The organism is Dechloromonas sp. ZS-1, assembly GCF_039649255.1.
Taxonomy (GTDB): Bacteria; Pseudomonadota; Gammaproteobacteria; order Burkholderiales; family Rhodocyclaceae; genus Azonexus.
The window spans coordinates 1-57,671 of record NZ_JBDIYD010000012.1 but is presented as its reverse complement, the minus strand read 5'-3'; the positions used below and the strand labels follow the sequence as shown (position 1 = coordinate 57,671).

At 61.3% G+C, this 57,671-nt stretch carries 42 protein-coding genes and 1 pseudogene (1 of these 43 running past the window's edge); 20 read left to right on the top strand and 23 right to left on the bottom strand.

Going from position 1 to position 57,671, the window contains the following annotated elements:
• The 5 genes from panC to panD all read left to right on the top strand — a co-directional run.
• Positions 1 to 731: the 3' portion of a pantoate--beta-alanine ligase gene (gene panC / locus AACO21_RS13560; RefSeq protein WP_346193062.1), read on the top strand. The gene continues 94 nt to the left of window position 1, outside the view; the window shows 731 of its 825 coding nt (coding positions 95-825); the start codon falls outside the window, past its left edge; the stop codon is at positions 729 to 731.
• A gap of 127 nt (positions 732 to 858) precedes the next feature.
• Positions 859 to 2,169 (top strand): hypothetical protein, encoded by a 1,311-nt coding sequence (locus AACO21_RS13555; protein ID WP_346193061.1) that lies wholly within the window; start codon positions 859 to 861, stop codon positions 2,167 to 2,169.
• Positions 2,170 to 2,241: 72 nt separating this feature from the next.
• Positions 2,242 to 3,975: a type I secretion system permease/ATPase gene (locus AACO21_RS13550; RefSeq protein ID WP_346193060.1), complete on the top strand. Its 1,734-nt coding sequence runs from the start codon at positions 2,242 to 2,244 to the stop codon at positions 3,973 to 3,975.
• Positions 3,972 to 5,315 carry an HlyD family type I secretion periplasmic adaptor subunit gene (locus AACO21_RS13545; protein WP_346193059.1) on the top strand — a complete coding sequence of 448 codons (1,344 nt, stop codon included), beginning with the start codon at positions 3,972 to 3,974 and terminating at the stop codon, positions 5,313 to 5,315. The genes AACO21_RS13550 and AACO21_RS13545 overlap by 4 nt, the downstream gene beginning before the upstream one ends.
• A 91-nt stretch (positions 5,316 to 5,406) precedes the next feature.
• Positions 5,407 to 5,793, top strand: coding sequence for an aspartate 1-decarboxylase (panD, locus tag AACO21_RS13540; protein ID WP_346193058.1), 387 nt, complete (start codon positions 5,407 to 5,409; stop codon positions 5,791 to 5,793).
• A gap of 138 nt (positions 5,794 to 5,931) precedes the next feature.
• On the opposite strand, the gene AACO21_RS13535 is transcribed toward panD, so the two are convergent.
• Positions 5,932 to 7,332, bottom strand: coding sequence for an NYN domain-containing protein (locus AACO21_RS13535; protein WP_346193057.1), 1,401 nt, complete (start codon positions 7,330 to 7,332; stop codon positions 5,932 to 5,934).
• 198 nt (positions 7,333 to 7,530) lie between these two features.
• Between AACO21_RS13535 and AACO21_RS13530 the strand changes: the two genes are divergently transcribed.
• The 9 genes from AACO21_RS13530 to AACO21_RS13490 all read left to right on the top strand — a co-directional run bounded on the left by AACO21_RS13530 (position 7,531) and on the right by AACO21_RS13490 (position 15,177).
• The gene (locus AACO21_RS13530; protein WP_346193056.1) at positions 7,531 to 7,959 is read left to right on the top strand and encodes a cytochrome c; all 429 of its coding nucleotides are present in this window, start codon (positions 7,531 to 7,533) and stop codon (positions 7,957 to 7,959) included.
• A gap of 19 nt (positions 7,960 to 7,978) precedes the next feature.
• A complete protein-coding gene (locus AACO21_RS13525; RefSeq protein WP_346193055.1) occupies positions 7,979 to 9,355 on the top strand; it encodes a cbb3-type cytochrome c oxidase subunit I in 1,377 nt (458 codons plus the stop codon).
• Between the two features lie 114 nt (positions 9,356 to 9,469).
• A complete protein-coding gene (locus AACO21_RS13520; protein ID WP_346193054.1) occupies positions 9,470 to 10,063 on the top strand; it encodes a cytochrome c oxidase subunit 3 family protein in 594 nt (197 codons plus the stop codon).
• The gene (locus tag AACO21_RS13515; RefSeq protein WP_346193053.1) at positions 10,060 to 10,326 is read left to right on the top strand and encodes a cytochrome C oxidase subunit IV family protein; all 267 of its coding nucleotides are present in this window, start codon (positions 10,060 to 10,062) and stop codon (positions 10,324 to 10,326) included. Before AACO21_RS13520 ends, AACO21_RS13515 begins: the two co-directional genes overlap by 4 nt.
• Positions 10,323 to 11,105: a CbbQ/NirQ/NorQ/GpvN family protein gene (locus AACO21_RS13510; RefSeq protein WP_346193052.1), complete on the top strand. Its 783-nt coding sequence runs from the start codon at positions 10,323 to 10,325 to the stop codon at positions 11,103 to 11,105. Before AACO21_RS13515 ends, AACO21_RS13510 begins: the two co-directional genes overlap by 4 nt.
• Positions 11,106 to 11,107: 2 nt before the next feature.
• Positions 11,108 to 11,518 (top strand): hypothetical protein, encoded by a 411-nt coding sequence (locus tag AACO21_RS13505; RefSeq protein WP_346193051.1) that lies wholly within the window; start codon positions 11,108 to 11,110, stop codon positions 11,516 to 11,518.
• Complete coding sequence (locus AACO21_RS13500; RefSeq protein WP_346193050.1) at positions 11,515 to 12,489, top strand: 4Fe-4S binding protein; 975 nt, start codon at positions 11,515 to 11,517, stop codon at positions 12,487 to 12,489. The genes AACO21_RS13505 and AACO21_RS13500 overlap by 4 nt, the downstream gene beginning before the upstream one ends.
• 24 nt (positions 12,490 to 12,513) lie before the next feature.
• The gene (locus AACO21_RS13495; RefSeq protein WP_346193049.1) at positions 12,514 to 14,352 is read left to right on the top strand and encodes a VWA domain-containing protein; all 1,839 of its coding nucleotides are present in this window, start codon (positions 12,514 to 12,516) and stop codon (positions 14,350 to 14,352) included.
• 129 nt (positions 14,353 to 14,481) lie between these two features.
• Positions 14,482 to 15,177: a Crp/Fnr family transcriptional regulator gene (locus AACO21_RS13490; RefSeq protein WP_346193048.1), complete on the top strand. Its 696-nt coding sequence runs from the start codon at positions 14,482 to 14,484 to the stop codon at positions 15,175 to 15,177.
• Positions 15,178 to 15,278: 101 nt separating this feature from the next.
• On the opposite strand, the gene AACO21_RS13485 is transcribed toward AACO21_RS13490, so the two are convergent.
• The 12 genes from AACO21_RS13485 to AACO21_RS13430 form a co-directional block, all read right to left on the bottom strand.
• Positions 15,279 to 30,464 carry an Ig-like domain-containing protein gene (locus AACO21_RS13485; protein WP_346193047.1) on the bottom strand — a complete coding sequence of 5,062 codons (15,186 nt, stop codon included), beginning with the start codon at positions 30,462 to 30,464 and terminating at the stop codon, positions 15,279 to 15,281.
• A gap of 118 nt (positions 30,465 to 30,582) precedes the next feature.
• Positions 30,583 to 31,125: a response regulator transcription factor gene (locus AACO21_RS13480; protein ID WP_346193046.1), complete on the bottom strand. Its 543-nt coding sequence runs from the start codon at positions 31,123 to 31,125 to the stop codon at positions 30,583 to 30,585.
• A gap of 65 nt (positions 31,126 to 31,190) precedes the next feature.
• A complete protein-coding gene (locus tag AACO21_RS13475; RefSeq protein WP_346193045.1) occupies positions 31,191 to 32,609 on the bottom strand; it encodes an HlyD family type I secretion periplasmic adaptor subunit in 1,419 nt (472 codons plus the stop codon).
• Positions 32,606 to 34,783: a type I secretion system permease/ATPase gene (locus tag AACO21_RS13470; protein ID WP_346193044.1), complete on the bottom strand. Its 2,178-nt coding sequence runs from the start codon at positions 34,781 to 34,783 to the stop codon at positions 32,606 to 32,608. Before AACO21_RS13470 ends, AACO21_RS13475 begins: the two co-directional genes overlap by 4 nt.
• 109 nt (positions 34,784 to 34,892) lie before the next feature.
• Complete coding sequence (locus tag AACO21_RS13465) at positions 34,893 to 36,947, bottom strand: sodium-translocating pyrophosphatase (protein WP_346193043.1); 2,055 nt, start codon at positions 36,945 to 36,947, stop codon at positions 34,893 to 34,895.
• A gap of 28 nt (positions 36,948 to 36,975) precedes the next feature.
• The gene (locus AACO21_RS13460; RefSeq protein ID WP_346193042.1) at positions 36,976 to 38,247 is read right to left on the bottom strand and encodes a 6-phosphofructokinase; all 1,272 of its coding nucleotides are present in this window, start codon (positions 38,245 to 38,247) and stop codon (positions 36,976 to 36,978) included.
• A 9-nt stretch (positions 38,248 to 38,256) separates the two neighbouring features.
• Positions 38,257 to 38,910, bottom strand: coding sequence for an adenylate kinase (gene adk / locus AACO21_RS13455; protein WP_346193041.1), 654 nt, complete (start codon positions 38,908 to 38,910; stop codon positions 38,257 to 38,259).
• Between the two features lie 96 nt (positions 38,911 to 39,006).
• Positions 39,007 to 39,780: a 3-deoxy-manno-octulosonate cytidylyltransferase gene (gene kdsB, locus AACO21_RS13450; protein WP_346193040.1), complete on the bottom strand. Its 774-nt coding sequence runs from the start codon at positions 39,778 to 39,780 to the stop codon at positions 39,007 to 39,009.
• Entirely contained in the window at positions 39,780 to 39,956 is a 177-nt protein-coding gene (locus AACO21_RS13445; RefSeq protein WP_346193039.1) for a Trm112 family protein, read from the bottom strand. The genes kdsB and AACO21_RS13445 overlap by 1 nt, the downstream gene beginning before the upstream one ends.
• The gene (lpxK, locus tag AACO21_RS13440; protein ID WP_346193038.1) at positions 39,937 to 40,947 is read right to left on the bottom strand and encodes a tetraacyldisaccharide 4'-kinase; all 1,011 of its coding nucleotides are present in this window, start codon (positions 40,945 to 40,947) and stop codon (positions 39,937 to 39,939) included. The genes AACO21_RS13445 and lpxK overlap by 20 nt, the downstream gene beginning before the upstream one ends.
• On the bottom strand, positions 40,947 to 41,363 hold the full coding sequence (locus AACO21_RS13435; protein ID WP_346193037.1) for a biopolymer transporter ExbD: 417 nt from the start codon (positions 41,361 to 41,363) through the stop codon (positions 40,947 to 40,949). Before AACO21_RS13435 ends, lpxK begins: the two co-directional genes overlap by 1 nt.
• Positions 41,364 to 41,366: 3 nt before the next feature.
• The gene (locus tag AACO21_RS13430; RefSeq protein WP_346193036.1) at positions 41,367 to 41,972 is read right to left on the bottom strand and encodes a MotA/TolQ/ExbB proton channel family protein; all 606 of its coding nucleotides are present in this window, start codon (positions 41,970 to 41,972) and stop codon (positions 41,367 to 41,369) included.
• A 283-nt stretch (positions 41,973 to 42,255) separates the two neighbouring features.
• On the opposite strand from AACO21_RS13430, the gene xseA reads away from it, so the two are divergent.
• The 6 genes and pseudogenes from xseA (at position 42,256) to AACO21_RS13400 (ending at position 50,538) form a co-directional block, all read left to right on the top strand.
• Positions 42,256 to 43,605, top strand: a complete 1,350-nt coding sequence (gene xseA, locus AACO21_RS13425) for an exodeoxyribonuclease VII large subunit (RefSeq protein ID WP_346193035.1) — start codon at positions 42,256 to 42,258, stop codon at positions 43,603 to 43,605.
• Between the two features lie 40 nt (positions 43,606 to 43,645).
• A complete protein-coding gene (locus AACO21_RS13420) occupies positions 43,646 to 44,230 on the top strand; it encodes a Fe-Mn family superoxide dismutase (RefSeq protein WP_346193034.1) in 585 nt (194 codons plus the stop codon).
• A gap of 284 nt (positions 44,231 to 44,514) precedes the next feature.
• Positions 44,515 to 45,924: pseudogene (locus AACO21_RS13415) on the top strand (DUF3365 domain-containing protein); the annotation flags it as partial.
• 128 nt (positions 45,925 to 46,052) lie between these two features.
• Entirely contained in the window at positions 46,053 to 47,477 is a 1,425-nt protein-coding gene (locus AACO21_RS13410; protein ID WP_346193033.1) for a bacteriohemerythrin, read from the top strand.
• The gene (locus AACO21_RS13405) at positions 47,474 to 49,027 is read left to right on the top strand and encodes an HD domain-containing phosphohydrolase (protein WP_346193032.1); all 1,554 of its coding nucleotides are present in this window, start codon (positions 47,474 to 47,476) and stop codon (positions 49,025 to 49,027) included. Before AACO21_RS13410 ends, AACO21_RS13405 begins: the two co-directional genes overlap by 4 nt.
• A 68-nt stretch (positions 49,028 to 49,095) precedes the next feature.
• Positions 49,096 to 50,538 (top strand): diguanylate cyclase, encoded by a 1,443-nt coding sequence (locus tag AACO21_RS13400; protein ID WP_346193031.1) that lies wholly within the window; start codon positions 49,096 to 49,098, stop codon positions 50,536 to 50,538.
• Positions 50,539 to 50,548: 10 nt separating this feature from the next.
• Here AACO21_RS13400 and AACO21_RS13395 read toward each other — a convergent pair whose 3' ends face one another.
• From AACO21_RS13395 to AACO21_RS13350, 10 genes are all read right to left on the bottom strand, one after another.
• Positions 50,549 to 51,088 (bottom strand): chorismate lyase, encoded by a 540-nt coding sequence (locus AACO21_RS13395; RefSeq protein WP_346193030.1) that lies wholly within the window; start codon positions 51,086 to 51,088, stop codon positions 50,549 to 50,551.
• Positions 51,085 to 51,519 (bottom strand): DUF192 domain-containing protein, encoded by a 435-nt coding sequence (locus AACO21_RS13390; protein WP_346193087.1) that lies wholly within the window; start codon positions 51,517 to 51,519, stop codon positions 51,085 to 51,087. The genes AACO21_RS13395 and AACO21_RS13390 overlap by 4 nt, the downstream gene beginning before the upstream one ends.
• 12 nt (positions 51,520 to 51,531) lie before the next feature.
• Entirely contained in the window at positions 51,532 to 51,864 is a 333-nt protein-coding gene (locus AACO21_RS13385; protein ID WP_346193029.1) for a hypothetical protein, read from the bottom strand.
• Positions 51,861 to 52,457, bottom strand: coding sequence for a pseudouridine synthase (locus tag AACO21_RS13380; RefSeq protein WP_346193028.1), 597 nt, complete (start codon positions 52,455 to 52,457; stop codon positions 51,861 to 51,863). Before AACO21_RS13380 ends, AACO21_RS13385 begins: the two co-directional genes overlap by 4 nt.
• Positions 52,458 to 52,518: 61 nt before the next feature.
• Positions 52,519 to 53,763: a nucleoside recognition domain-containing protein gene (locus tag AACO21_RS13375; protein WP_346193027.1), complete on the bottom strand. Its 1,245-nt coding sequence runs from the start codon at positions 53,761 to 53,763 to the stop codon at positions 52,519 to 52,521.
• Between the two features lie 103 nt (positions 53,764 to 53,866).
• Complete coding sequence (locus AACO21_RS13370) at positions 53,867 to 54,103, bottom strand: thioredoxin family protein (protein WP_346193026.1); 237 nt, start codon at positions 54,101 to 54,103, stop codon at positions 53,867 to 53,869.
• Positions 54,097 to 55,548 (bottom strand): permease, encoded by a 1,452-nt coding sequence (locus AACO21_RS13365; protein WP_346193025.1) that lies wholly within the window; start codon positions 55,546 to 55,548, stop codon positions 54,097 to 54,099. The genes AACO21_RS13370 and AACO21_RS13365 overlap by 7 nt, the downstream gene beginning before the upstream one ends.
• A gap of 47 nt (positions 55,549 to 55,595) precedes the next feature.
• Positions 55,596 to 56,663, bottom strand: a complete 1,068-nt coding sequence (gene arsB / locus AACO21_RS13360) for an ACR3 family arsenite efflux transporter (protein WP_346193024.1) — start codon at positions 56,661 to 56,663, stop codon at positions 55,596 to 55,598.
• Positions 56,663 to 57,085, bottom strand: a complete 423-nt coding sequence (locus AACO21_RS13355) for an arsenate reductase ArsC (protein WP_346193023.1) — start codon at positions 57,083 to 57,085, stop codon at positions 56,663 to 56,665. The genes arsB and AACO21_RS13355 overlap by 1 nt, the downstream gene beginning before the upstream one ends.
• Positions 57,085 to 57,438, bottom strand: coding sequence for a metalloregulator ArsR/SmtB family transcription factor (locus tag AACO21_RS13350; RefSeq protein WP_346193022.1), 354 nt, complete (start codon positions 57,436 to 57,438; stop codon positions 57,085 to 57,087). Before AACO21_RS13350 ends, AACO21_RS13355 begins: the two co-directional genes overlap by 1 nt.
• Positions 57,439 to 57,671: the final 233 nt, after the last annotated feature.

Below are 57,671 nucleotides of genomic sequence, written 5' to 3'. Positions count from 1 at the left end.
GCCACATCAGCCTGATGGAACAAGCCCGCGCCCATGGCGACACCGTGGTTGCCTCGATCTTCGTCAATCGCCTCCAGTTCGGCCCGAACGAGGATTTCGACAAATACCCGCGCACCTTCCAGGCTGATTGCGACAAACTGGTCGCCGCCGGCGTGGATGTCCTGTTTGCCCCGACGGAGACCGATCTCTATCCGGAGCCTCAGGAATATGTCATCGAACCGCCGGGCATCCAGAACATCCTGGACGGCGAATTCCGCCCGGGTCACTTCCGCGGCGTCGCCACGGTCGTCACCAAGCTGTTCAACTGCGTTCAGCCCGATGCCGCCGTCTTTGGCAAGAAGGACTACCAGCAACTCATGGTCATCCGCAACATGACCCGCCAACTGGCCCTCCCCATCGAGATCATCGGCGGCGAGACCGTCCGCGCCGACGACGGCCTGGCCCTTTCGTCGCGCAACGGCTACCTCTCCGATGCGGAACGTGCCGAAGCGCCGCGCCTGTTCCGCCTGCTTCAGGAAATGCGCCAGGCCGTTCTGAAAGGCAATACGGATTTTCGCGGTTTGGAAAAAGCCGCGGTTGAGGCGTTGACCGTCGCCGGATGGAAAACCGACTACATCGCCATCCGCGAGCAAGCCAACCTTGCCGAGGCAACCGGGAGAGACACACCGCTGGTCATCCTTGCGGCAAGCCGGCTCGGAAAGACGCGCCTGATCGACAACCTTGAAATCTGAACCGCATTCGAATTACATAAAGTTACAAGACTTCACGGGTTCACCAACCCCAAAACCGACTTCCCCCTAGAATCAGCCCAGATCAATTGCGCTCAGCATGCTCTGGGCTTTTTACTGGGGAGTCATCATGAATACAACCAATTCCACGCGTGACATCTGGGATTTGGCAGAAAACACCAGCCACCAGATCGACGGTGACATCCGGAATGTCTGGCTCGGCCGCGGTAACGACAGCCTGAGCATTACCGGCCATGCCAATCACATCGACACCGGCGCAGGCAACGACCAGATCACGATTGGAGGGAATGTCTGTTCGGTTTATAGCGGCACGGGCAACGATCAAGTCAAAATTGGAGGCGACGCTTGGTTGGTCAACTTGGGCGCGGGCAATGACAGCCTCGACATCAAGGGCAACCTGACCCATCTCAACGCCGGCGTCTGCGACGCCGGTGGTGACACCGTCAAAATCGGGGGCGACCTGGGCTGTGGCTGGCTGGGTGGTGGGGATGACATGATCAGCGTCGGCGGCAATGTCGGCTTCCTCTCTCTGGGATCGGGAAACGATCATGCCGACATCACAGGTAATGTCCAGACACTTTGGGCGGGGGCAGGCAATGATAAAGTCCATATCGGTGGGACCTTGAGCTATGCCGACCTCGGCAGCGGCGACAACTGCCTGAGCGTCGCCAAGGATGCAAACTGGATCACCGGCGGCCACGAGCGTGACTATGTTCAAGTCCGGGGTGATCTGAAAGGCTACGCCTGCCTGGGTGAAGGCGACAATGCCCTGCGCGTCGAGGGGGATGCCAATGCCTTCTACACCGGCGGAGGCCAGGATCGGGCCGTGATCTACGGCGATCTGGGCTGGGCCAACATGGGATCCGGCCAGAACAAACTCTGGGTGAATGGCAGTGTTTCCGGCGGGGTCTGGACGGGCATCGATCAAGATAATGTGTTCGTGAATGGCAATCTCAAATATGCCAGCCTGTGCTGGGGCGATGACAAACTTCAGGTCAACGGCAGCATTGGCGGTGTTTCACTGGGGGCTGGTAACGACAAGGCCTGGGTTGGCGCCAATGAAGGTTACCTCTGCGGCGACTGCGGCGACGATGCAGTCTATATCAAACAAAATAATGGGCATGTATGGATGGGCATCGGCAACGATGCACTGACCGTCAAGAAATTTGCCAACGGTGCCCATGCTGATGGCGGCTGCGGTACCGACACGCTGACCTTGATTGGCAACGCCGCCGACTACAAGGTTGAAAAAGCCTGGTTTGGCTTGGAATGGAAGATCACGGACATCGCCAGCGGCAATAAGATGAGCGCCTGGTGTTTCGAAGACCTGAAATTCACCGCAACCGAGCCGCAATCTGACATCAACCTCGGTTTTGTAAACGAAGTTACGCAAATTCCCTGCTTCGAGAACTTCGTTTAATTCACTTTCCTCTGCCGCACAAAACACCAATGGGGACCACCCCATTGGTGTTTTGTTGTTATCTGGCCCGCCATGCTCCTGCCCGCCCCTCTGCTCAGCAACGCCTTCCATGCATGTCGGCGCAGCTTCATCAACGCAGCACTCTTCAGTTTCTTCATCAACCTGGCCATGCTGGTGCCCGCCATCTACATGCTTCAGGTGTACGACCGGGTTATCCCCAGCGCCAATGCCAGCACCCTGATCCTGCTTACGCTCCTGATGCTCGTGTTCATGGCGGCCATGGGCATCCTGGAATGGGCTAGAAGCGAACTTTTGCGGCGCATTGGCAATCGACTGGACACAGCCTGTGCTGAAGTCCTCTTCGAGACTGGATATCGGCAGGTACTCGGCTCCGGGCGACGCTTGAGCGGCACCCAACCCTTGCAGGATTTGAAAGCCATCCGGCAGTTTCTGGCCACCCCCGGCATTTTCGCCTTCCTCGATACGCCCTGGATCCCAGTCTACCTGCTGGTGATGTTTGCCTTTCACCCTGTCATGGGCATGATTGGCCTTGCCAGCGCCCTGCTATTACTCGGCATCACCTGGCTCAATGAACGCCTGACAGCCAAACACCAAGCGCGAGCAGAAGACAGGCATGCAGACGCAGCCAATATGGCCGCCCAGTACTTTCGCAACGCGGAAATCATTGCCTCACTTGGCATGCTCCCCCCCTTGCGACAACGCTGGTACGCGGCAAACCAGACCGCCTTACAAGAACAGAACCTAGCCGCACAACCGGCGACAGCGCTGGCAGCGCTCTCCAAAACCTTGCGGATTGTGATTCAGTCCCTGATTCTGGGAGTCGGTGCTTATCTGGCCATCGAGCAGCACATCACGGCGGGCATGATGGTGGCCGCCTCCATCCTGCTGGGCCGCACGCTGGCCCCCGTCGATCAACTGCTGGGCGTCTGGAAACAATTCATCACGGTGCGCCACCACTATCAACGGCTGACTCAAGTACTTCACGAATATCCGCCCACAGGCAACAGCATGCCCCTTCCCGCCCCGCGCGGTGAAATCCGCGTCGATATCGAGGCCGTGATCCCGCCAGGCAGTGACCAACCGGTTCTCTATGACACTCGCTTCATCACCGCTGCCGGCACCATCACCGGCATCATCGGGCCCAGCGGTGCAGGCAAATCCTCTCTGGCCCGCGTGCTCCTGGGCATCTGGCCATGCGCAAAAGGCAGCGTACGCCTGGATGGAGTGGATATCCACGCCTGGAACAAGGCAGAGTTGGGGCCCTATCTGGGCTATCTGCCTCAGGACATAGAGCTTTTTGCCGGAACAATCCGGGAAAACATTGCCCGCTTTCGCCACGAAGGGGCGGAAAAGGTCATTGCCGCAGCACAATTGTGCGGCTTGCATGAATTCATCCTGAGCCTGCCTGCCGGATACGACACCCCCATTGGGCACGATGGTTTGACGCTCTCGGGCGGACAGCGCCAACGCCTTGGCTTGGCGCGCGCCGTCTATGGCCTGCCTCGGGTGCTGGTCCTGGATGAACCGAATTCAAACCTGGACCATCAAGGCGAACAGGCGCTTGTCCAGGTACTGCAACATCTCAAACATCACGGTAGTACCGTATTCCTGATCACCCACAAGATGCAAGCACTGGCTCATGTAGACCGCCTCCTGGTCATTGATCAACACACATTAAGCATGGCTGGGCCACGTGATGCGGTACTGGCTGAATTGAACAAAGCGTCACAACGTGTTGCTGCGGCGCCAGGCATCCCCTTCCCGAAAGCGACGGTTGCCTCATGAAACAGCACGTTCATGCACTCAGGGAATGGATCAAGGGTATGGAAGGAGACCCGCACCATGCAGAAGAAGGCGCCCTTCATCGTATAGGACTTGGCGTCATCGCCCTGGTTTTCGTCATCTTCTTGGGCTGGGCCGCCTGGGCCCCCCTGGCCAGCGCCATTGTGGCTCCCGGCGTCATCAAGATCGAATCCGAGCACCATGGCGTTCAACATCTTGAGGGCGGCATTGTGCGCCAAATCACGGTGCGGGAAGGTGACTTGGTCAGCGAGGGCAAGGTCCTTCTTGAACTCGATGACACGCAATTCAAAGCCGAACTGGAGGCGACACAAGGTCAGGTGCTGGCACTGAGTGCGGCCCTGGCCCGGCTTGAGGCTGAATATGCGGGAAAAGCGGAGATAGCCTTCCCCGACGGCTTCGCCCAAGCGTCCCCCCAGATCGAAACGCTCAAGCACGATGAACAAGCACTGCTTCAAGCCCGTCGTGACGGCCTCAAGGGGGAACTGGGCATCCTGCGCAGTCGTATGCAGCATAACGAATCCCAAATTCGTGGCCTGCAAGAGATCAACGCGACGAAAGAGCGTATGCGTCGCTCATTGGACGCCGAAGTCGCCGATCTCCAGCGCCTTCTCCCTGGGAAGTTCATCAGTCGGCACAAAGTCAGTCAAACCGAGCGGCAATTGGCTGAGGTTGAGGGAGAGATGGCAGAAAACTCAGCCAGCATGGCCAATCTGAAAACGCAGCAACGGGAAATACAAGCCCAGATAGACTACCGCAAGGCGGATTTCAAAACCCGTGTCGCAGAAGCGATTTCTGATACCCGACGCCGCCTGGATGAACTCGAAAAGCGCCAACGAGGCCTGGAGGACCGCGTCAGCCGGACGGTCATTCGCGCGCCCAGTACGGGTCAGATTCTGGGGCTGAAAGTACATGCCCCCGGCGCCGTTATTTCGCCGGGCACCCAGATCATGGACATTGTCCCGGCCGATACGCCGCTGCTGGTTGAAGCCCGCATCAGCCCACAGGATATCGATAGCGTGCACACCAATCTGCAGGCAGATATCCGCCTGACTGGATTCAAGGCTGCAACCACCCCGGTTATTTCAGGACGCGTCCTGACTGTTGCCGGAGACCGGCTCATCGATGAACGCAGCGGCCAGCCTTATTTCAAGACCCAGATTGCCTTGAATGAAGCCGGAATCCAGCAACTGGCGCGACTGCAATTGCGCGTTCAACCCGGACAACCTGCTGATGTCATGATCCGGACGGGAGAGCGCACCCTGTTTGCCTACCTGCTGCAACCACTCGGCAATGCACTTTCAAAGGCCATGACCGAAGAGTAAGCACCGGATATTGCTCGAAAAAAAGACCGTTGACAGACAGCGCATTGCCGTTAAAATGCGCTTCCCCTAATCTTTCTGGATGAGTGAAACCATGCAGAGAACCATGTTGAAATCCAAGTTGCACCGCGTGACCGCCACGCATGCCGATCTGCATTACGAAGGCTCCTGCGCCATTGATGAAGACCTGCTGGATGCGGCCAACATCAAAGAATACGAGCAGATCGACATCTGGAACGTCAACAATGGCGAGCGTTTCACCACCTATGCCATTCGTGCCGAACGCGGTTCGGGCGTCATTTCGGTGAACGGCTCCGCTGCACGTCGTGCTGCCCCGGGCGATATCCTGATCATCGCCACCTTTGCGGTGTACAACGAAGTCGAGTTGACCAAGCATGAGCCGGATCTGATCTACGTGGACTCCCAAAACCGCATCGTCCGTCGCGGTCACAAAATCCCGGTCCAGGCTGCTGCTGCCTGATACCCCGGTCGCATCGACCTGCTTGCGTCGCCTGTCGTCGCAGCCATGAAAAAACCCGCCTCTGATGGCGGGTTTTTTATTATCCGGTGCCAGCCGGCCCCGGGGCCAAGGCCCCGATGCGGCTTGCCTCTCGGCGCATCAGGCTGCGCCCGCGTCGTCCTTTGCCTTCGGCTTGCGCGGCCGGCTGTTACGCGGGCTACGGGCCTTGCGGGGCTTTTCCTCGGTTGCGCTCGCAACAGGGGGCTCAGCAGACTGAACGGCCGCCTCTGCCGGTACGCTGACCAATGCAGCAGGGGACTCAGCGGCATCCTGCCCGGCATCGGCTTTCGCCGCCGGCTTGCGTGGCCGACGCGGTGCACGCTTCGGCTTTTCGGCCGAGGCGGTCGGTTCACTCACAGAATCAGGGGCTGACTGCGGAGCTGACGGCGCCGCATTGTCCACAGGTGCTTCGCTGGCCATCGGTTCAGCCGCCGGTTCCGGCATCGCCAACACGGTTGCAGCCGCCTCGCCAGAGGCCTCCGGCTCCCGGCCCTCCTTGCCACGCGGATTACGCCGTCCGCCACGGCGGCGGCCCGACTTTTCAGCAGAAGCCGCACTCTCGGCCTTGCCTGCATGTGCTTCGGCCACGATCGTTTCACCCCCTTGAACGGGGGCGACCGTCGGCGTATCCGTTTCTGGGGCCACAGCAACCGGCGCCTCCGCTGCGTCAGGCTGACCATCTGCCATCAGGGGCTTGGCCGGTGCCCGGAAAACAAACGCCCCCTTGTCATCGCGGCCAAAACCGAGCAGGCCGCGACCGGCCGCATCTTCGAGCAGGTTTCCGAAGGTCCGGAAGCCATAATAGTTTTCGTTGAAGCCGGGATTGCGACGTTTGACGACTTCCTTGAGGACAGACGCCCAAATCCGGTCGCTGTCGCCACGGTCGGCCATGAGGTCGACAAAGGTGGCCTGGACGATCTCGATGGCCTTGGCTTTGCGCTCTTCCTGCTTTTCGCGGCGCTTGGCTTCTTCTTCCGGCGAACGCTTTTCACGCTCCTTGCGCTGCGCACGGCCAGCCTCGCGGTCACGCACCAGGTCGTCGTAATAGATGAACTCGTCGCAATTGGTTACCAGCAGATCGGAGCAGGACTGCTTGACGCCCACGCCGATGACCTTTTTGGCGTTTTCACGCAATTTGGAGACCAGCGGCGAAAAATCGGAATCGCCCGAGATGATCACGAAGGTATCGACGTGAGACTTGGTGTAGCAAAGGTCCAGCGCATCGACGACCATGCGGATGTCGGCCGAATTCTTGCCGGATTGGCGCACATGCGGGATTTCGATCAGTTCGAAATTGGCCTCGTGCATGGCGGCCTTAAAGCCTTTGTAGCGATCCCAGTCGCAATACGCCTTCTTGACCACGATACTGCCTTTGGCGAGCAGGCGCTCGAGCACCGGGCGAATATCGAATTTTTCGTACTGGGCATCGCGCACGCCGAGGGCGATGTTCTCGAAATCGCAAAAGAGCGCCATGCTGGCGGTATCGTTGGATGAGGCCATAAATGCTTTCAACTGGAAGAGGCCGCAGTATACCGCGCCACCGCGCCGCCTTTCCGACGGTCCACGCCCCGATAACGGGCAAATCCAAAAAATGCGCTTTTGCGCATCCATCTCTCATTTTTAGCAGGCATCAAAGCCCTGCCCTCCCCCTCCGACCTACCATCGGCCCGCCAAACAATTTCCGAAAGGGGGAAAACAATGAGTGGCGCTTTCACCAAGTCGATGGCGCGGAACATTTTCTACGGGGGGACGATTTTCTTCTTCCTGTTGTTCCTGGCGCTGTCCTTCGATACCCATTCGCAACTTCCCAAGCGCGACATGCGGCAGAACATCACGCCGCAGATCGCCGAGGGCAAGAAGCTCTGGGAGACTCATAACTGCATCGGTTGCCACACCCTGATGGGTGAAGGCGCCTACTTCGCACCGGAACTGGGCAACGTCGTTGTCCGCTACGGCGAAGAAGGCACCAAGGCATTCATCCAGGCACGTCCGAAAGAGGGGATTCCGGGCCGCCGCAGCATGCCGCAGTTCAACTTCACCAACGAGCAACTGGATGCCATCGTGGCCTTCCTGAAGCACGTTAATTCGATCAACGACGCTAACTGGCCGCCTAACAGCCAGGGCTGATCGAGAGGAGAACGACAACATGCAATTCAAGTCTCAAGCGGTTGCCAAGCCGTATTTCATCGCAGCGATCGGCCTGTTTGTCGGCCAGATCCTGTTTGGCCTGATTTTGGGCCTGCAGTATGTGCTGGGTGACTTCCTGTTCCCGGCCATTCCGTTCAACGTGGCCCGCATGGTCCACACCAACCTGCTCATCGTGTGGCTGCTCTTCGGCTTCATGGGGGGCGCGTACTACATGATCCCGGAAGAATCCGAGACCGAACTGTTCAGCCCGAAGCTGGCGCTGGCCATGTTCTGGATCTTCCTGGTTGCCGGCGCGCTGACCATCGTCGGCTACCTGGCCGTGCCGTACGCCACCCTGGCAGAACTGACCGGTAACAACATCCTCGAAACGATGGGCCGCGAGTTCCTCGAACAGCCGCTGCCGACCAAGCTCGGTATCGTCGTCGTCGCCCTGGCCTTCCTGTTCAACATCACCATGACGGTGCTGAAGGGCAAGAAGACCTCGATTTCGCTGGTGCTGCTGATCGGTCTGTGGGGCCTCGCCGTCTTCTTCCTGTTCTCCTTCTACAACCCGGTGAACGTCGTTCTCGACAAGTTCTTCTGGTGGTGGACGGTGCACCTGTGGGTGGAAGGCGTTTGGGAACTGATCCTGGGTTCTTTCCTGGCCTTCGTGCTGATCAAGACCACCGGTGTCGACCGTGAAGTCATCGAGAAGTGGCTATACGTCATCGTCACCCTGACCCTGATCACCGGCATCATCGGTACGGGTCACCACTACTACTGGATCGGTACGCCGGAATACTGGCAGTGGTGGGGTTCCATCTTCTCCGCACTGGAACCGATCCCGTTCTTCGCGATGACCGTCTTTGCCTTCAACATGGTTAACCGTCGCCGCCGCGAGCATCCGAACAAGGTTGCCGTGCTGTGGGCGCTGGGTACTGGCGTGATGGCGTTCCTGGGCGCTGGCGTGTGGGGCTTCCTGCACACCCTGGCTCCGGTGAACTACTACACCCACGGTACGCAGATCACCGCTGCACACGGCCACATGGCCTTCTACGGTGCCTACGCGATGGTTGTCCTGATGATGATCTCCTACGCCATGCCGATCATGCGCGGCCGTGCTGCCAACAGCAACAAGTCGCAAGTCATCGAAATGTGGGCGTTCTGGCTGATGACCATCGCCATCGTCTTCATCACCCTCTTCCTGACCGCCGCCGGCATCCTGCAAGTCTGGCTGCAGCGTGTTTCCGACACGCCGCTGCCCTTCATGGTTGCCCAGGACAAGATCGCCTTGTTCTACTGGATGCGTGAATGGACTGGCGTGGTGTTCCTGATCGGCCTCGTCCTCTACATCGCCAGCTTCTTCATTGGCGGTGACGAGAAGGAAGCTGCCTGATCGGCACTCGATTCCTCCAGTAGCACTTCAGGCGCGGCGCTTCGGCTCCGCGCCTTTTTTCATTTTTGGGCCACATCAAAGGTTGACCGCAGGAGGGCTCGCTAAGATGCCGCCATGCATACCGCTTCCACCCCGGCCCTGCCCCAGTCCGCCCCGCGCCGGCTGCCCGGCGATCTGGCCATCTGGTTCTTCATCCTGGCCGAAATGCTGGCCTTTGCCGTATTTTTCGCGGCCTATGCCTTTGCCCGGACCAAAAACGTGGAGATGTTCAATCTCTACCAGCAAACGCTGGACCGTGACCTGGGGGCGATCAACACCGTTCTCCTGATCACCGGCTCCTGGTGTGTCGTGCTCGCCGTACAGGCAGCCCATCGCGACGATCAATCCGCCATCAGCCGCAATCTGCTGCTCGGCTTCCTGTGCGGCGGTGGCTTCATCGCCGTCAAGGTGATCGAATACGCTGCCAAATTCGGGGCCGGGATCAGCCTGTCGACCAACACCTTCTACATGTTCTACATCTCGCTGACCTTCTTCCATTTCATGCATGTCCTGCTTGGCATGGTCATCCTGGCGATCCTGTGGTTTCAGTCCCGGCAAGGGGTGTACACCAGCCAGCAGGCCAATGGCCTGGAAAGCGGCGCGGCCTACTGGCATATGGTCGACCTCCTGTGGATCGTGCTTTTCCCCCTGGTTTATGTGATGCGATGAACGCGCTGAAGAATCCCGCCCACCGCGCCTGGCTGCTCCTCATCGTGGCCACCCTGATCACCTGGTATCTTGGTGAAGTCGGCGCTGCCGGCACCACCGCCATCGTGACCATGCTGCTGATCGCCTGCCTGAAGGGGCGGCTGGTCATCCTCGATTTCATGGAGCTGCGCGATGCTCCGCGCCTCTGGCGCATCCTGCTTGAAGGCTGGATGCTGCTGGTTTCCGCCCTCATTCTGCTTGCCTACTGGATGTCACTCAAATGACCGACCTGCCGTTCTACGAACCTTCCGGCGACGAAATTGCCCTCTTTGAACACGCCTACCGCGAGCGCCTGCCCCTCCTGATCAAAGGTCCGACCGGCTGCGGCAAGACGCGTTTCGTGGCCCACATGGCGGCGCGCCTCAAGCTCCCGCTGTATACGGTGGCCTGCCACGACGATCTGACCGCCGGCGATCTGGTCGGGCGCCACCTGATTTCGGATCAGGGCACTTACTGGAGCGACGGCCCGCTCACCCGCGCCGTCCGCCACGGCGGCATCTGCTATCTCGACGAAGTGGTGGAGGCACGCAAGGACACCACGGTCGTGCTGCATCCGCTGGCCGACGACCGCCGCATCCTGCCCATCGACCGGACCGGCGAAACCCTCGCGGCCCCGGACAACTTCATGCTCGTCGTCTCCTACAACCCGGGCTACCAGAACCTGCTCAAGGGCATGAAGCCCTCGACCCGCCAGCGTTTCGTCTCGATGCGCTTCGATTTCCCGAGCGCCGAACGCGAGCAGTCCATCCTGATTGGCGAAACCGGCTGCGATGCCGATCTCGCCAAGCGGCTGGTCGGCATCGCCAAGGCCTTCCGCGCCCTCAAGGATCGCGACCTGGAAGAAGTCGCCTCGACCCGCCTGCTGGTCTATGCCGCCACCCTGATCAAGTCGGGCTTCGACGTCACGGCCGCCTGTCGTGCCGCGCTGGTTGAAAGCCTGACGGATGACGAAGAAACCGTCGAAGCATTGATGGAAATCGTCAACGCCACCTTCGGACGCTGAACATGAACAGCGAGGACGATTTCGGCATCACCGAGGACAAGCAGGGGCAAAGCCTGGCGGTGACGGCGGCCGCCCTCTTCCTGCTCAACCTGCTGGCGCTGCCCGGCCTCGCTTTCCTGATCCTGGCCGGCCTCTGGCTCAAAGTGGGGCCAGACACGCCACCGCTGGCCCGGCAGCACCTCAAGCAGGCCACCTATGTCAGCTTCTGGGGCGGCCTGCTCATCGTCGGCCTGTCCGCGGCCATCCTGCTCGCCGGCGGTTTGCAGTCGGCATGGACCTGGGTGGTCCTGATTTTGTATTTCACCTGCATCCACTCGACGCTGATCCTGCTCGGGATGATCGCCCTGATCAAGGCCATGAATGGGCAGATCTGGCGCTATCCGCTGATCGGCCCGACGGTCGACGCCCCGTGAGCAGCCAAAAAGCCCCGCTCCAGCGCAGCCGTCTCCTGACCCAGGTCGGCTTCTTTGTCCTGTTTACGCTGACGCCGCTGTTCGATCTCTTCCGCTACGACCTCACCGAACGGCACGCCTACATCCTGACCTACCCCTGGCATCTCGGCATCGATGACCTGCTTGCCGGCGGTAATGGCCAGACGGCGGCGGTCAACATCCTGCTCTACCTGTTTTTGCCCTTGCTGGGCCTCGCCGCGCTGATCATTGGCATCGCCTGGAAATGGGGCCGTCTTTATTGCGGCTGGCTGTGTCCGCACTTTTCCGTGGTCGAAACGCTGAACCGGCTGATGCAGACGGCCAGCGGCAAACATTCGGTCTGGGACAAACACGCGACACCCCCATGGGAGCCCGATGGTCGCCCGGCCCGCCGCGACCGCCGCTACTGGCTGCTCGTGGTCCCGGCGGCCCTGGGGTTTGCCTTCCTTTGGGCGGTGGTTGGCCTCACCTATCTGATGCCCCCGTTTCAGGTCTATCACGGCCTGCTCACCGGGACCCTGTATCGCGGCGAGGTGATTTTCCTGGTCGCGGCGACCACGGTGCTGAGCCTGGAATTTCTCTTTGCCCGCCACCTGTTCTGTCGCTTTGGCTGTGCCTTGGGACTTTTCCAGAGCTTTGCCTGGATGGTGAACAAGAAGGCCATGGTCGTCGGTTTTGAACGCGACCGCCTGCTCGACTGCGCCGACTGCATGGGCGGCCACGGTTCGGCCTGTGATGCGGTCTGCCCGATGCGCCTGAAGCCGCGCAACATCAAACGCTGGATGTTTGCCTGCACCCAGTGTGCGCAGTGTGTCTCGGCCTGCGCCAGCAGCAACCAACACAACCCGGACGGCCAACTGCTGCACTGGGTGAGCGGCGATGCCGCCAAACGGAACGAAGCGGGCTTTTCCGCCCTCTCCCAACGCGATGAAGATGCCGGTGCGCGCCGCTGATGCGCCGGCAGGAAAGACTGCACCATGGAAGAACTGATCGGCAAACTCTGGCATAACTGGGTGACCAAGGCTGCCGGCGGGCATTATCCGGATGCCGCCGTCACCCTGCCGGAAATCGAGAAAACGGCTGGCATCCTGTTCCGCGCCTTCGGCGGCGATCCCGGCCTCAAGGTCGCGGCAGCCACCGCCGAGCAGCACGGCGCACGGCGCAACTGGCTGCAGCGCCTGGCCGGCAGCCAGGAAAAAGTCTCGCAGGCCCGGCGCGACGCAGAAACCCTGCGTTTGCCGCCGGAAATCGCCGCTTTTCCGGATAAATCCCTGAATCGCGACCTCTACCTGTGGCTGGCCGCTCAAGCGGCTTGCGACATCGCGCCCCACCGAGGCTGGTTCATCCGCAACCAGCAGGCCGCAGCGACGGCCCTGCAACGTTACCCGGGCCTGCGTCCGCGCTACGAGCGCCTGGTCGAAGCCCATCTGGCCGCCCGCATTGCCCCGGAGAAACTCCCCCCGGACGAAGCGGCCCAGGAAAATGCCCTGCGTGCCGCCCTGCGTGCCCCCGGTACGGTCGACGGTCTGACCCCCTTGCATTCGACCCAATCCCGCCCACCGCAACCGATCCTGCTCTGGCTGATTGCGGCAGAGCACGATGCCCCGGCCAACAAAACCGGAGGGGGTGACGAACCGCCTCAGGAAGGCAGCGGCCACAGCGGTGAATCGCGGGAGGCCCACAAGGCCGAGCAGGTCGAGACACCGGACAACAAGGCCCCGCTGCTTGCCATGTTCCGCGCCGAGAGCCTGCCGACCTGGGCAGAGTATGTACGGGTCAATCGCGCCTACGATGAAGACGAAAACCCGGATGCCCAACAGGCCGCGCGCGATCTGGATCGCCTGTCGCTCACCCGCGACGGCCAGACGGCCAAGTCCCGCGTCAAATTCGACCTCGATCTGCCTTCAGAAGCCGAGGACGATCTCCCGGTCGGCCCCGGCATTCCCTTGCCCGAGTGGGACTATCGCAAGGAAATCCTGCTTGCTGACCATTGCCACCTGCAGCCGATGACGGCGCGCGATGCGGGCAGCGCCCCGCTCCCCGCCGAACTCGCCGCAACGGCCAAGAAGCTGCGCAACCAGTTTTCCGCCCTGGCGCCGCAACGCCGCTGGCTGAAGGCGCAGCCCGACGGCCCCGAGCTCGACGTCGATGCCTGCGTGCGCAACCTGAGCGACCGCCGGGCCGGACAAACGCCGGAGACCGGCAACTATCTCGCCCAGGCACGCTGCGAGCGCGATCTGGCCTGCCTGCTGCTCGCCGATCTCTCGATGTCCACCGATGCACCGATTTCCGACACGCATCGCATCATCGACGTGATCCGCGACGCCATTTTGCTCTTCTCGGAGGCGTTGACCGCCACCGGTGACCGTTTCGGCATTTATGGTTTCTCGTCGCTGCGCCGGGAGCATGTGCGTTACCACCTGCTCAAGGATTTTGGCGAACGCTACGACGGCGCCGCCCGCGCCCGCATTCTGACCATGAAGCCGGGCTTTTATACCCGCATGGGCGCCGCCATCCGGCAATCTGCCCAGATTCTTGCCGAACAGCCAGCCAGCCGCCGCCTGTTGCTGATCATCACCGATGGCAAGCCGAACGACCTCGATCTCTATGATTCCCGCTACGGCATCGAAGATACCCGCGTCGCGGTGCATGAAGCCCGCGGCATGGGCCTGACGCCCTTCTGCGTCACCGTCGACCGCGAGGCCGGCAGTTACCTGCCCTACCTGTTTGGACCCGCCGGATTTTGCGTCATCCGCAAACCGGAAGAACTGCCCCGCCGCTTGCCGCTGCTCTATGCGCAACTGACGCGAAACTGAGGTGCAGCAATGGCGCACGAGATCAATACCCCCACAGAACCCTGACCAAAGACATAGTCATTGAGTAGTATTGATCCACCATAAGTAGGATGACACCATCCCCCGATTGCATTGCGGAACCTGCATCACATGAACTCGAATCACCCGATCAACATCGAAGCCCTGCTCTCTCACATTCCGCTGTTCAACAGCCTGGCCCCCGAAGAAATCGCCCGCATCGCACGCGGCACGCGTGAAGTACACGCCGCCAAGGGGGACATCCTGTTTCACAAGGGGGATCCCTGCAACGGCTTCCACCTGCTGGTCTATGGTCAGATGAAGCTGGCCTTCACCTCCTCTCAGGGCACCGAGAAGGTCGTGGAAATCCTGAGCCAGGGGCAAAGTTTTGGCGAGGCGGTCATGTTCATGGAAAAGCCCTACATCGTCTTCGCCCAGGCCCTCTCGGACTCCCTGCTTCTGCACATCTCCAAGGCAGCCGTGTTCGACGAATTGCAGCGCGACCATAACCTCGGCCGCAAAATGCTCGCCGGCATGGCCATGCGCCTGCATCAACTGATGACCGACGTCGAGTCCTACTCTTTGCACTCGGGCAAGGAGCGCATCATCGGCTACCTGCTCCGCGAACTGCCGGCCAACAGCCAGGATGCCACCCAGGTCACCGTGCAATTGCCCACCAACAAGGGCATCATCGCCTCCCGCCTGAACCTGACCCAGGAACACTTCTCGCGCATCCTGCACGAACTGACCAACGATGGCCTGATCGTCGTCGAAGGCCGGAAGATCCATATCCCGTCGGTCCCGAACTTGCGCAAGCATCAGGGCTGAGTCCCGAAAACGACGGCATCTCACGGCGCACGACGCGCCAAACCGGGAATAAAAAAGGGGCGATCCGAAAATCGCCCCTTTTTGCTGGTTGACCGTCAGACTCAGTCGGTAATCAGCTTGCCCTTGGTCAGCAGATCCTGAATCACCTGCTGGTCGGTCGTATTGCCACCGACCAGATCGACGCCCTGCAGCACAATCTGCTGGATGTCGTTGTTGGTCACGACCGCCGGGCTGCTGCCGGTCTTCGTAGCCGCATTGTTGTCACCGAAAGCCCCCGTGGCACTCACGTAGATCGTCGTGTTGCCGCCAGACACTTCAAAGTGCAGGAAGTTATCCAGCGCAGCCGCCGTCGCATTCGTCGGGGCAGTGAGCAGATCTCGCAGATCGAGGACATCTCCGCCGGCGGCACGGGCTGCCACGTCGAAATCCGCGATGACATCGCGCGTCGGGGCTGCAATCGTTCCCGCATCGGCCAAGGACCACTGGAAGGTATCGACCCCCAGGCCACCGGTCAGGCTGTCATCGCCCAAGCCGCCAACCAGCAGGTCATTCCCCGTACCACCATCGAGGATGTCATTGCCAGAACCACCGTACAACTTGTCCTCACCTTCGTTGCCGCTGATGCGATCGACCCCGTCACCACCATACAGCAGGTCGTTACCCAAACCGCCGGCAATCGTGTCATCGCCATCGCGGCCCAGGATCAGGTCCGGCTGCCCGGTACCCGTCAGGGTTTCGCTGGCCGTCGTACCGATGGTGACATTGGTCCGGTCAACATTGACCTGTACGGTGGAACTCACCGTGTCGCCGTCACGATCCGAGACCGAATAGGTCATCGTATCGGTGGCATTGGCCACATTGAGGGTATCCGGCGCCTTGTAGCTGTAGGTACCACCATCCATATCAACCACAAACTTGCCACCGATCGTGGTCGTGATCGTCCAGGTCTTGGTCGCGGCATCGAACACGCCGTTGGTTTGTGCCGCACCGCTGAACAGATAGGTGCGACCTTCAACCAGCACCGAGGCAATATACGCACCGGCATCGGCCCCGACGGCACCAGACAGCAAGCCGCCATTGACCAGATTGCCGCCAATCGGCGCCTGGACCGTACTGGCCAGCACCGTATCCAGCTGGTCGAAGGAGGAAACACGAACACCGTCCGTATTCACCATCGACTGGCCATCGTAGGCAATCGGATGCAGGTACGAGGCATCGGTAATCCCGGCGCCCATCCCGATCGAGAAGGACTTGATCTGGTTGCTGTTCAGGAAATTCTTCCAGGTCGTCTCTTCATTGACTTGAATCCCGGAATCAACACCATCCGGCGAGCCACCGTTACCGTTCTGCGTCCCGCTCAGGGTATTGGCATCGCCGCTACCGAAGGTCGGCACACCATCCGTGAAGAAGTAGGCCACGTTCTGCGCATTGCTCAGCTTGCCCGCGGTATTGAACGCATTCATCGTGGTATTCAGCGCTGAATCGTAGTTCGTCCCACCACCGGCAGCCAGGGTGTCGAGATAGCTCTTTGCCTGAGCCACGGTCAGCCAGGATGTCCCCATCTGCGCCGTTTCGGTATCGCCGGCAAACTTCACCAGACTGACGCGGACATCGCCGAACTCGTCATACCGATCCAGCAGGGTCTTGACCGAGGCGATGGCACTCTGCAAGCGGGTTTGGCCGCCGACGCCATCGGCTGTCGCCATCGAACCGGACACGTCCAGCGTGATCAGCAGATTGGTGTTGGTCATGGACAGTGCATGGGTAATCGGCGCCAGGGCATTCGGCGAATCATCCTCAATTTGCACCGTCAGCGTCCCTGTGGTCGACAAATTGCCATTCGTGCCGGCCGCACCGCTGGTTGCCTTGACGCCCACATCCAGCGACAGGACGTTCTCGCCATTGCCAGCCGGATGATCAACCGGCTTCAGCAGGTTAACCGTGTATTTGCCGGTGTTGTCGATGGTGATCGTGGCCACGGTCTGCCCCCCCGCCGTGGCAGTCAGGGTCTGCGTGTTGCTGCCGGTCCAGGTCACGGCCACACCACCGCTGGTCAAGGCAGTCGTCGGCGCAATCAGGACCACGGACGAAATCGCTTCGCCATCCGGGTCGCTGATGGCCACCGTACCCGTCGCCGTCTTGGCATCCGTCTTGTCGGTCGGGGTACCCGTTGTATCGGCCAGGCCACCAGCAAGCCCTTCTTCGGAGACGGTTGCAACGGTCGTCGTCACAATCGGCCCATCCGCAACCGGATTAACCTTGACCGTCACCGTAGCGGTATCCGTCCCACCCTTACCGTCAGAAACGGTATAGGTAAAGGTCGCATCCCCGTTGTAGTTCAGTGCCGGCGTGAATACCACCTTGCCATTGACGAGGGCGACCGTCCCATTGGTCGGACTTTGGACCGAAATGATCTGCAGCGGATCGCCGTTCTGGTCCTTGTCATTGGCCAGCAAGGTCGCCGGATCAATGGTCAGCGCCTTGTCTTCCATCGTTACCAAGGGGCCGGAGCCATAGTTGGAGTCGACGGTCAGGGTCTGGTAAGCGCCGCCCAGCGGACGCAGTTCGGCCTTGAAGGAGGCATTACCACCCTGGTCCCAATACACGACTTCGATGGTGTGCTCGCCGCTGGTGCCGATATTGAAATTAGCAAACTCACGCACCGTAGAGGACTGGTTGGCATCGTAACGGGCCACCTCTACGCCGTCGATGCGCACTACAAACCCGTCATCCGCCGTCACGCGGAAATTATAGGTCCCCGCCTCAAGGTTCATCTTGCCCACCATCTTGACGATGGCATCCGAGGTGGTGCCATAGGCTGCCGTGGTCTGCAGATTACTGCCATTGGCACCGATAAAGGTGGCCAAATTACCGGCTGTACCCAGGTTATTGCTAATAGCACCGCCAAAATCGAGCGTCTTGGCATCAAAGGTGGCCGTTGCCGTGTGTGAATTGGCAAAGGTTTCGACCTGAGCAACAGTGGTCAGGTTGGCACCGTCCGTCCCCTCACGATAGCCCCAATACTGGCTCTTGAGCGAGGTCAGCACATAACGATCATCGATCGCATCGGGTGCATTGTTGAGGGTCAGGCTTGCAGCCGTACCGGCGTTGCCAGCCTGATCGAAATACGTACCGCCAGCAACGTTGACCGTCGGGTTGGCCGTCCCCGTCTGGGTAAAGCTGGCCGTCCAGGTCTTGCCGCCATCCGTGGTCGTCAGGCTGGCCGGATTCAGGGTGCCACCAGCCACCGTGATATCCGAGGCATCGAACCCCGTCACCTTTTCATTGAAAGTGAAGGTGAGCGTCACCTGCTCGCCCGGCGACAGGGTGCCATCGGAGGTCGTAATCACCAGGGACGGCGCAGCAGCGTCGATGGTCACAGGCACCACAGCGGTCGTCACATTACCGGCCGGATCGATCTCCTTGACCTGCACATCGACCGGTCCGCCATTGGGCAGATCCTGCGTCGGCGTCACGCTCCAGGTGCCATTCGGCGCCACGGTCGTGGTCAGCTTTTCGTTCGTACCCGGCATGGTCACTTCGATCGTTGCGCCCGGCTCGCCGGTCCCACTGATCGTCGGCGTACGGTCATTGGTCAGGCCATCGCCCTTGGTCGCGCTGTCAGACGTCGGATCGAGGACGGCCGTCAGGCTCGGCAACGTGGTATCGACCTTGGCGCTATCCGTTGCGACCGGCGTTGCATTCCCCGCCGGATCAACGATTTTCGCCGTCACGGTCATGGTCTGGCCTTCGCCGACCGGGGTAAAGGTCGTCGTCACATAGCCGTTCGCCTTGGCTGCGGCATCAATGGTGACCGTCTTCGTTTCAGCGCCGGAAACGATCACCACCGTATCACCGATAGCGACCTTGCTGCCGTCGAACGAAACCTTCACGTCCGCCTGGCCGACTGCCTCGGCTTGGTTGATGAAGCCGTCGTTGTTGGCATCCTCGGTGATTTCAACGGTCGGCGCCAAGCCGCCATTGCTCGGGGTGGTATCGACGACAGCGCTATCCGAGCCGGTCGGCGTGGCATTACCCGCCGGATCGACGATGCTTGCCGTCACGGTCATGGTTTGGCCTTCTGCAACCGGCGTAAAGGCCGCCGTCACATAACCATTGGCCTTCGCTGCCGCATCAATCGTGATCGTCTGCGTTTCACTGCCGGAGATGATGACAATCTTGTCGCCAATCGCCACCTTGCTGCCATCGAAGGACACCTTCACATCCGCCAGGCCGACGGCCTCAGCCTGGTTGATGTAACCGTCGTTGTTGGCATCTTCGGTGATTTCCACCGTCGGTGCCAAGCCGCCATTGCTCGGGGTGGTATCCAGCGTCGCCTTGTCCGAAGCCTCCGGCGTTGCGTTGCCGGCACGATCCAGCACAACCGCCTTCACCACCATCTCCGTGCCTTCCGGCGGAGCCGTAAAGGTCGTCGTGACAAAACCCGCCGCCTTGTCGGCATCGGTAATGGTCACCAGCTTGGTCACGCCACCCGAGGTCACCGAAACCACTTCGCCCACCACCACCTTGGTGCCGTCGAAGGAAACCTTGACCCCGATGTCGCCATTCAGCTCGGCCGCACTGATGAAGCCATCGTTATTGGCATCCTCCGTGATGTCGACCGTCGGGGCGAGCCCGCCATGGGTCGGCGTCGTGTCCAGCGTCGCCTTGTCCGAGCCCTCCGGCGTCGGATTGCCCGCTGCATCGAGGACGACTGCCTTGACGAGCATTTCCGTCCCTTCCGCCGGTGCAGGGAAACTGGTGGTCACGAAGCCCGCCGCCTTGTCAGCGGCAGAAATCGTCACCAGCTTGGTCACGCCCCCCGAGGTCACCGAGACCACTTCGCCGACCAGGACCTTGGTGCCGTCGAACGACACCTTCACGCCCACTTCACCATTCAGCTCAGCCGCATTGATGAAGCCGTCGTTATTGGCATCTTCGGTAATCTCCACCGTCGGCGCCAGACCACCATTGGTCGGCGTCGTATCCAGGGTCGCCTTGTCCGTTCCTTCCGGCGAGGTATTCCCAACCTTGTCGATAATCACTGCCTTGACAGCGATTTCGGCGCCTTCTGCAGGCGGTGCAAAGGTGGTCATCACATAGCCACTGGCCTTGTCGGCAACCGACACCGTAACGCGATTGGTCACGCCACCCGAGGTAATTTCGACGATATCGCCCACAGCGACCTTGCTGCCGTCGAAACTGACCTTCACATCGACATTGCCCAGCAGTTCAGCCTTGTTGATGACGCCGTTGTTATCGGCATCCTCGACGATGTCGACCGTCGGCGCCAAACCGCCATTCGGCGGGTCAATGGCAATCGTGACCGGCACGGAAGCCGTCGTCGTATTCCCAGCCTGATCGGTTTCCTTGACCTGAACCGTCTGAGCCCCCAAGGGGATATCCTGCGTCGGCGTCACGCTCCAGGTGCCATTGGGCTGCACGGTGGTCGTGAGCTTTTCACCCGTGCCCGGCATCGTGACTTCGATCTTGGCCCCCGGCTCACCGGTACCCGTGATGGTCGGCGTACGGTCATTGGTAATGCCGTCCCCCGGCATGCCGCTATCAGAAGCCGGATCCAATTGAGCAGTCAGGCCCGGCGGCGTGGTATCGACGGTTGCCGTGTCCTTACCAACCGGACCCAGATTCCCCGCGACATCCTTCACCTGCGCCGTCACCTCCAGCGCCTTCCCCTCTCCAGGATTCCCTACCCCAGCAACCGCAACACTGTTCTTGTCAATGTCCGCCTGCGTCAACACAATCGGCGCCAACAACACACCATTCACCGTCACCAGCAGGCTGTCACCCGCCTTCGCCGTCCCAGGCAACGTCACCGACACATCAATGTCGCCCGACAGTTCTCCCTTGTTGATCCAACCGTCGTTGTCCTTGTCTTCCTGAATCGTCACCAGCGGCGTCCCAGGCTGCGCCAACTGAATCTTCGCCGTGTCCGTCACAGGTCCCAGCGTATTCCCCGCCGCATCCTTGATCGTCGCCGTCGCCACAAAGTCCGTCCCGTCCGCCGTCGGATTGAACGACACATCAACATGACCCGCCGCAATATGCGCCGCCGTCAGCGTGATCACCTGCGCAACATTCCCCGACGCCGTCACCGTCAACGTATCCCCAACCGCCGCCCCTTGCGGCACCGCGACACGAACGTCCACATTCCCGCTCAGCTCGCTTGCGTTGATGAACCCGTTGTTGTCCGTGTCTTCCGTAATGCTGATCGCCAGATTCTGGTATTGCGTCAAGTCCAGCTTCGCGCTGTCAGTGCCCGGCTGCGTACCGTTCCCCGCCGCATCCACAATCACCGCACTCACCGTCATCGTCGTGCCATCCGCCGGTGCCGCAAAGTTCGTCGTCACGTAGCCGTTCGTCTTGTCCGCCGCCGTGATCGAAACCTTGTTCGTCACACCGCCCGACGTCACTTCAACCACGTCGCCAACACTCACCAGCGCACCGTTGAACGAAACCTTCACGTCAACATTGCCCTGCAACTCCGAACGATTGATCCACTGGTCGTTGTTCACATCTTCCGTGATCTCAACCACCGGCGCCGTCCCATTGTTCGGAACGCTCGCATCAATCGTCACCGGCACCGTCTTCTCGGTCGTGTTCCCCGCCGGATCCGTCTCCTTCACCAACACATCCACCGGACCACCGTTCGGCAACGCCTGAACCGGCGTCACGCTCCACGTCCCATCCGGTTGAACCGTCGTCGTCAGCTTCTCGCCGGTCGACGGCATCGTCACCTCAATTTTCGCGCCAGGCTCGCCCGTACCACTGATCGTCGGCGTCGCATCGTTCGTCAGGCCATCACCCTTCGTGCCACTGTCCGAATTCGGGTCCAGTTGCGCCGTCAGATTCGGGGCAACCGTGTCCACCTTCGCGCTATCGCTGCCCAGCGGACCCACGTTACCCGCCACATCCTTCACTTGGGCCGATACCGTCAGCGTCTGACCTTCGCCCGGGCTTTGCACCCCAGGCACCGAGACGTTGTTCGCAAGAATGTCCGCCGCCGTCAGCACGATCGGCGTCAGGGCAACGCCATTCACCGTCACCAGCAGGCTGTCGCCTGCCTTCGCCGTCGCCGGCAACGCAATCGTCACCCCGACGTCACCATTGAGTTCCGCGTTACTGATGAAGCCGTTGTTGTCCGCGTCTTCCGCAATCGTCACCACCGGCGCGCCCGGCTGGCTCAGAACCAGCTGGGCCGTGTCTTTCACCGGTCCCGCACTGTTGCCTGCCGCATCCTTGATCGAGGCCGTCGCTTCAAACGTCGTCCCGCTCGCCGTCGGATTGAACGACACATCCACGTAGCCCGTCGCAATCTGTTGCGCCGTCAGCGTGATCACCTGCGCCACGTTCCCCGAGCCCGTCACCGTCAACGTGTCGCCCACGGCCGCACCTTGCGGCACCGTCACGCGCACATCAACCTTGCCGTTCAGTTCGCTTGCGTTGATGAAACCGTCGTTGTTCGTGTCTTCCGTAATGCTGATCGCCAGGTTCTGATACGCCGTCGTATCAACCTTCGCGCTGTCGCTGCCGACCGGCCCCAGGTTCTGCGCCACATCCTTGATCTGTGCCGTCACCGTCAGCGTCTGGCCTTCGCCCGGGCTCACCACCCCAGTGATCGCCACGTTGCCTGCAGCAATGTCCGCCGCCGTCAGCACGATCGGCGCACGATCCACGCCATTCACCGACACCAGCAGGCTGTCGCCCGCCTTCGCCGTCCCCGGCAGACCCACATTCACGCCAACGTCACCCGACAGTTCGCCTGCGTTGAGCCATCCGTCGTTGTTCGTGTCTTCGGTAATGCTCACCACCGGCGCCCCCTGGTCCGCCGTCGCAATCACCGCCTTGTCGCTCGCCACCAGCGATTCGTTGCCGGCCGCATCCTTCACTTGGGCCGTCACCACCAGTTCCGTGCCATTGCCCGGTGCAACCAGTTCCAGCACAACCTTCCCGGCATCAATCTGGGCTTGCGTCAGCACAATCCCCTGGTCCGCGTTCCCCGTCGACTTCACCGTCAACAGGTCGCCCGCAACCGCACCCGCCGGCAGACCCACTTCAACACCCACCGTCCCTTGCAGTTCGGCCTTGTTGATGAAGCCGTCGTCGTTCGCGTCTTCCGTGATCTTCACCACCGGCGTGCCAAACACCGTCAGGTCCAGCTTCGCGCTGTCCGTCCCCGTGCCGCTCTTGTTGCCCGCAGCATCCACAATCTGCGCCGTGACATCCATCACCGTGCCACTGGCTTGCGGTGCAAATTCCGTCGTCACGTAGCCGTTCGACTGGTCTGCCGCCGTGATCGTGACCTTGTTCGTCACACCACCCGAGGTGATTTCCACCACGTCGCCCACCGAGACCTTCGTCCCGTCAAACGATACCTTCACCCCAGCGTTACCAACCGCTTCCGCCTTGTTGATGAAGCCGTCGTTGTTCGCGTCTTCCGTGATCTCAACCACCGGCGCATTGCCACCGTTCGGCACGCTCGCATCAATCGTCACCGGCACCGTCTTCTCGGTCGTATTCCCCGAGGCATCCGTTTCCTTCACCGCGACATTCACCGGACCACCGTCCGGCAGCGCCTGCGTCGGCGTCACGCTCCACGTGCCATCCGGCTGCACCGTCGTCGTCAGCTTCTCGCCCGTGCCCGGCATCGTCACTTCAATCTTCGCGCCCGGCTCGCCCGTCCCGCTGATCGTCGGCGTCGCATCGTTCGTCAGGCCATCGCCCTTCGTGCCACTGTCCGAAGTCGGGTCCAGTTGTGCCGTCAGGTCCGGCGCCTTCGTGTCCACAGTCACCGGCACCGTCGCCGTCGTCGTGTTCCCCGCCGGATCCGTTTCCTTCACCGAAATGTCCGTCTTGCCTTCCGGTAGATCAGTCACCGGCGTCACGCTCCACGTGCCGTCCGGCTGAACCGTCGTCGTCAGCTTCTCGCCGGTCGACGGCACCGTCACTTCAATTTTCGCACCCGGCTCGCCCGTACCACTGATCGTCGGCGTCTTGTCCGAGGTGATCCCGTCTCCCTTCGTCCCGCTGTCCGACGTCGGATCCAGCTGCGCCGTCAGATCCGGCGCAACCGTGTCCAGCTTCGCGCTGTCGCTCACTTCCGCCGACTTGTTACCCGCCGGGTCCGTCACCTGCGCCGTCACCACCAGCGTCGCACCCGAGGCCGGTGCCGGCAGTTCAATCACAACCTTCCCCGCATCAATCTGCGCTTGCGTCAGAACAATGCTCTGATCCGCATTCCCGGAGGCCTTCAGCGTCAACAGGTCGCCCGCAACCGCCGTCGCCGGCAGCGTCACTTCAACACCGACCGTCCCTTGCAGTTCGGCCTTGTTGATGAACCCGTCGTTGTCCGCGTCTTCCGTAATCTTGATCGCAATCCCGTCCAGCGAACTCAGGTCCAGCTTCGCGCTATCAGCACCCGTCCCGCTCTGGTTCCCCGCAGCATCCACAATCACCGCCGTCACCACTTGCGTCACGCCTTCCGCCGCCGGCGCAAAGCTCGTCGTCACGTAACCATTCGACAGATCACCCGCCGTCACCGCAACGTCCTTCGTCACGCCGCCCGACGTCACCTTCACCACGTCACCCAACGAAACCTTCGTCGGATCAAACGTCACCTTCACATCAACCTGACCAACCAACTCAGCCTTGTTAATAAAGCCGTCATTGTTCGCGTCTTCCGTAATATCAACCTTCGGCGCATCGCCACCGTTCGGCACGCTCAGATCCAGCTTCGCGCTGTCGCTGCCTTCCTGGCTCGCATTGCCTGCTGCATCCACCACCTTGGCCGTCACCGTCATCGTGTTGCCATCGGCAGGCGCCGTGAAGCTCGTCGTCACATAGCCATTGGCCTTGTCGGTCAGAGAGACGGTCACCGTGTTGGTCACCCCACCCGAGGTCACCAGCACCTTGTCACCCACCGCAACCTGGCTGGCATCAAAGGAAACCTTCACATCCACTGCACCATTCAGTTCAGCCTGACTGATCCAGCCGTTGTTGTTCGCGTCTTCGGTAATTTCAACCGTCGGCGCAGCGCCACCGTTCGGCGGTGTGGTATCGACGGTTGCCGTGTCCTTACCAACCGGACCCAGATTCCCCGCGACATCCTTCACCTGCGCCGTCACCTCCAGCGCCTTCCCCTCTCCAGGATTCCCTACCCCAGCAACCGCAACACTGTTCTTGTCAATGTCCGCCTGCGTCAACACAATCGGCGCCAACAACACACCATTCACCGTCACCAGCAGGCTGTCACCCGCCTTCGCCGTCCCAGGCAACGTCACCGACACATCAATGTCGCCCGACAGTTCTCCCTTGTTGATCCAACCGTCGTTGTCCTTGTCTTCCTGAATCGTCACCAGCGGCGTCCCAGGCTGCGCCAACTGAATCTTCGCCGTGTCCGTCACAGGTCCCAGCGTATTCCCCGCCGCATCCTTGATCGTCGCCGTCGCCACAAAGTCCGTCCCGTCCGCCGTCGGATTGAACGACACATCAACATGACCCGCCGCAATATGCGCCGCCGTCAGCGTGATCACCTGCGCAACATTCCCCGACGCCGTCACCGTCAACGTATCCCCAACCGCCGCCCCTTGCGGCACCGCGACACGAACGTCCACATTCCCGCTCAGCTCGCTTGCGTTGATGAACCCGTTGTTGTCCGTGTCTTCCGTAATGCTGATCGCCAGATTCTGGTATTGCGTCAAGTCCAGCTTCGCGCTGTCAGTGCCCGGCTGCGTACCGTTCCCCGCCGCATCCACAATCACCGCACTCACCGTCATCGTCGTGCCATCCGCCGGTGCCGCAAAGTTCGTCGTCACGTAGCCGTTCGTCTTGTCCGCCGCCGTGATCGAAACCTTGTTCGTCACACCGCCCGACGTCACTTCAACCACGTCGCCAACACTCACCAGCGCACCGTTGAACGAAACCTTCACGTCAACATTGCCCTGCAACTCCGAACGATTGATCCACTGGTCGTTGTTCACATCTTCCGTGATCTCAACCACCGGCGCCGTCCCATTGTTCGGAACGCTCGCATCAATCGTCACCGGCACCGTCTTCTCGGTCGTGTTCCCCGCCGGATCCGTCTCCTTCACCAACACATCCACCGGACCACCGTTCGGCAACGCCTGAACCGGCGTCACGCTCCACGTCCCATCCGGTTGAACCGTCGTCGTCAGCTTCTCGCCGGTCGACGGCATCGTCACCTCAATTTTCGCGCCAGGCTCGCCCGTACCACTGATCGTCGGCGTCGCATCGTTCGTCAGGCCATCACCCTTCGTGCCACTGTCCGAATTCGGGTCCAGTTGCGCCGTCAGATTCGGGGCAACCGTGTCCACCTTCGCGCTATCGCTGCCCAGCGGACCCACGTTACCCGCCACATCCTTCACTTGGGCCGATACCGTCAGCGTCTGACCTTCGCCCGGGCTTTGCACCCCAGGCACCGAGACGTTGTTCGCAAGAATGTCCGCCGCCGTCAGCACGATCGGCGTCAGGGCAACGCCATTCACCGTCACCAGCAGGCTGTCGCCTGCCTTCGCCGTCGCCGGCAACGCAATCGTCACCCCGACGTCACCATTGAGTTCCGCGTTACTGATGAAGCCGTTGTTGTCCGCGTCTTCCGCAATCGTCACCACCGGCGCGCCCGGCTGGCTCAGAACCAGCTGGGCCGTGTCTTTCACCGGTCCCGCACTGTTGCCTGCCGCATCCTTGATCGAGGCCGTCGCTTCAAACGTCGTCCCGCTCGCCGTCGGATTGAACGACACATCCACGTAGCCCGTCGCAATCTGTTGCGCCGTCAGCGTGATCACCTGCGCCACGTTCCCCGAGCCCGTCACCGTCAACGTGTCGCCCACGGCCGCACCTTGCGGCACCGTCACGCGCACATCAACCTTGCCGTTCAGTTCGCTTGCGTTGATGAAACCGTCGTTGTTCGTGTCTTCCGTAATGCTGATCGCCAGGTTCTGATACGCCGTCGTATCAACCTTCGCGCTGTCGCTGCCGACCGGCCCCAGGTTCTGCGCCACATCCTTGATCTGTGCCGTCACCGTCAGCGTCTGGCCTTCGCCCGGGCTCACCACCCCAGTGATCGCCACGTTGCCTGCAGCAATGTCCGCCGCCGTCAGCACGATCGGCGCACGATCCACGCCATTCACCGACACCAGCAGGCTGTCGCCCGCCTTCGCCGTCCCCGGCAGACCCACATTCACGCCAACGTCACCCGACAGTTCGCCTGCGTTGAGCCATCCGTCGTTGTTCGTGTCTTCGGTAATGCTCACCACCGGCGCCCCCTGGTCCGCCGTCGCAATCACCGCCTTGTCGCTCGCCACCAGCGATTCGTTGCCGGCCGCATCCTTCACTTGGGCCGTCACCACCAGTTCCGTGCCATTGCCCGGTGCAACCAGTTCCAGCACAACCTTCCCGGCATCAATCTGGGCTTGCGTCAGCACAATCCCCTGGTCCGCGTTCCCCGTCGACTTCACCGTCAACAGGTCGCCCGCAACCGCACCCGCCGGCAGACCCACTTCAACACCCACCGTCCCTTGCAGTTCGGCCTTGTTGATGAAGCCGTCGTCGTTCGCGTCTTCCGTGATCTTCACCACCGGCGTGCCAAACACCGTCAGGTCCAGCTTCGCGCTGTCCGTCCCCGTGCCGCTCTTGTTGCCCGCAGCATCCACAATCTGCGCCGTGACATCCATCACCGTGCCACTGGCTTGCGGTGCAAATTCCGTCGTCACGTAGCCGTTCGACTGGTCTGCCGCCGTGATCGTGACCTTGTTCGTCACACCACCCGAGGTGATTTCCACCACGTCGCCCACCGAGACCTTCGTCCCGTCAAACGATACCTTCACCCCAGCGTTACCAACCGCTTCCGCCTTGTTGATGAAGCCGTCGTTGTTCGCGTCTTCCGTGATCTCAACCACCGGCGCATTGCCACCGTTCGGCACGCTCGCATCAATCGTCACCGGCACCGTCTTCTCGGTCGTATTCCCCGAGGCATCCGTTTCCTTCACCGCGACATTCACCGGACCACCGTCCGGCAGCGCCTGCGTCGGCGTCACGCTCCACGTGCCATCCGGCTGCACCGTCGTCGTCAGCTTCTCGCCCGTGCCCGGCATCGTCACTTCAATCTTCGCGCCCGGCTCGCCCGTCCCGCTGATCGTCGGCGTCGCATCGTTCGTCAGGCCATCGCCCTTCGTGCCACTGTCCGAAGTCGGGTCCAGTTGTGCCGTCAGGTCCGGCGCCTTCGTGTCCACAGTCACCGGCACCGTCGCCGTCGTCGTGTTCCCCGCCGGATCCGTTTCCTTCACCGAAATGTCCGTCTTGCCTTCCGGTAGATCAGTCACCGGCGTCACGCTCCACGTGCCGTCCGGCTGAACCGTCGTCGTCAGCTTCTCGCCGGTCGACGGCACCGTCACTTCAATTTTCGCACCCGGCTCGCCCGTACCACTGATCGTCGGCGTCTTGTCCGAGGTGATCCCGTCTCCCTTCGTCCCGCTGTCCGACGTCGGATCCAGCTGCGCCGTCAGATCCGGCGCAACCGTGTCCAGCTTCGCGCTGTCGCTCACTTCCGCCGACTTGTTACCCGCCGGGTCCGTCACCTGCGCCGTCACCACCAGCGTCGCACCCGAGGCCGGTGCCGGCAGTTCAATCACAACCTTCCCCGCATCAATCTGCGCTTGCGTCAGAACAATGCTCTGATCCGCATTCCCGGAGGCCTTCAGCGTCAACAGGTCGCCCGCAACCGCCGTCGCCGGCAGCGTCACTTCAACACCGACCGTCCCTTGCAGTTCGGCCTTGTTGATGAACCCGTCGTTGTCCGCGTCTTCCGTAATCTTGATCGCAATCCCGTCCAGCGAACTCAGGTCCAGCTTCGCGCTATCAGCACCCGTCCCGCTCTGGTTCCCCGCAGCATCCACAATCACCGCCGTCACCACTTGCGTCACGCCTTCCGCCGCCGGCGCAAAGCTCGTCGTCACGTAACCATTCGACAGATCACCCGCCGTCACCGCAACGTCCTTCGTCACGCCGCCCGACGTCACCTTCACCACGTCACCCAACGAAACCTTCGTCGGATCAAACGTCACCTTCACATCAACCTGACCAACCAACTCAGCCTTGTTAATAAAGCCGTCATTGTTCGCGTCTTCCGTAATATCAACCTTCGGCGCTGCCCCGGCATTGGGTACCGTGGTATCGATCGTCACCGGCACCGTTGTGGTGCTGCTGTTACCGGCCGGGTCGGTTTCCTTGACCGAAATTTCGGTTTTACCCTCGGGCAAATCGGACTTGGGCGTCACACTCCACGTGCCATCGGAGCCCACCGTCGTCGTCAGCTTTTCGCCGGTCGACGGCACCGTCACTTCGATTTGCGCTCCAGGCTCACCCGTACCACTGATCGTCGGCGTCTTGTCGGAGGTAATACCATCCCCCTTCGTGCCGCTATCGGATGCCGGGTCCAGTACGGCTTTCAAGGCTGGCGGGGTGGTATCAACGGTAATGGGTACCGTCACCGTCGTCGTGTTGCCAGCATCATCGGTTGCTTTGACGGTGATATCTGCCTTGCCATCAGGGAGATCAACCTTCGGTGTGACAGTCCACTTTCCATCGGGTGCGACGGTCGTGCTCAGGATTTCACCCGTCGGCATCGTCACCGCAATCTTGGCACCCGGCTCGCCGGCACCACTGATCGTCGGTGTTTTGTCATTGGTCAGCCCATCGCCCTTCAAGCCGCTATCGGATGCCGAGTCCAGAAACGCACTCACCGTCGGCGGTGCGAAGTCGGACAGAATGGCAGGGTTACCTTGGAGTTGCGGCGTCCCGGTCGCGGCAAATCCAAACTGATAGGCCTGCGGATCGACCGTCTCGACCACACGCAGGAATTCGACAAAGGTGTGCCCCTCGTCCCCTCCCGAGGCCGTACCAGCGGCCGGTGCTTCCTCTTCAAGCAACTGATCCAGATTGCCGCCACTGTTAAGTGCCTTGGCAATTTTCTGGAAACCCTTCTTGTCATTGGCCACAGCACTGTCCGTGGCATTGGGTTTTACCGGCGCACCCACTTCGACATCAATCCGTGCGACGTCACCCGGACGCACCGGCATCTGGCGCCCATCTGCCAACTGGAGAATGACCTGCCCACCATCCGCAGAGAGCACGGTCTCACCTTCTCGGATGACATCACCGAGCTTGAGACGGCGCATCTTACCGGCAGCATCCCGGGCGAATGCTTCACCAGACAGGGCTGCGACTTTGGCGATAACTTGGGCTTGGGCCATGACGGAACTCCAGAGACTATAAGCAATACTGCCAAGTCTAGGGTTCCGCAAATGGGATGACTATTGCACCAAAGTACAGTCATCCAATACACATAAATTTACAAATGAAAAACGGGCCTTACAGCCCGTTGACCCTCAGGGAAAGCTGCAGGCGATCCCGTATGCCGAGCTTCTCGAAAATGGTGCTGAGATGGGCTTTGACCGTGCGTTCCGTGATATCCAGAACACGCGCGATTTCCTTATTGCTATCCCCGGCGGCAACCCGCTCGGCAACCTGAATCTCACGCTCCGATAACGCCTGACGCCACGAGGCCGGCGCCTCGGTGGCCGGGCGTTGCGCCAGCGCCCGTGCGGTTGCCCCCACAAGCTTCTGCAACAAGGATTGGCCGACCCAGAGCCCGCCATTGCCAACAACAAGTGCAACCTGCTGCAGCACTTCGGGCGCTGCACGGCTATTACAGCACCCTGCCGCCCCCGCTGCCAGCGCGGAGACCACCACACTTTCATCCGGCTCATCGCAGAGCAAGACCACATGGAATTCCGCAGCATGAGCCAAGGGCAAACAGGTGGACACATCCTGGCCCGCTTTCAGGCGCAGCCAAAAGACCCCCCCCTCCGGATGCTGAAAACCGGAAACCTCGCTCCGGGATAGCAATTTCAAGCCAGGAAAAGCCTCTTTCAAAAAGAGGAGCTCCAAGGCATCAAGATCAACAGCCCAATGGTTCATCATCGCTCCGTGAGCGCCACACTCTTGGCGCGCAACACTGGCTTCAACAGGTAAGACAACACGCTTTTCTTCCCGGTCAGGATATCCACCTCCGCCACCATCCCCGGAATAATCGGCAGATTGGCATCACCGAAGCCGGGCTTGACCGTCCGTACTCGCACGACGTAGAACGGATTGCCCTTGTCATCCATGACGGTATCCGCACCAATGTGCTCCAGCGTCCCTTCCAAACCACCGTAGATGGAAAAGTCGTAGGCTGTGAATTTGACCATCACCGGCTGACCCGGACGCAGGAAGGCGATATCCCGAGGCTGAACGCGGGCCTCCAGCAGCAGGGTATCTTCGAGCGGCACGATTTCGATGATGTCCTTACCGGCCTGCACGACACCGCCAACCGTATTCACGAGAAGACGCTTGACCGTGCCTTTTACCGGAGAGCGGATCGAAGACTGCTTGACCCGGTCCGACAGTCCGACACTGCTTTCCGCCAGGCTATTCAGCTTGGACATGGTTTCCGAGAGTTCCTTGCCGGCATCATTGCGATGCGTCAGTTCGACCTCCTCGATCTTGCGCTGCGCCTCGCCGATCGCGGCCTGAATCCGGGTGATCTGGGCAGAAGCCTGGTCACGCTCACCGCGATAACGGGATACATCACGCTCAAGACGCAGCAACTCGACTTCGGAAACAGCCCCGGATGAAATCAAGGGTTTGGTTACGGCCAATTCTCGCGCGGTCAGGTCATAGCCCTGCGAGGCCTGAGCACGTCGCGCCTGTGCCTCATTGAGTTCCTGTTGTCGCTGAGCCAATTGCTGTCGGGCAATCGACACCGTTGCGTTCATTTCCTCACGCTTGGCCTCAAACAACTGGCGCTCCTGCGCCACGACCTCAGGATCTTCCTTGATGACCTCAGGCGGCGGAACAAAGGCCTTGCCGTCCGAAATGGCCTTCAAGCGAGCCGCCTTGGCCAGCAAGCCAAGGTACTGCGCCCGGTTTTCCTTTACGGAAGAGACAAAGCGGGTTTCATCGATTTTGACGAGCAACTGATCGGCTTGAACCACATCGCCTTCGCGCACCAAAATTTCCGACACCAAGCCGCCATCAATACTCTGCAACACCTGAACCTGACGGGACGGAATCACCTTGCCGTCCCCCCGGGTCACTTCATCAAGCCGCGCCAGCGCAGCCCAGATGATGAAAAGCAGGATGACCAGGCCAATGGCTCGCAAGAGCACCCGAGCCCGCAGCGGCTCCTGACGGATGATGGCCAAATCGGCATCCGTGGCGAAGTCGACCGCCTCCTGCTCCTCCTTGTTGGGCAAACGGCCAAGCACCTTCTCGACATAGGGTGCGGCGCGCTCAGCCCGCCGTTCAAGCCAGGCGTGGATGACAACAGCCCATTTCTTCAAGCGCATGATCATGCCGACCTCCCGATACGACCGCTCTGCAGCGCCTGAATCACCTGATCGCGCGGACCATCGGCCACGATTTTTCCGTCATCGACAATGATGACGCGGGTCGCCAGTTCCAGCAGGCTGTTGCGGTGGGTGACGATGATCACCGTCTTGTGCGCGGCCATCTCCTTCAGGCGCTGCTTGAAGGCCTGTTCGGAAGAGAAGTCCATCGAGCTGGTGGGTTCATCCAGCAAAAGGATCGGCGGATCCATCAGGAAGGCACGGGCAATGGCCACCCCTTGGCGCTGACCGCCGGACAAGGAGTCACCGCGCTCACCAATCATCATGTCGAAACCATCCGGATGCCGATTCACGAACTCGGTCAAACCGGCTGCCTCGGCTGCCGCCACCACCGCCGCATCATCCGCGTACGGGGCGCCGATGGTGATGTTGTCGCGCAACGTGCCATAGAACAGCGTCACATCCTGCGCCACATAACCGACATTACGGCGCAAGTCTGCCGGATCCAGCTGGCGCAGATCCACGCCATCGATCAAGACGGCACCCGAAGTCGGCTGATAAAGACCGAGCAAGAGCTTTTGCAAGGTTGTCTTACCCGAACCGATCCGCCCGATCACCACGACCTTCTCTCCAGCCTGGATCTTGCAGTGCAAGCCTTTCAAGGCAGATACCGGCGCATTGGGATAGCTGAAGGCCACATCCCGAAACTCGATATCCCCCCGCAAATCGGGCCGGTGCACGAAGGCAGCATCCTCCGGTCGCTCCACCGGATTGGACATGATTTTTTCCAGAGACTCCAAAGAAACCTTGGCATTGTGGAACTGCATCAGCAAACCGACCATCTGCCCCAGCGGCGCCACCGCACGGGATGACAGCATGGTGCAGGCAATCAGCCCGCCCATGCTCAAATTACCGGTACTGATCAGATAGACCCCGGCCACGATCACCACCACATTCACGATCTGCTGGATTTCTGCCGCACCATTGCTCGCTGCCGCCGACAAAAAACGCATCTCGTTATTGACGCGGGAGACGAAGGCAACAGACTTCTCCCACTTCGACTGCATCACGCTCTCGGCGCCTTGTGTCTTGATCGTCTCCAGCGCCGTCAGGCTCTCGATCAGCGTCGCATTGCGCAACGCGCCGGCACGATAGGTCGTCTCCGACAAGGCATGCATCTTGTGCTGCAGGATGTAGGCATAGATCACCACAGCCACGATGGCAAGCAGGACGGGAATGACCAGCTGCCACGCAATCAGCGCGATGACGAAAATGAAGATGAAGGCAAACGGCAGATCGATGAAGGCGGTCACCGAAGCGGACGTAATGAAGTCACGAACCGTTTCAAAGGAACGCAGATTGGAGGAAAACGCCCCCACTGCGGCCGGACGGTTTTCCAGGCGCACGCCCAGAACACGGGCCATGATCTTCGCAGACAGCTCCTGATCGATCCGTGCGCTGGCCAGATCAATGAAGTAACCGCGCAAGAGGCGCAAGGTCAGGTCTACGCCAACGAGCAGCAGCACCCCCAAGGCCAGCACCCAGAGGGTCTCCATGGCACGGTTGGGGACCACCCGGTCATAGACGTTCATGCTGAACAGCGGCATGGCCAGGGCGATCACGTTGATGAGCAAGGCGGCACCCAGCACATCACGGTAGACCGGCCACTGATCAGCCATCGCGCCCCAGAACCAGTGGCGCAGCCGAACTGCGCCTACTTGCGGCGTGCGCTTGTCAAAGCGGAAATGCGGACGGGCAAAAATGGCAATACCGGCGTAACGCTCCGCCAGATCCGCGCGGTTAAGCAGCACCGTCCCCTGGCCGGTCTCAGAAAACAGCAAGCGCGCCTGCTCGCCCGTCTCATCCCAGCCCAGCAAAATACAGGCGGAATCGCCCTTCAGCAGCAGTACGACAGGCAAGAGGGCATCGTCGATCTTTTCCAGCGAACGGCGCTGCACCTTGGCAGACAAGCCGGCACGATTCGCCGCGCGGGCAAACAGCGAGGGCGTCAAAATGCCTTTTTCAAGGGGCAGCCCGGCCACCAGGGCCGCACGCGTACTGGGGCGGCCATGAATACGCGTCAGCTCCACCAGGCAATCCAGCAAGGGATCGTGATGCAGCAAATCCTCCCGAAGCCCGGCCTTGTCGGGCTCAGCGGTATTTTTGTTGTTTTCTGTCATGCCAATCTGATAGTGATGCGGGACCCATTCTAAACACCCTCCTTTGTCCATATATCAAGATATGTAAAAAGGCGGCCTAGACCGCCTTTTTACCAGAAAAAAGCGGATTTCATACCATTAACGGCACAATCAACAACGCGACCAGGTTGATGATCTTGATGAGCGGGTTCACCGCAGGTCCGGCCGTATCCTTATACGGGTCGCCGACGGTGTCGCCGGTCACGGCCGCCTTGTGCGCATCCGAGCCTTTGCCGCCATGCTGGCCATCCTCGATGTATTTCTTGGCATTATCCCAAGCACCACCGCCCGTTGTCATGGAAATGGCAACAAAGAGGCCGGTGACAATCGTGCCGACCAGCACCCCACCCAGCGCCTGAGGCCCCAGCAGCAAGCCCACCACCACCGGTACCGCGAGCGGCAGAATGGAAGGCAGCATCATTTCCTTGATGGCCGCCACGGTCAACATATCCACGGCACGCGAATAGTCGGGCAAGGCCTTGCCCTCCATGATGCCGTGAATCTCGGCAAATTGCCGCCGGACTTCCATCACCACGGCACCGGCGGAACGCCCGACCGCCTCCATGGCCATGGCGCCGAACAGATACGGCACCAATCCACCGATAAACAGACCGATGATGACCAGGTGATTGGAAAGATCGAAGGTAATCCCGGTCAGTCCCGCTGCTTCCAGGCCATGCGTGTAATCGGCAAACAGAACCAGCGCTGCCAAACCGGCTGATCCGATCGCGTACCCCTTGGTCACAGCCTTCGTGGTATTGCCGACCGCATCCAGCGGGTCGGTCACGTTTCGCACCGCCTTGGGCAACTCGGCCATTTCGGCGATCCCGCCCGCATTGTCGGTGATCGGGCCGTAGGCATCGAGGGCCACAACGATCCCCGCCATCGACAACATGGCTGTTGCAGCGATGGCAATCCCGAACAAGCCGCCTAGCGCAAACGCGACATAAATGGCCAGGCAAACCGCCAGCACGGGCAAGGCGCAGGCTTTCATCGAGACGCCGATCCCGGCAATGATGTTCGTCGCATGCCCGGTCTGGCTGGCAGCCGCAACATGCCGCACCGGACCATAATCGGTGCCGGTGTAATACTCGGTAATCCAGACCAGCTTGGCCGTCAGCGCCAAGCCCACCGCAGCACACCCGAACATGCGCCAGGGCGTGATCAACAGTGCCGCATCCCCCTCTCCGATCAACCAGACCGTGATCGGGTAATACGCCAGCAAGGCCAGCCCGCCGGCCACGATCAAGCCGCGGTAAAGGGCAGCCATGATCCGCCCGGTTTCTGCACCCCGCACGGCATGACAGCCGATGATCGAGGCCAGGATGGACACCGCCCCCAAGGCGAGCGGATAGAGCAGCAGATTTTCCCCCAGCCCCGGTGCAGATTTCAGGGTCAGTGCGGCCAGCACCATGGTGGCGACCACGGTCACCACATAGGTTTCAAACAGATCCGCCGCCATGCCGGCACAATCGCCCACATTGTCACCGACGTTGTCTGCGATGACCGCCGGATTGCGCGGATCATCCTCGGGAATGCCGGCTTCGACCTTGCCCACCAGATCGGCCCCGACATCGGCCCCCTTGGTGAAGATGCCGCCGCCCAGGCGGGCAAAGATCGAGATCAGGGAGGAACCAAAGGCCAATCCCACCAGGGGCTCAACAATCCGGTAAAAAGGCGCTTCACCGGCGGTCGACCGCAGGAAAGCGTAATAACCGGCCACGCCCAGCAAGCCGAGTCCAACCACCAGCATGCCGGTGATCGCCCCCCCTTTGAAAGCCACCGCCAGCGCGGGGGCCAAACCACCGCGCGCAGCTTCGGCCGTCCGCACATTGGCCCGCACCGAAACATGCATGCCGATGAAACCCGTTGCCCCCGACAGCAGCGCGCCAATCAAAAACCCGATGGCCGTCGGCCAGCCCAGCTTGGGCACGAAACCGATGATGAGGAAAATCACGATGCCAACCACGGCAATCGTTCGATATTGCCGCGCCAGATAGGCTGCTGCGCCATCCTGAATGGCACGGGCGATCTGTTGCATGCGCGGATTGCCGCTCGGTAACGCAAGAATCTGCAAACTGGCCCGCCAGCCATACAGCACGGCCATTAGCGCGCACCCCAAAGCCAACCACAAGGCTGTACTCATGATTCCCCTCCTGTGCAGTCAGAAGAAATCAGATGGTGAATGCTGCCAGTTTCTTCCTGATTGCAATGTTCTTCAAGCGGACATAATCCGGCAAGCCATCCCGGAAAGGCGGTGGCGCCTCGCCTTCAATCAAAGGCTGCAGATAGCGACGGCAGGCAGGCGTGATATGGAAACCATCATCACGGATGAATTCAGCCGGCATCTTGCGCTCGACATTGGCCACGGCGGAGAGCGGGGCCTCGCCGACCTGCCAGCGATACGGCGCGTCAGACAGGCGCTCGATGGTGGCCATGACGGCATTTTTGCCGGCCAGGGCCAGGTCGACCGCCGCCGCCCCCAGTGCATACGCCTGAGCAAGATCGGTGGCCGAAGCGAGGTGGCGCCCGGCACGCTGCAGATAATCGGGCAAGGCCCAATGGTATTTGTAGCCCAAGCGATCCTGAATCAGCTGCGCCACCACCTGCCCGACACCACCCAACTGGGCGTGGCCGAAGGCATCACGCGTTGCGCCCTCGGCAATCAAGCGACCGTTGGCATCCGACAGCCCCTCGGAGACCGCAATGGTGCAATAGCCATGGCGCTGCACGCAGGACTCGACCTGCACCAGGAAAGCCTCAGGATCAAAGGGACGTTCAGGAAACAGCAGCAGATGAGGCGGTGCCCCCTCGGCCTCACTTGCCAGGCCACAGGCTGCCGTAATCCAGCCGGCGTGGCGCCCCATCACTTCCATCACGAAAACCTTGGTCGAAGTACGTGCCATGGAGGCCACGTCATAGCCTGCTTCCCGCATGGCAGTGGCGACGTATTTGGCCACCGAGCCAAAGCCGGGGCAGCAATCGGTCAGCGGCAGATCGTTATCGACCGTCTTGGGAATGCCCACACAGACCACGGGATAACCCAAGGCTTCGGCGATCTGTGACACCTTCCAGGCGGTGTCCATCGAGTCGTTGCCGCCGTTGTAAAAGAAGTAGCCGATATCGTGCGCCTTGAAGACCTCGATCAGGCGCTCGTATTGCGCACGGTGGGTCTCCAGGCTTTTCAACTTGTAGCGACAAGAGCCGAACGCCCCGCCCGGCGTATCACGCAAACGGGCGATATCGGCATCGGACTCCAGGCTGGTGTCGATCAGGTCTTCGGTCAGCGCACCGATGATGCCGTCACGACCTGCATAGACCTTGCCGATCTTGTCCGGCGAGGCCAAATGCAAACGGCGCGCCGCCTCGATGAGGCCGCACGCCGTTGCATTGATGACCGCAGTCACACCTCCCGACTGCGCGTAGAAGGCGTTCTTGCCGGTCATGGTCGTCCCTTACTTCAGGGCGTCGAAAACGCTCGCGGTAATCGAATCCACCGAACCGACACCGGCGATCTTGCGCACCTTCGGAGCCTGGGCAGCGCCTTCGGCAGCCCACTTGGTGTAGAAATCAACCAGCGGCTTGGTCTGGGAGTGATAGATATCCAGACGCTTCTTGACGGTTTCTTCCTTGTCGTCGTCACGCTGAACGAGGTCTTCGCCGGTCACGTCGTCCTTGCCTTCCACCTTCGGCGGGTTGAATTTGACGTGATAGGTACGGCCCGACGGCAGGTGAGCGCGGCGACCGGCCATACGCTCGACGATGTCGCTGTCCGGCACGTCGATTTCGAGCACGAACTCGATCGGCACACCGGCATCCTTCATGGCTTGGGCTTGCGGAATGGTGCGCGGGAAGCCGTCGAAGAGGTAGCCATTCTTGCAGTCGTCCTGGGTCAGGCGCTCCTTGACCATGCCGATGATGACCGCGTCCGGCACCAGGCCGCCCGCGTCCATATGCTTTTTGGCTTCGAGGCCAAGCGCGGTGCCGGCCTTGACTTGAGCACGCAGCATGTCGCCGGTGGAAATCTGCGGAATACCGAATTTCTCACTGATGAATTTGGCTTGCGTACCCTTGCCGGCGCCGGGTGCGCCCAACAGAATCAACTTCATGAAAAGGTCCCTCTGGTTTATATAAGAATCGAAATTTTTTCTCGGATGGAAACGGGCCATCCTCTTTATGTTCAAGGCCGGAAATTACTCGCTATTTCAGGCATGGTCAAACAGTTTGCGCATCCGCTCGGCATCCTCCGGCGTATCTACGCCGGGCGCCGGTGCGGCGTCGATCAGGGTGACGCTGATCCGGTAGCCGTGCCACAAGGCGCGCAGTTGTTCGAGTGCTTCAAACTGCTCGGTGGGCGCTACGGTCAACCCTGCGTAGGCCTTCAAAAAGCTCGCCCGATAGGCATACAGCCCGACATGACGATAGGCCGGGAAAGCCGCCGGCAAGGCATCTCGCCCCCCCGCTGCAGCGAACTCGTCGCGGGCATACGGAATCGGTGCGCGCGAAAAATAGGCTGCATCGCCATCAGCGCGGCAGACGACCTTGACCACGTTCGGATTGAAGAAATCCGCCGCATCGGTAATCGGGTGCGCCACCGTGGCGATATCGGCCCCGCTGGCAGCGAGCTGGCGCGCCGTCTGCAGGATGACCTCCGGCTCGATCAGCGGCTCGTCGCCTTGTACATTGACGATGATCGTATCGCTGGACCAGCCGCGCTGCTCGACCACCTCGGCCAGGCGATCGGTGCCGGTCGGATGATCGGCACGGGTCATCACCGCAGCGATTTCGTGGGCTTCAACGGCATCGCGCACGCGCGCATCATCCGTCGCCACCCAGATCTCCTCCGCACCGGACAAGCGTGCACGCTCTGCCACACGCACGGCCATCGGCTTGCCGCCCAGGTCCAGCAAGGGCTTGCCGGGCAAACGGGTAGACGCGTAGCGGGCCGGAATGACGACCTTGAAGGCGACGTGGCCCATTACTGCTCGTCCGGCCCGAACTGGCGGGCTTCCTCTTCGAGCATCACGGGAATGTCGTCACGGATCGGGAAAGCCAGCTTGCACGGCTTGCAGACCAGTTCCTTCTCGGCCTTGCGGTGTTCGAGGTTGCCCTTGCAAATCGGGCAGACGAGGATATCAAGCAGCCTGGCGTCCACGGAGTTTCTCCAGAATAAGTTCAACAAGTGCCGGCGGCAGGTCCGCCTCAACGGGCAAGACCCAGCATTCGCCGAGCGACAGCGCCGCGCATTTTACTGCATCCTTCTCGGTCATCAGCAGGATCTGCGGCATTGCAAAGGACAAATCACCTGCGGTATAGGCATGATGATCCGGGAAGGGATGCGGCACGACCGACAGGCCCAGATCGGCCAGCGTTTGAAAAAAACGCTCGGGATGGCCAATCCCGGCCACCGCGTGCAAGGGCTTGCCGTGCAATGCAGCAGCCGTACAGGTCTGGACGGGATTGCCCAGTGCCTGAAAGGCTGCCGGACGCAATTGCATGGTGAATGCGGGCACACCGGCAGGCACAGCCACCGAGGCACTGCCGTTGAACACCACGGCGTCGACACGACCCAAGCGCGACAGCGGCTCGCGCAAGGGCCCGAAGGGCAGGCGCCAGCCATTGCCGGCGCCGCGCCGGTCAAACACGGCCAGTTCGATGTCCCGCCCCAGGCGAGCATGCTGCAAACCATCGTCGCAGAGCAGCACATCGACCTCGGAATGGGCTGCCAGCAAGGCGCGCCCAGCGGCGGCGCGGTCACGCCCGACCCAGACGGGCAGCCCGGTGCGCCGGGCCATCAGCAGGGGTTCATCCCCCACTTCGGCCGGTGTCGCCGTTTCGCTCACCGGCAAGACCGTGCGTGTCGTGCGCCCGTAACCCCGACTCACGATGCCCGGACGATAGCCCGCAGCGCGCAGCGCTTGGGCCAGCGCAATGGTGAGCGGCGTTTTTCCGGCCCCGCCCACGGTGATGTTCCCCACCACGATCACCGGCACCGGCAAGCGCTCGGCGACGGTCAACCGCTTTTTCAGGCCGGAAATCAGGACAAAAAGCAGCCAGAGAGGCAGGAAAAGCGGCAGCAGAAGCCACAACGCCGGCGAGAGCCGGCGTTGTGCAAACCACTGTCCTTGCAGCCAGGCGGCAAACATCAGTTGGGCGACTGGGTGGCGAAGGAGATATGCGGATACCCGGCCTGTTGCGCGGCCTGCATGATATCGACCACGCTCTGGTGCGTGGCCTTGGCATCAGCATTGATCACGATGATCGGATCCGGGCGCGTCCCCGCCGCGCGCTTCAGGCCATCGGCAATGCTGCGCACGTCGCTGGCGGCAAGCGGCGACTTGTTGATGAGTACCTGCCCGTTCGGCGTCACGGCCACATCGATCTCGTTCGGCTGCTCGGCCTGCTTGCCGGCCTCGGCCGTCGGCAGGTTGATCTCCAGGCCGGAGAACTTCGAGTAAGTTGTCGTCAGCATCAGGAAGATGATGATCACGAGCAGTACGTCAATCATCGGAATCAGGTTGATTTCCGGCTCTTCCCGGCCACGCCCACGCTGAAAGTTCATGGCTTACTTCCGGTCGCCGTGCATGACTTCCACCAGGCGCACGGCCTGCTGCTCCATCTCGATGACGAAGCCATCGACCAGCGCACGGAAATGACGCCAGAAGATCAGCGACGGGATGGCGATGAAAATCCCGAATCCCGTGTTGTACAGCGCCACGGAAATACCATGCGCGAGTTGCTGCGGATTGCCGGCGCCCGGCGTTTGCGAACCGAAAATCTCGATCATCCCGATCACGGTGCCAAACAGGCCCATTAAAGGCGCGATCGAGGCAATGGTCCCGAGCGTGGTCAGGTAGCGATTGAGGTCATGTGCGACGGCGCTGCCGGCTTCCTCGATCGACTCCTTCATCACCTCGCGGCTGTTATTCACATTGCGCAGGCCGGCGGCCAGCACACGGCCCAAGGGTGAGTGCGCTTCCAGATCCGTGAGCAGGCGGCTGTTGTCGGCACCGCGACGGAAGTCCCCCACTGCACGCTGCAGCAGACCGGGCGGCACCACCTTGGCACGCCGCAGGGCGACCAGGCGCTCGATGATCAGGGCCACAGAAATGATGGATGCCAGCAACAGGGGCCAGATGGGCCAACCGGCCGCCTTGATGATTTCTAACACGGTGAATCCTTGGGGGACGAAAAACAGCCCACGATTTTGCCCTCCCCGGAGAGAGGGGGCAAGCCCCGGAAATTCGGCCTGCATGGCGCTTATCCCCAGAAGCTGTGGATAAGTCTGTGAAAGAATTGTGACCCAATGCGCCAAACCCGCTCCAGCAAAGGACTTTCCTTGCCCTGCCCAAAAACAAGGCAAATTGTTTAAATACTTAAAAATCAAATACTTGTGTTTTATTCAGATTGTCAAGTGGCTACGACACCGTCTGACAACACGTTAAAATGCACGGATGTTCATAGATGCCCCCGCCCCCAGCACACCACTCAGTGTCACGGAACTCAATCGACGCGTCCGCGAATGCCTAGAAAGCCGCTTTCCGCTGAGCTGGATCAGCGGTGAAATTTCCAACCTGACCTACGCAGCGTCCGGGCATGTCTACTTTTCCCTGAAGGACAGCCAGGCACAGGTGCGTTGCGTCATGTGGCGGAGCCGGGCGCAACTGCTGGGCTGGCGACTGGAAAACGGCCAGAAGATCGAAGCGCGGGCACTCGTTTCCTTCTACGAACCGCGCGGCGAATTCCAGCTCAACGTGGACGCCGTCCGGCGCGCCGGCCAGGGCGATCTGTTCGAGCGTTTTCTGCGCCTTAAGGCCCAGCTTGAAAACGAGGGCTTATTCGCCGTCGACCGCAAGCGGCCTCTGCCCGCTTTCCCGCGCACACTCGGCATCATCACCAGCCCCCAGGCTGCCGCCCTGCGCGATGTCCTGAGCACGCTCAAACGACGCGCCCCGCACCTCGCCCTGCGCCTCTTCCCCACCCCGGTGCAAGGCGACGGCGCCGGACAGCGCATTGCCGACGCAATCCAGGCAGCCGGGCGCAGCGACTGCGACGTCCTGATTCTCTGCCGGGGCGGCGGCAGTATTGAAGACCTCTGGGCCTTCAATGAAGAAGTCGTGGCCCGCGCCATCAGCGCCTGCCCGATGCCGCTGGTCAGCGGCGTCGGCCACGAAACTGATTTCACCATTGCCGACTTTGCCGCCGATCTGCGCGCGCCCACCCCCACCGCCGCCGCCGAACTGGCAGCGCCGGATCGCGAGCAGCTCCGGCAGCAATTGGCGCAGACGGGGGAGCGCCTCGCCCGCCATCAGGAACGGGGTCTGGCACAGCGCCAGCAAGCCCTCGACTGGCTGGGCGCCCGTCTGCTCCATCCGGCTGAACGGCTGCGCCAACAGAGCCTGCAGGTGCAGGCCTGCGGTCAACGTCTGGCGCTGGCACAAAATCGCAGCCTCGAGCGGCAACAGGCCAGCCTTGCCCGGCTCGAACAGCGCCTGCGCACCGTGCGACCACAAGCCCATCGCCAGCAGGAACGGCTGGCCTACCTGCAACAAGGCCTGCACAACCAGCTCCGCCAGGAACTTTTCGCCCGCCGCACGACACTAAACGGCCTCGAACGCAGCCTGCAGCAACTCAACCCGCATGCAGTCCTGGCCCGGGGCTACGCGCTGGCCCTCGATGCCAACGGACAGGCGATTCGGGATGCCGCCGCACTGCAAACGGGCGACCGCCTGACGCTCTCTTTTGCACGCGGTCAGGCTGCCGCCACGGTGACGCAGGTTGTCGCGCCCCCGGAAGCTGACTAGAATTTTCGTTTCAACCTCGATACCAACAACGGAGAAACCCATGGAACACCAACTGCCCCAGCTGCCGTACGCCAAGGATGCCCTGGCCCCGCACATGTCGGCCGAAACCTTCGACTACCACTACAGCAAGCACCACAATGCCTACGTGGTTAACCTGAACAACCTGATCAAGGGCACCGAATACGAAGCCCTCGACCTCGAAGCCATCGTCAAGAAGGCCCCGGCCGGCGGCATCTACAACAACGCCGCTCAGGTCTGGAACCACACCTTCTTCTGGAACTGCATGAAGCCGAACGGCGGTGGCGCCCCGACCGGTGCCCTGGCCGCTGCCATCGATGCCAAGTGGGGCTCCCTGGACGCCTTCAAGGCTGCCTTCCAGGCTTCCGCCGTCGGCAACTTCGGTTCCGGCTGGACCTGGCTGGTCAAGAAGGCCGACGGTTCCCTCGACATCGTCAACATGGGCGCCGCCGGCACCCCGCTGACCACCGGCGACAAGGCCCTGCTCTGCGTCGACGTCTGGGAACACGCCTACTACATCGACTACCGCAACCTGCGTCCGAAGTTCGTCGAGACCTTCCTGAACAACCTGGTCAACTGGGACTTCGCTGCTGCGAACTTCGCCTGACCAGCCTGCACGGGGCACGCCCCGTCGCATCCAAAAGCCTCCGACATCGGAGGCTTTTTTTATTCCAGGCGTCTTTTTTTCCTCGCCCCATAGCGCCAAAGAAAATCATAATATTGACGATTAATTATCAAATTTGATTACAATTTAAAACAAATACGCCACCTGCCGACCTCGTAAATACCCTGCTTATCTTGCCGGTGATAAACACGTAAGGTAGTCAGATTGACGCCAACCCGGGCAAACTCAAGCGAGTGCGATCTCGCAGCGGAGACACAGAGGGACGCATGAGTAGCACAACGCCGCACTTTCTCACCAACCGGAAGAACTGGCTGCTGTTGCTATTGCTTTGGGCCGGGGCCGTCGGCTGGTCGCTGATGGATCATCTGCAGGACATTCGGGAACACAATGAATCGGTCATCACGGAGAGTGCCCGCAACATGTTCCGGATGGTGGTACTGACCCGTCAGTGGAACTCAGGACATGCCGGTGTATATGTCCCGGTCACCGAAGCCTCTCCGCCCAATCCTTATCTGCAGCACGCCCGCAGGGACATCACGGACAATCACGGACGCCAGCTGACCATGATCAATCCGGCCTACATGACCCGGCAGATCGGGGAATTGGCCAAGCTGGATCAGGGCGTTGTCTTCCGGCTGACCAGCCTGAAGCCAATCAACCCCCTGAATGAACCGGATGACTGGGAGCGCACCGCGCTCCAAGCCTTCGAGAAAGGGCAAAGCGAGTACATCGGCTTTGTTCCCCATGCTGAACTCGGTATGCTGCACCGCTACATGGCCCCGCTGCAGGTGACCGCTCCCTGCCTGAAATGCCATGCCGAACAGGGCTATCGTCTCGGCGATATACGGGGCGGCATCAGCGTGACCCACCGCTACGACCCATTCCTGAATGCAGCCGCTCCCAGCCGCCTGCACGCCTACCTGATGCATGGCGGCGTCTTCGTGATCGTCCTGCTCGCTGTCTGGTGGCTGCTCGAGCAATTGCGGCGCCGCTGGCTGGATCTGCTGGACACCATCGTACAAATCGAAGCCGCACGCAACCAGTTGATTCAGAGCGAGAAAATGGCTTCGCTCGGACGCACGGTGGCGGGTTTTGCCCATGAGATCAACACGCCGATTGGCGTTGCCGTCGGTGCCATCTCGAATAGCGAAGACACCCTGCATCACATCGAAACCTTACTGGACGGCGACGAGGTCAGCGAAGAAGATCTGCGCGCCGCACTCAATACCTTGCGCCAGGGCGATCAACTGGCCAGCAGCAACCTGCGGCGCGCGGCGCGCCTCATTCAATCCTTCAAGCGCACGTCAATCGACCAGAGCTCCGATGAGAACCGTGTATTTTCCCTGCTCGAACTCAATCACGATGTCCTCGCCGCACTTCACAATCAACTGAAACGGCTACCGATCCAGGTCAATCTGAGCTGCCCGGACACGCTGAGCATTTTTGGTTGCCCGGGCCTGCTCGAGCAGTTGCTGACCAATCTGATCATGAACAGCCTGATCCACGCTTTCCCGGATACGCATCCCGGCGGGGAAATCCAGATCACCTGGGCGCGCAGCGGCACGCACCTTACCCTGAACTACCACGACACGGGTCAAGGCATGCCGCCGTCGGTACTGGAAAACATCTTCGAGCCGTTCTTCACCACCCGGCGCAACCAAGGTGGCTCCGGGCTCTCGGTCTCTACATTTGCTACAACATCGTCACCGTTCAATTGCACGGCACGATCCGCTGCGACAGTGCGCCAGGCCAGGGAACACGCTTCCAGGTGGACTTCCCGGCGGAAATCCGGACGCAATAAGTCATGCAGGCATTCATCTGGACCCCCCAATTCGTCACCGGCCTCAGCCGCGTCGATGAGCAGCACCAGCATCTGGTCGACATGGTCAATCAGGTCGGCGACCTGCTACTCAACAACGATTGTGACGAGACGACCCTGCAAGCCCTCTTCGACGATCTTGCGCGTTATGCGACCGAGCACTTCAGCGAAGAAGAAGCGCTGATGGCCCGCTGGGCGGTCGATCCCAGGCATGCGGACCTGCATACCCGGCATCACCGCGAATTTGTCGAACAGTTGGTCAGCATGTGGGAACGCCGGCAGCAAAGCGCCAATGCCCCGGCCTTGCTGCACGGTTTTCTGGCCTCCTGGCTGACCATGCATATTCTCGGAGAAGACCAGCGCATGGCCCGCATGATTGCAGGCATAGAACGCGGTCTCGCGCCTGCGGATGCCTATGCCCAGGAGGTCGACAGCGGCGATCCCGGCATGAGCGCCCTGCTCGGCGCCCTGTATCAGTTGTATGGCATGCTGGCAAAACAAAACCGGGAACTACAGGAGAGCAATCTGCGGCTTGAAGAAAAAGTGGCCGAGCGCACCCAGCGCCTGGCTCAAGCCAATACGCAACTCCAGAAGGAACAGGCCGACCTCAAGGCCGCCTTGCGCCAGATCGAAGCCAGCAGCCAGCAACTCCTGAATGCCGAAAAAATGGCCTCACTGGCACGCCTGATCGCCGGGTTTGCCCACGAAATGAATACACCCCTCGGGGTCGCAGTCGGCGCCACCAGCAATGCCGATCTGGTGCTCGCCCGGATAGACAGCCTGCTCGCAGGCGACGAAGTCGACGCCGATGTCCTGCAGGCCAACCTCGAGACATTGCGCGAAGGCAACCGCCTGGCCACCAGCAACCTGCGCCGCGCCGGTGAACTGGTTCAGAGAATCAAACAGAGCTCGCTCGAGCAGGATACGCTGAGCGAGCAACACTTTTCGTTACGTGCCTGCATCGAAGATGTCCTGACCGGACTGAAGCGCGAACTGAACCAGCGGGGTGTCAGCGTCACCCTGAATTGCCCGCCCAACCTGATGCTGAACAGCCTGCCCGGTCTTTACGAGCAGATCTTCATGACGCTGATCGACAACGCCTTGCACCACGCTTTTCCGGCCGGCCATCCCGGCCCGCACATCGAACTGACCGTCACCCGTGCAGGACAGCACCTGCAGATGCTCTGCCAGGACAACGGGCAAGGCATGACGCACGACATCGCAGCACACGTTTTCGAGCCTTTTTTCACCACACAACGCAGCCAGGGACGCCCCGGCCTGGGACTCTATCTGTGCTACACCCTGGTGGCGAGCAAACTGGGGGGAAGCATTGAGTGCGACAGCGCCCCCGGCCATGGCACTCGCTTTACGCTCTCCATCCCCTTCAACGCGCCTGAAGGTATCGCATGAAACTGATCCGGAACACCCCGACGCCCGATCCGGGCAGCACCAGCAGGGAGGTGCCTGCGCGCCACTCCTGGAAGATTCTGGTGGTCGATGACGAAGCCGACATTCGGGCACTGACCCGTCTCAACCTGAAAGGCTTCACCTTCGATGGTCGTGAACTCGAGTTCATCGAAGCCGCCTCGGCCGAAGAAGCGCGTCAGCGCCTGAACGAACACCGCGATATTGCCGTCGCCCTGATCGATGTCGTCATGGAAACCGACGATGCCGGCTTGCGCCTCGTGGAGTACATTCGCCAGACTCTGGGCAACAAGATGATCCGTCTGGTCATCCGCACCGGCCAGCCCGGTGTTGCGCCGGAACGCTTCGTCATCGACAACTTCGACATCGACGATTACAAGGACAAAACGGAGTTGACCGCCACCCGGCTCTACACCACCGTACGTTCCGCCATCAAAGGCTATCGCGACCTCAAAACCATCGACCTCAACCGCATTGGTCTGTCGCGCGTACTGCATGCTGCGCCCGACCTGTACAAGATTTCCAATGCATCCCTGAACGCGTTTTTTGAAGGGGTCCTGACCCAGATCATCGGCCTCTGCAACCTGGCAGATGTGGGCTTCATTTCAACCGTCGATGGCATGCTGGCGACGGTCGACGGGCGTGACATCACCGTTCACGCCACGACCGGACACGTCACCGATCAGCAACGCCTGGCCGAAATCCGGCAGTCCTGCATCCAGGCCCTGGATAGTGGCGTCCTGCCTGCTCTGGTACGCCAGAACGGACTGGTTGTCCCGCTGCAGATAAAGGGAGACCGCGTCGGGTTTGTCTATGTCGAGCCGACCCGTCATCTCACCGAGGACGACATTCACCTGCTCATGATCATGGCGCAGCAATGCTCGAGCGCCCTGGAAAATCTTCGCCTCCACCTCGACTTGCAGAGCGCCTACGACGACGCGATCGACATGCTGGCTGAAATTGCCGAATTCAAGGACAAGACCACCGGCGGCCATGTCAAACGAATCGACGCCTACACCTGTCTGGTCGCGCAGGAAATGGGCATCCCGGCCGATCAGGCCGTCGCCTACGGCAAAGCCAGCCGCCTGCACGACGTCGGCAAGATCGGCATACCGGACGACATCCTGCGCAAGCCCGGCAAACTGACACCGGAAGAATTCGAGGTCATGAAGACCCACGTCAATATCGGCGCCAGCATCCTCTCCCATAATCCGGCCCTGGCCATGGCGCGGGAGGTGGCGCAATCCCACCACGAACGCTGGGATGGCACCGGCTACCCCAGCGGCCGCCCGGCCAGCGAAGTCTCCCTGCTGACGCGCATCGTTTCCGTCGTCGATGTCTTTGATGCCCTGCTCAGCCGCCGCCCCTACAAAGACCCCTGGTCGATTCGGGAGGCCGCTGCCGCCATCGAGGCCGGTGCCGGCACCCAGTTTGACCCCGCGGTGGTCGACGCCTTCCTGAAACTCCTGCGCCGCGGCGATCTGCAAACGCTGATCGAATCCGCCCAGCGCAACAATGAACGTCCCATCCACTGATTTCCGGCCATGTTGCCTTTGCCCATCCACATGACCTGTCTCCCTCTCCACGGCCTTCGAGGCCACCCATGAAGCTGGTCCGCAAAAACAACGGTGAAATGCCCTCACCGAACGGAGATGCTGCGCCCTGGCATGTCCTGGTTGCCGACGATGACGCCGATGTCCGCGCCCTGACCCGCCTGAACCTCAAAGGCTTCCGCTTCGACGGACGCCCCCTCGCCCTGCTCGAGGCAGCCAGTGCAGCAGAAGCGAAGCAACTGCTGGCAGAACATGATGACATCGCCCTGGCCCTGATCGATGTCGTCATGGAAAGCGACGATGCCGGTTTGCGGCTGGTCGAACACATTCGCCAGGAACGTGCCGATCCGTTCATCCGCTTGGTCATCCGGACCGGGCAACCCGGCATGGCTCCGGAGCGTTTCGTCATCGACAATTTCGACATCGATGACTACAAGGACAAAACCGAGCTCACCTCAGCACGGCTGTACACGACCGTCCGCTCAGCGATCAAGTCCTACCGCGATCTGAAAACCCTGGAGCACAATCGGGCAGCACTCAGCACCCTGCTTGCCGCACGGGAGAAAGACCATCAGGCGCTGGAAGCAGCCCTGCTCAGTACCGAGCGCTTTCGGCATGCGCTCGATAATGTGCCGGCCTACGTGTACATGAAAGATGCGGAGAGTCGCTACACCTACGCCAACCAGCCAACGCTGAAGCTGTTTGGCTGCGATCAAACCGGACTCGTCGGCCGGGCGGACAGCCAGTTTTTCCCGACGGAAACCGCAACCCGCTTGCGTCAGATCGACCTGAAGGTCCTTGCCGGTCAAGATACGACCGAGGAAATCGAGGTCAACGCCGACACATCGGCACGACGGGTGTATTGGGAAGTCAAAACCCCGGTATACAAGGATCTTGAGAAAACCGAGGTGATCGGTATCTGCGGTATTTCAACCGACATCACCGCCCTGCGCGACTATCAGAAACAACTGGAATTCAACGCCCACTACGATCCCCTGACCGGCCTGGCCAACCGGGTCCTGCTGGTCGACCGCATCGAGCGGGCGATCACGCAAAGCGCCCGGCGCGGGCATGCCATCGCCCTTGTCTACATGGATCTCGACGGTTTCAAGCAGATCAACGACAGCCTGGGGCACGATGCCGGGGACCAACTGCTCATCGCGCTGGCACGCCGCATGTCGGATGTCCTGCGTCAGGGCGATACCCTGGCACGCATCGGCGGTGACGAATTTGTTGCCCTGCTCATGGACATCCCCTCACCGCGCGACTGCGACCCGATTTTGGGCCGCCTCCTTGCCGCAGCAGCCAGCCCCGTCGCCATCGGCACGCAAACCGTACAAGTCTCGGCCAGCCTGGGCGTCACACTCTACCCCGGCGACGCCTCAGATGCCGACCTGCTGCTCCGGCATGCCGACCAGGCCATGTACCAGGCCAAGAAAAGCGGAAAGAACCGTTATCGCTGGTACGACACCCATACAAATCAGGTGCCCTGAGCAAGCACTTTCAGTGGGCCAGGATGGCTGGCAAAAAGACTTCCGTCACCAACACCGCCTGACCATCCAGCGCATGCACGGAGCGCCGGGCCCAGAGTTCGGCGGGGGGATCATTCAGCGCGGCCGCCGACACGGCCCGGGCAAACAAGGGGTGGCGACGGTCTACCCGGATGAACTCCAGCGGGCCGCGCTGAAACCCCGGGTGTGTAAACAACAGGGAGCCCAGCGAGCGGTTGCCAAGGCGGGCCAGCCAGCGGCTCAGGCGCCCGTGTCCGGCGGTCGACAGCATGGTATGGGCAAAAATCACCGGCACGCCATCGCACTCCAGCAGCACCTCGCGCACATGGGCTGGCAGGTGTGCGGGGCCCAGCCAGGCGGCCTCGTCGGGCAAGGGCTTACCCAGTCGATAGGTCAGCAGGCGGACACGAAAGGTCGTCGCCATGCGCTGGCAACGCGCCGTCAGCGACCCCGTTTCAAGGAGCCAGGAACGCAAGGCGGGCAGCGGCGCCCCCCGTAACAAGCGGCGGCGCCAATGACTACGGGCAATCACGGGCGGTTGGGTGCCTTGTCGAGGCCGCCCAGACGCGTCCCCGGCTTGATACCGCGCTGAGCGAACCAGCCACGGTTCATTTCCAGCGCGAAACGGGCCGGACGGCGCGCACAGTGGTTATCCTCGGTTTGCGGCTGCATGTCCTCGATATTGATGATCACCCCATCCTGATCGAGAAAGGCCACCGAAAGCGGAATGAAGGTATTGCGCATCCACATGCAGTAGGTGTTCGGCTGCGGGAAGACAAATAACATCCCGGCATGCTGTGCCATGCTGCGGCGGTGCATCAAGCCGGTCTGACGGTCCGCATCGTTCGCCGCGACCTCGGCATCAATACGGAACATGCCGAGATTGAGTTCCATACGCGGCATGTCGGCATTCGCCAGCGTGGCCGCGAGGGCCAGCAGGCAGGCAGAAGCAAATTTTTTCATCATCGTGTTCGATCAGTGCAGGCGGTGGGTGCGCGGCGCTTTGGCTGCCCCCCCCTTTTTCGCCAGAGGAGGTTTGGCCGCCTTGTTCGCTTGCGTCGCTTTCATCGGCGCATGCTTGGCCTGTGCTTTGCGGGCGCTGGCTTTGGCCGGCGATTTTTTGGCCTGCGCCTTGAGTACAGGCTGCTTTTTCTTCAGGCCAGCCGGCTTGGCGGCGGGGGCTTTGGCGGCCGCAGCCTTGCTGGCGCTGTGCTTGCCCGCAGGAGCCGGATGGCGCGGTGCGGCATCGGCCAGCAGGGTCACGGCAGACAGCGAGGCCGTCAGTGCAATGGCAATGATTTTTTTCATGGTGTTTTTCTCCCTTGGCGCGGTGTGGACGGGGGTGCCAGATCCGCGAAGCTCGCCTCGAAGCGACGCCATTCGCCGGGTTGCAGGCCATCCAGAGTCAGCCGCCCCACGGCGTGGCGAATCAGGCGGAGCGTAGGATAGCCGATGGCCGCTGTCATTCGCCTGACCTGCCGGTTTTTCCCCTCGCTGATCTGGATTTCCAGCCAGGAGGTCGGGATCGCTGCCCGGTAGCGGATCGGTGGGGTGCGTTCCCAAAGCGCATCCGGCGCTTCGATCTGACGCACCTTGGCCGGCTTGGCCTTGAAATCGGATAACTGAATCCCGGCCCGCAGACGATCCAGCGCCGCCTCGTCCGGTATGCCTTCGACCTGCGCCCAGTAGGTTTTTTCCAGCTTGAAACGCGGGTCGGCAATGCGTGCCTGCAGCGCACCATCATCGGTCAGCAGGAGCAGCCCTTCACTGTCCGCATCCAGCCGCCCGGCCACATAGACATCCTTGATCGGGATGAACTCGTTGAGCGCCCGCCACTTGCCCTCCGGCGTAAACTGGCTGAGGACACCATAAGGCTTGTTCAGGACGACCAGGGTGGACACAAACGTAGACTCGCAACGGCAAAGGTGGATTTTCGCCGATTTTCAGCGTCGACCGTAGCCCTCAGTGATAAAAGGCATAGGCAATCAAAATGGCGCCGACCAGCCCGACCAGATCGGCAATCAGCCCGCCGGCCACGGCATAACGGGTCTTGGTCACGCCCACGCTGCCGAAATACACCGCCAGCACATAGAAGGTGGTTTCCGTGGAGCCCTGGATGATGGCGGCCAGCCGCCCTTCGAAGGAATTGACGCCATAGGTCGTCATCACATCGACCATCAGGCCGCGCGCCCCGCTGCCCGACAAGGTTTTCATCAGCCCGACCGGCAAGGCCGGGACAAAATCCGCATTCAGCCCCAAGGCCAGCACCGCGCTGCGGATCAGCTCGACCAGATAACTCATGCAACCGGTGCTGCGAAACACGGAAATCGCCGCCAGCATCGCCACCAGATACGGAATGATCTGGACGGCCACGCCAAAGCCCTCCTTGGCACCCTCGACGAAACTTTCATAGACATCGATGCCCCGCCATGCGGCCACACCGACGAAGAGCACGATCAAGGAAACGATGATCCCGCTGCCGAGCAGCCCGATCATGCGCGCCATCTCATCCGGCGGCAGGCTGCCCAGCCAGAGATACAAGCCCCCCATCAGGGCGGCGAAACCGGCGAAGAAGGCCAGCACGGGCCGGCAAAAGAGGTTGATGCGCTGCCACATGGCCACCGCCACCAGGCCTGCACAGAATGAGACGAAAGTCCCGAGCAGGGTCGGCAGGAAAATATCCGCCGCATTGAAGCCGATCAGTCCTTCCTTCAAGGCCAGGCTTTGCCGGATCGCGATCACCGAAGTCGGAATCAGCGTGATCCCCGCCGTGTTGAGGACGAGGAACATGATCATCGGATTGCTCGCCGTCTCCTTCTGCGGATTGATCTCCTGCAACTCGCGCATGGCTTTCAGGCCAAGCGGCGTCGCGGCATTGTCCAGGCCGAGCAGGTTGGCCGAAAAATTCATGACAATGCTGCCACTGGCCGGATGGCCGGTCGGGATCTCCGGAAAGACCCGTCGAAAAAACGGCGCCAGGGCCCGCCCGAACACCTCGATCAGCCCCCCGCGCTCGCCAATCTTCATGATGCCCAGCCACAGGCTCATCATCCCGATCAGGCCGAGCGCAATCTCGACGCTGGTCTTGGCCGAGTCGAACAAGCCATTCAGGACCCGCGAAAAAATGTCGAGATCGCCCTGCACCGTCTGCACCAGCGCAGCGGCAAAGCCGACAAGAATGAAAGCAACCCAGATCCGGTTCAGCACAATGAGGCGGGCAAGATGCCGATCAGTAGAAAGCAGGCAGTCTAACGGCGGCAGCCCGGGCTGTCAGCCCTGCCCCCGGCTCAAAGTGCGCGCCCCGGCCTCTTCAGGCCGGGCGCAGCCAGCCCAGCAATTCGTCCTTGCTGGGCATGCGCCCGGAAACCAGCACCTGCTCATCCACCACCAGCGCCGGCGTGGTCATGATCGGATAGGCCATGATGCGGTCCATCTCGCGCACATGCTCGAAGCTGGCATCAAGCCCGAGTTCGGCCACTGCCTCGCGGGTCAGTTGTTCCAGTCGGTTGCACTTGGCACACCCGCTGCCGAGAATCTTGATCAACATGTCGTTTCTCCCCTGGCCGCGCGACGGCGGCCTTCAATCAGATGCAGCACGCCGACGACGCCGGCGACAAACCCCAGCACCACCGCAGCCAGTTGCCAGGCGGGCATGCCATCCACCCAGGCCCCATAGGTCAAACCGGCCACCGTGGAAAACAGCGCCACCAGTCCGACGTAGGTCCAGGCCCGCAGCTTGCCGATGATCGCTGCCGTAATCAGGATACTCTGCAGCGACAGTTCCGGGTCGGCCATCAGGTAGGCAATCAACGGCCCCGGATGCATGCCGAGCGACAGGAACATCTTGGCAATCGGCACCTCGACCAACGTCGGGAAATACATGAAGACGCCAAAGAGCACGCCACTCAGGTTGGCCAGCAGGGTATTGGCACCGGCCAGCGCACGAATCCACTCCGGCTGGATGAACACCCGGATCACCCCGACCAGAAACACGCCGACGATGAGCAGCGGGAAAATCTGCTTCACGAAGCGCCAGGTTTCCCACAGCCACTGCTGGACGTCCCAGACATCGAACCGGCGGGCCAGCGGGATCAGCACCAGCGCACAGACGGCGACCGCCAGCGTGCGCCCGGTCAGGCTGACCAGCAGGCCGGCGGCGTCAACCCGGACGCCGAGCGCGGCAACGATCAGGGTCAGCACGGTCAGCCCCAAAGCCAGCGGCGTCAGGCGATTGAAACCGGCGTCGTCCGTCCCCAGCCCCCGCCAGGCCACCGCGCCGATCATCGCCAGCAGGCCGATCAGCAACGCGCCCTGCAGACTCAAACCCTCTGCCCCGATGGCTTCATTGACCGGAACCCACCGATCCAGCGTCTGCTGCACCCCGGCCGCACCCGACCACGGCAACTCGAAGGCAAACACCACGCTTTTGAACAGATCCAGCTTCAAGGTCCCGGCCAAGAGCAGCGCCACCAGCATGCCGATGAAGGCCAGGGTCTTGCCCGGCACGCCGCCGGCATCGGCGAAGGTGGCCGCATCGCCGAGTCGGGCCACGTCGGCTTCGCGAAAGAGGATGGCCATGATCATGCCGATGCCGATCCCGAAAGCCAGCGCAAGCAGGATGCGGGCAATCGCGAACTCCGCCCCGAGCGCAACGCCGGTATAGGCCAGCGCCAGGATATTGGCGGCCGGTGCGAAGAACAGGAAGGTGATGGCCGGCCCAAGCCCTGCCCCTTTTTTATAGATACCGGCAAACAAGGGCTGGATGGTGCAGGAGCACACCGCCAGCAGGCTGCCGGCACCGGCCGCCGCCGAGTAGGACATCCACTTGGGCGCCGTCGGCCCGAGAAAGCGGATGATCGCCTGCTGCGGCACCAGCGCCGATAAAGCACCGGCGATGAAAAAGGCCGGCACCAGGCAGAGCAGCACATGCGCTGCCAGATATGAAGCCAGGCTGTCGAGGCCGCCTTGCAGGGCCAGCATCAGGCCATCCATGATCGACTCCTTTTCTGTCCCCGAGGGGCGTTGACCGTGTTCTTCGCTTACCTTGCTTCGTACCAGCCCTTGCTGGCATTGACCACCTTGACCACCAGCAGCATCACCGGCACCTCGATCAGTACGCCGACCACCGTGGCGAGCGCCGCCCCCGACTCGAAACCGAACAGGCTGATTGCGGCCGCGACCGCCAGTTCGAAGAAGTTGGAGGCACCGATCAGCGCCGACGGGCAAGCGACATTGTGTTTCTCGCCCACCGCCCGGTTCAGCCAGTACGCCAGCGCCGAGTTGAAAAACACCTGGATCAGGATGGGGATGGCCAGCAGCGCGATGACCAGCGGCTGCCTGAGAATGGCCTCGCCCTGGAAGGCGAAAAGCAGCACCAGCGTGGCCAGCAGGGCCGTGATCGACCACGGGCCGATCTTGGCCATCGCAGCATCGAACGCTGCCTGCCCCTGGGCCAGCAGCGCCTTGCGCCACCATTGGGCAAGCGCCACCGGGATCACGATGTAGAGCACCACCGAGGTCAGCAGCGTATCCCAAGGCACGGTGATGGCCGACAGGCCAAGCAGGAAGGCCACCAACGGGGCGAAGGCGACCACCATGATCGTGTCGTTCAAGGCCACCTGCGACAGCGTAAACAGCGGGTCGCCATTCGACAGCCGGCTCCAGACGAAGACCATCGCAGTACAGGGCGCTGCTGCCAGCAGAATCAGGCCGGCGATGTAGCTGTCGAGTTGGTCGGCCGGCAACAGCGGCGCAAACAGGTTGCGCACGAACAACCAGCCGAGGAAAGCCATCGAGAACGGCTTGACCAGCCAATTGACGAACAGCGTCACGCCAATCCCGCGCACATGCTGCTTCACTTCATGCAGCGCACCGAAATCGACCTTGACCAGCATCGGGATGATCATCACCCAGATCAGCAGACCGACCGGCAGATTGACCTGCGCCACCTCCAGCCGACCGATGGCCTGGAAGACGCCGGGTGCCAGCTGGCCCAGGGCAATCCCGGCGACGATACAGAGGCCGACCCAGACCGTCAGATAGCGCTCAAAAACGCTCATCGGTGCGCCGGCTGCCGCCTTGGTGGTGATTTCACATTGTGCCGACATCAGGCTTCCCCCAGACCCAACGCTGCCCGTACTGCCGGCACCAGGCGGGCGCGGATGTCGTCGCGGACGGCAACAAAGCTGGCCAGCGGTTCGCCGTGCGGATCGTGGAAAGGCAGATGAATGCGCGCTACCGGCCGCGGAAAGACCGGACAGGTTTCCTTGGCGTTGTCACACACGCTGACCACCAGGTCGATTGCCTCGTCCATCACGGCCTCGACGTCCTTGGGGTGCAACCCCGCGGTCGGCAGGCCGGCCAGACGCAGCGCCTCGATCGCGCCGTCGGCGACCTTGGGCTGCGGCCGGGTACCGGCGGAAATGCCGCGCACCAGCCCGGCCAGATCGTGATTGAGGATGGCTTCGCCCATTTGCGAGCGACAGGAATTGCCGGTGCACAGCACCAGCACAGTTTTCAACGTGGACATCAGGGTTTCTCCAGATCGGCGCGACGCTTTTCAATCGTGTCGCAGCAGGCGGTTTTCGGCAGGCAGGCTTCGCCCTGGCAGCAATTGCGGGTCAGGAAGGCGATCAGTTCATCCATCGTCGCGTAGCTCGCGGCGTAACGGATAAAGCGGCTCTCCCGCGTCCCGGCGATCAGCCCCACCCGGCTCAGGTGCGCCAGATGAAAAGAGAGCGTTGCGGGGGCCATCCCCAGTTGCTCGCCAATCGCGCTCGCCGTCGCCCCGCCCGGCCCGGCTTCGACCAGCAGACGAAAGATGGCAAGGCGGGACTCATGTCCAAGGGCAGCCAGCAGTTCAGCAGCATTCAGTGTTTCCATATTTCGAGTATTATCGAAATATGGAATTAAGTCCAGCCTGCTCACGCAATCCTGTTTCCCCCTGTAGGTTGACGCAGTTAGTAAACAACGTGCCGGGTTACTGAAAAACTGCTGCCGTAGACAATGAACAATTTGCTGCAGCAGGCAGGCAACTTATCGGCCAAAACGGCCGTTGGCCCATCGACCGTTGTCAGGCAGCAATCTGGCGCAGACCTGCCCTTCAGCGCCCGGCG

Excerpts from the sequence above, each read along its gene's own strand:
- AACO21_RS13555 (WP_346193061.1), top strand. The coding sequence starts at position 859 with ATGAATACAACCAATTCCACGCGTGACATCTGGGATTTGGCAGAAAAC.
- AACO21_RS13550 (WP_346193060.1), top strand. The coding sequence starts at position 2,242 with ATGCTCCTGCCCGCCCCTCTGCTCAGCAACGCCTTCCATGCATGTCGG.
- AACO21_RS13545 (WP_346193059.1), top strand. The coding sequence starts at position 3,972 with ATGAAACAGCACGTTCATGCACTCAGGGAATGGATCAAGGGTATGGAA.
- panD (WP_346193058.1), top strand. The coding sequence starts at position 5,407 with ATGCAGAGAACCATGTTGAAATCCAAGTTGCACCGCGTGACCGCCACG.
- AACO21_RS13535 (WP_346193057.1), bottom strand. The coding sequence starts at position 7,332 with ATGGCCTCATCCAACGATACCGCCAGCATGGCGCTCTTTTGCGATTTC.
- AACO21_RS13530 (WP_346193056.1), top strand. The coding sequence starts at position 7,531 with ATGAGTGGCGCTTTCACCAAGTCGATGGCGCGGAACATTTTCTACGGG.
- AACO21_RS13525 (WP_346193055.1), top strand. The coding sequence starts at position 7,979 with ATGCAATTCAAGTCTCAAGCGGTTGCCAAGCCGTATTTCATCGCAGCG.
- AACO21_RS13520 (WP_346193054.1), top strand. The coding sequence starts at position 9,470 with ATGCATACCGCTTCCACCCCGGCCCTGCCCCAGTCCGCCCCGCGCCGG.
- AACO21_RS13515 (WP_346193053.1), top strand. The coding sequence starts at position 10,060 with ATGAACGCGCTGAAGAATCCCGCCCACCGCGCCTGGCTGCTCCTCATC.
- AACO21_RS13510 (WP_346193052.1), top strand. The coding sequence starts at position 10,323 with ATGACCGACCTGCCGTTCTACGAACCTTCCGGCGACGAAATTGCCCTC.
- AACO21_RS13505 (WP_346193051.1), top strand. The coding sequence starts at position 11,108 with ATGAACAGCGAGGACGATTTCGGCATCACCGAGGACAAGCAGGGGCAA.
- AACO21_RS13495 (WP_346193049.1), top strand. The coding sequence starts at position 12,514 with ATGGAAGAACTGATCGGCAAACTCTGGCATAACTGGGTGACCAAGGCT.
- AACO21_RS13490 (WP_346193048.1), top strand. The coding sequence starts at position 14,482 with ATGAACTCGAATCACCCGATCAACATCGAAGCCCTGCTCTCTCACATT.
- AACO21_RS13485 (WP_346193047.1), bottom strand. The coding sequence starts at position 30,464 with ATGGCCCAAGCCCAAGTTATCGCCAAAGTCGCAGCCCTGTCTGGTGAA.
- AACO21_RS13475 (WP_346193045.1), bottom strand. The coding sequence starts at position 32,609 with ATGATCATGCGCTTGAAGAAATGGGCTGTTGTCATCCACGCCTGGCTT.
- AACO21_RS13470 (WP_346193044.1), bottom strand. The coding sequence starts at position 34,783 with ATGACAGAAAACAACAAAAATACCGCTGAGCCCGACAAGGCCGGGCTT.
- AACO21_RS13465 (WP_346193043.1), bottom strand. The coding sequence starts at position 36,947 with ATGAGTACAGCCTTGTGGTTGGCTTTGGGGTGCGCGCTAATGGCCGTG.
- AACO21_RS13460 (WP_346193042.1), bottom strand. The coding sequence starts at position 38,247 with ATGACCGGCAAGAACGCCTTCTACGCGCAGTCGGGAGGTGTGACTGCG.
- adk (WP_346193041.1), bottom strand. The coding sequence starts at position 38,910 with ATGAAGTTGATTCTGTTGGGCGCACCCGGCGCCGGCAAGGGTACGCAA.
- kdsB (WP_346193040.1), bottom strand. The coding sequence starts at position 39,780 with ATGGGCCACGTCGCCTTCAAGGTCGTCATTCCGGCCCGCTACGCGTCT.
- lpxK (WP_346193038.1), bottom strand. The coding sequence starts at position 40,947 with ATGTTTGCCGCCTGGCTGCAAGGACAGTGGTTTGCACAACGCCGGCTC.
- AACO21_RS13435 (WP_346193037.1), bottom strand. The coding sequence starts at position 41,363 with ATGAACTTTCAGCGTGGGCGTGGCCGGGAAGAGCCGGAAATCAACCTG.
- xseA (WP_346193035.1), top strand. The coding sequence starts at position 42,256 with ATGTTCATAGATGCCCCCGCCCCCAGCACACCACTCAGTGTCACGGAA.
- AACO21_RS13420 (WP_346193034.1), top strand. The coding sequence starts at position 43,646 with ATGGAACACCAACTGCCCCAGCTGCCGTACGCCAAGGATGCCCTGGCC.
- AACO21_RS13410 (WP_346193033.1), top strand. The coding sequence starts at position 46,053 with ATGCAGGCATTCATCTGGACCCCCCAATTCGTCACCGGCCTCAGCCGC.
- AACO21_RS13405 (WP_346193032.1), top strand. The coding sequence starts at position 47,474 with ATGAAACTGATCCGGAACACCCCGACGCCCGATCCGGGCAGCACCAGC.
- AACO21_RS13400 (WP_346193031.1), top strand. The coding sequence starts at position 49,096 with ATGAAGCTGGTCCGCAAAAACAACGGTGAAATGCCCTCACCGAACGGA.
- AACO21_RS13390 (WP_346193087.1), bottom strand. The coding sequence starts at position 51,519 with ATGAAAAAATTTGCTTCTGCCTGCCTGCTGGCCCTCGCGGCCACGCTG.
- AACO21_RS13385 (WP_346193029.1), bottom strand. The coding sequence starts at position 51,864 with ATGAAAAAAATCATTGCCATTGCACTGACGGCCTCGCTGTCTGCCGTG.
- AACO21_RS13370 (WP_346193026.1), bottom strand. The coding sequence starts at position 54,103 with ATGTTGATCAAGATTCTCGGCAGCGGGTGTGCCAAGTGCAACCGACTG.
- AACO21_RS13365 (WP_346193025.1), bottom strand. The coding sequence starts at position 55,548 with ATGGATGGCCTGATGCTGGCCCTGCAAGGCGGCCTCGACAGCCTGGCT.
- arsB (WP_346193024.1), bottom strand. The coding sequence starts at position 56,663 with ATGTCGGCACAATGTGAAATCACCACCAAGGCGGCAGCCGGCGCACCG.
- AACO21_RS13355 (WP_346193023.1), bottom strand. The coding sequence starts at position 57,085 with ATGTCCACGTTGAAAACTGTGCTGGTGCTGTGCACCGGCAATTCCTGT.
- AACO21_RS13350 (WP_346193022.1), bottom strand. The coding sequence starts at position 57,438 with ATGGAAACACTGAATGCTGCTGAACTGCTGGCTGCCCTTGGACATGAG.